The organism is Paenarthrobacter sp. NPDC057981 (assembly GCF_042886835.1).
Lineage (GTDB): Bacteria > Actinomycetota > Actinomycetes > Actinomycetales > Micrococcaceae > Arthrobacter.
The window spans coordinates 56,083-111,567 of the sequence record NZ_JBHVQI010000007.1 but is presented as its reverse complement, the minus strand read 5'-3'; the positions used below and the strand labels follow the sequence as shown (position 1 = coordinate 111,567).

The 55,485-nt window shown below is 63.4% G+C and carries 57 protein-coding genes, 4 tRNA genes and 1 riboswitch (1 of these 62 only partly in view); of the genes, 31 read left to right on the top strand and 30 right to left on the bottom strand.

The features are described 5' to 3' along the window. Both ACFVSI_RS09525 and ACFVSI_RS09520 read right to left on the bottom strand, forming a co-directional pair. Positions 1-603, bottom strand: partial view of a ferredoxin reductase gene (locus ACFVSI_RS09525; protein ID WP_387822383.1) — the beginning only. It extends 816 nt beyond the left edge of the window; 603 of the gene's 1,419 nt are visible here — the first part of the coding sequence; its start codon is at positions 601-603; its stop codon lies off the left edge, out of view. Beyond that, the gene (locus ACFVSI_RS09520; protein WP_387822380.1) at positions 600-1,904 is read right to left on the bottom strand and encodes an SRPBCC family protein; all 1,305 of its coding nucleotides are present in this window, start codon (positions 1,902-1,904) and stop codon (positions 600-602) included. Before ACFVSI_RS09520 ends, ACFVSI_RS09525 begins: the two co-directional genes overlap by 4 nt. Before the next feature lie 169 nt (positions 1,905-2,073). On the opposite strand from ACFVSI_RS09520, the gene ACFVSI_RS09515 reads away from it, so the two are divergent. Then, positions 2,074-3,006, top strand: coding sequence for a LysR family transcriptional regulator (locus ACFVSI_RS09515; protein WP_387822378.1), 933 nt, complete (start codon positions 2,074-2,076; stop codon positions 3,004-3,006). A 19-nt stretch (positions 3,007-3,025) separates the two neighbouring features. Here the strand turns inward: ACFVSI_RS09515 and ACFVSI_RS09510 are convergent, their stop codons facing one another. The 3 genes from ACFVSI_RS09510 to ACFVSI_RS09500 form a co-directional block, all read right to left on the bottom strand. After that, entirely contained in the window at positions 3,026-3,253 is a 228-nt protein-coding gene (locus ACFVSI_RS09510) for a hypothetical protein (RefSeq protein ID WP_387822375.1), read from the bottom strand. 2 nt (positions 3,254-3,255) lie between these two features. Further along, complete coding sequence (pdxS, locus tag ACFVSI_RS09505; protein ID WP_144661829.1) at positions 3,256-4,170, bottom strand: pyridoxal 5'-phosphate synthase lyase subunit PdxS; 915 nt, start codon at positions 4,168-4,170, stop codon at positions 3,256-3,258. A gap of 181 nt (positions 4,171-4,351) precedes the next feature. Further along, positions 4,352-5,032 (bottom strand): GntR family transcriptional regulator, encoded by a 681-nt coding sequence (locus ACFVSI_RS09500; protein WP_144661828.1) that lies wholly within the window; start codon positions 5,030-5,032, stop codon positions 4,352-4,354. A gap of 131 nt (positions 5,033-5,163) precedes the next feature. Between ACFVSI_RS09500 and purU the strand changes: the two genes are divergently transcribed. From purU to ACFVSI_RS09450, 10 genes are all read left to right on the top strand, one after another. After that, a complete protein-coding gene (gene purU, locus ACFVSI_RS09495; RefSeq protein ID WP_387822371.1) occupies positions 5,164-6,081 on the top strand; it encodes a formyltetrahydrofolate deformylase in 918 nt (305 codons plus the stop codon). Positions 6,082-6,125: 44 nt separating this feature from the next. After that, the gene (locus ACFVSI_RS09490) at positions 6,126-8,618 is read left to right on the top strand and encodes an FAD-dependent oxidoreductase (RefSeq protein WP_387822368.1); all 2,493 of its coding nucleotides are present in this window, start codon (positions 6,126-6,128) and stop codon (positions 8,616-8,618) included. Between the two features lie 115 nt (positions 8,619-8,733). After that, entirely contained in the window at positions 8,734-9,360 is a 627-nt protein-coding gene (locus ACFVSI_RS09485; protein WP_387822365.1) for a cyclodeaminase/cyclohydrolase family protein, read from the top strand. Further along, positions 9,357-10,244 (top strand): bifunctional 5,10-methylenetetrahydrofolate dehydrogenase/5,10-methenyltetrahydrofolate cyclohydrolase, encoded by an 888-nt coding sequence (locus tag ACFVSI_RS09480; RefSeq protein ID WP_387822363.1) that lies wholly within the window; start codon positions 9,357-9,359, stop codon positions 10,242-10,244. Before ACFVSI_RS09485 ends, ACFVSI_RS09480 begins: the two co-directional genes overlap by 4 nt. A gap of 11 nt (positions 10,245-10,255) precedes the next feature. Next, the gene (locus ACFVSI_RS09475) at positions 10,256-12,574 is read left to right on the top strand and encodes an FdhF/YdeP family oxidoreductase (RefSeq protein WP_387822360.1); all 2,319 of its coding nucleotides are present in this window, start codon (positions 10,256-10,258) and stop codon (positions 12,572-12,574) included. Between the two features lie 160 nt (positions 12,575-12,734). Beyond that, positions 12,735-13,952, top strand: coding sequence for a formaldehyde dehydrogenase, glutathione-independent (gene fdhA, locus ACFVSI_RS09470; RefSeq protein ID WP_387822357.1), 1,218 nt, complete (start codon positions 12,735-12,737; stop codon positions 13,950-13,952). 122 nt (positions 13,953-14,074) lie between these two features. Next, the gene (locus ACFVSI_RS09465) at positions 14,075-15,304 is read left to right on the top strand and encodes a molybdopterin molybdotransferase MoeA (protein ID WP_387822355.1); all 1,230 of its coding nucleotides are present in this window, start codon (positions 14,075-14,077) and stop codon (positions 15,302-15,304) included. An 81-nt stretch (positions 15,305-15,385) separates the two neighbouring features. Then, complete coding sequence (locus ACFVSI_RS09460) at positions 15,386-16,192, top strand: IclR family transcriptional regulator (RefSeq protein ID WP_387822476.1); 807 nt, start codon at positions 15,386-15,388, stop codon at positions 16,190-16,192. 245 nt (positions 16,193-16,437) lie between these two features. Further along, the gene (locus tag ACFVSI_RS09455) at positions 16,438-18,456 is read left to right on the top strand and encodes a BCCT family transporter (RefSeq protein ID WP_387822352.1); all 2,019 of its coding nucleotides are present in this window, start codon (positions 16,438-16,440) and stop codon (positions 18,454-18,456) included. Positions 18,457-18,503: 47 nt separating this feature from the next. After that, entirely contained in the window at positions 18,504-18,677 is a 174-nt protein-coding gene (locus tag ACFVSI_RS09450) for a hypothetical protein (protein WP_186313620.1), read from the top strand. 82 nt (positions 18,678-18,759) lie between these two features. On the opposite strand, the gene ACFVSI_RS09445 is transcribed toward ACFVSI_RS09450, so the two are convergent. Continuing rightward, positions 18,760-19,455: a fasciclin domain-containing protein gene (locus tag ACFVSI_RS09445; protein WP_387822349.1), complete on the bottom strand. Its 696-nt coding sequence runs from the start codon at positions 19,453-19,455 to the stop codon at positions 18,760-18,762. Between the two features lie 229 nt (positions 19,456-19,684). Next, positions 19,685-20,059, bottom strand: a complete 375-nt coding sequence (locus ACFVSI_RS09440; protein ID WP_387822346.1) for a VOC family protein — start codon at positions 20,057-20,059, stop codon at positions 19,685-19,687. Positions 20,060-20,243: 184 nt separating this feature from the next. Here ACFVSI_RS09440 and ACFVSI_RS09435 point away from each other — a divergent pair, with 184 nt between their 5' ends. Continuing rightward, entirely contained in the window at positions 20,244-20,816 is a 573-nt protein-coding gene (locus ACFVSI_RS09435) for a GNAT family N-acetyltransferase (protein ID WP_387822344.1), read from the top strand. Positions 20,817-20,886: 70 nt separating this feature from the next. On the opposite strand, the gene ACFVSI_RS09430 is transcribed toward ACFVSI_RS09435, so the two are convergent. Further along, entirely contained in the window at positions 20,887-21,651 is a 765-nt protein-coding gene (locus ACFVSI_RS09430; RefSeq protein WP_387822341.1) for an IclR family transcriptional regulator, read from the bottom strand. A gap of 172 nt (positions 21,652-21,823) precedes the next feature. Between ACFVSI_RS09430 and ACFVSI_RS09425 the strand changes: the two genes are divergently transcribed. From ACFVSI_RS09425 to ACFVSI_RS09415, 3 genes are read left to right on the top strand one after another with little or no spacing between them, the layout of a single operon-like run. Next, positions 21,824-22,540 (top strand): CoA transferase subunit A, encoded by a 717-nt coding sequence (locus ACFVSI_RS09425; RefSeq protein WP_387822338.1) that lies wholly within the window; start codon positions 21,824-21,826, stop codon positions 22,538-22,540. A 34-nt stretch (positions 22,541-22,574) separates the two neighbouring features. Continuing rightward, positions 22,575-23,279: a CoA transferase subunit B gene (locus ACFVSI_RS09420; RefSeq protein WP_387822335.1), complete on the top strand. Its 705-nt coding sequence runs from the start codon at positions 22,575-22,577 to the stop codon at positions 23,277-23,279. Beyond that, positions 23,276-24,490 (top strand): acetyl-CoA acetyltransferase, encoded by a 1,215-nt coding sequence (locus tag ACFVSI_RS09415; protein ID WP_387822333.1) that lies wholly within the window; start codon positions 23,276-23,278, stop codon positions 24,488-24,490. The genes ACFVSI_RS09420 and ACFVSI_RS09415 overlap by 4 nt, the downstream gene beginning before the upstream one ends. Before the next feature lie 79 nt (positions 24,491-24,569). Here the strand turns inward: ACFVSI_RS09415 and ACFVSI_RS09410 are convergent, their stop codons facing one another. Both ACFVSI_RS09410 and ACFVSI_RS09405 read right to left on the bottom strand, forming a co-directional pair. Further along, positions 24,570-25,253 carry an ankyrin repeat domain-containing protein gene (locus ACFVSI_RS09410; RefSeq protein ID WP_387822330.1) on the bottom strand — a complete coding sequence of 228 codons (684 nt, stop codon included), beginning with the start codon at positions 25,251-25,253 and terminating at the stop codon, positions 24,570-24,572. A gap of 62 nt (positions 25,254-25,315) precedes the next feature. After that, the gene (locus ACFVSI_RS09405) at positions 25,316-25,888 is read right to left on the bottom strand and encodes a heme-binding protein (protein WP_387822328.1); all 573 of its coding nucleotides are present in this window, start codon (positions 25,886-25,888) and stop codon (positions 25,316-25,318) included. A 184-nt stretch (positions 25,889-26,072) separates the two neighbouring features. On the opposite strand from ACFVSI_RS09405, the gene ACFVSI_RS09400 reads away from it, so the two are divergent. The 5 genes from ACFVSI_RS09400 (at position 26,073) to ACFVSI_RS09380 (ending at position 30,316) form a co-directional block, all read left to right on the top strand. Next, the gene (locus ACFVSI_RS09400) at positions 26,073-27,299 is read left to right on the top strand and encodes a sensor histidine kinase (protein WP_387822325.1); all 1,227 of its coding nucleotides are present in this window, start codon (positions 26,073-26,075) and stop codon (positions 27,297-27,299) included. Beyond that, positions 27,296-27,922: a response regulator gene (locus ACFVSI_RS09395; RefSeq protein WP_387822322.1), complete on the top strand. Its 627-nt coding sequence runs from the start codon at positions 27,296-27,298 to the stop codon at positions 27,920-27,922. Before ACFVSI_RS09400 ends, ACFVSI_RS09395 begins: the two co-directional genes overlap by 4 nt. Before the next feature lie 26 nt (positions 27,923-27,948). After that, on the top strand, positions 27,949-28,515 hold the full coding sequence (locus ACFVSI_RS09390; RefSeq protein WP_387822319.1) for an HdeD family acid-resistance protein: 567 nt from the start codon (positions 27,949-27,951) through the stop codon (positions 28,513-28,515). A gap of 73 nt (positions 28,516-28,588) precedes the next feature. Next, complete coding sequence (locus ACFVSI_RS09385) at positions 28,589-29,395, top strand: exodeoxyribonuclease III (protein ID WP_387822316.1); 807 nt, start codon at positions 28,589-28,591, stop codon at positions 29,393-29,395. A 36-nt stretch (positions 29,396-29,431) separates the two neighbouring features. After that, complete coding sequence (locus tag ACFVSI_RS09380; protein ID WP_387822313.1) at positions 29,432-30,316, top strand: hypothetical protein; 885 nt, start codon at positions 29,432-29,434, stop codon at positions 30,314-30,316. Here ACFVSI_RS09380 and ACFVSI_RS09375 read toward each other — a convergent pair. The 5 genes from ACFVSI_RS09375 to ACFVSI_RS09355 form a co-directional block, all read right to left on the bottom strand. Continuing rightward, the gene (locus ACFVSI_RS09375; protein WP_387822310.1) at positions 30,313-31,371 is read right to left on the bottom strand and encodes a LacI family DNA-binding transcriptional regulator; all 1,059 of its coding nucleotides are present in this window, start codon (positions 31,369-31,371) and stop codon (positions 30,313-30,315) included. The two genes, ACFVSI_RS09380 and ACFVSI_RS09375, sit on opposite strands and share 4 nt — an antisense overlap. Positions 31,372-31,505: 134 nt before the next feature. Continuing rightward, positions 31,506-31,712 (bottom strand): hypothetical protein, encoded by a 207-nt coding sequence (locus tag ACFVSI_RS09370; protein WP_387822308.1) that lies wholly within the window; start codon positions 31,710-31,712, stop codon positions 31,506-31,508. Between the two features lie 59 nt (positions 31,713-31,771). Then, complete coding sequence (locus ACFVSI_RS09365; RefSeq protein WP_387822306.1) at positions 31,772-32,656, bottom strand: carbohydrate ABC transporter permease; 885 nt, start codon at positions 32,654-32,656, stop codon at positions 31,772-31,774. Between the two features lies 1 nt (position 32,657). After that, positions 32,658-33,677: a carbohydrate ABC transporter permease gene (locus tag ACFVSI_RS09360; protein WP_387822303.1), complete on the bottom strand. Its 1,020-nt coding sequence runs from the start codon at positions 33,675-33,677 to the stop codon at positions 32,658-32,660. A gap of 87 nt (positions 33,678-33,764) precedes the next feature. Next, positions 33,765-35,057, bottom strand: coding sequence for an ABC transporter substrate-binding protein (locus ACFVSI_RS09355; protein ID WP_387822301.1), 1,293 nt, complete (start codon positions 35,055-35,057; stop codon positions 33,765-33,767). Between the two features lie 290 nt (positions 35,058-35,347). Between ACFVSI_RS09355 and ACFVSI_RS09350 the strand changes: the two genes are divergently transcribed. Further along, on the top strand, positions 35,348-35,749 hold the full coding sequence (locus ACFVSI_RS09350; protein WP_387822298.1) for a multiprotein-bridging factor 1 family protein: 402 nt from the start codon (positions 35,348-35,350) through the stop codon (positions 35,747-35,749). 4 nt (positions 35,750-35,753) lie between these two features. On the opposite strand, the gene ACFVSI_RS09345 is transcribed toward ACFVSI_RS09350, so the two are convergent. From ACFVSI_RS09345 to ACFVSI_RS09315, 7 genes are all read right to left on the bottom strand, one after another. Beyond that, a complete protein-coding gene (locus ACFVSI_RS09345) occupies positions 35,754-36,440 on the bottom strand; it encodes a DNA alkylation repair protein (RefSeq protein ID WP_387822295.1) in 687 nt (228 codons plus the stop codon). Between the two features lie 2 nt (positions 36,441-36,442). After that, a complete protein-coding gene (locus tag ACFVSI_RS09340) occupies positions 36,443-37,054 on the bottom strand; it encodes a hypothetical protein (RefSeq protein WP_387822292.1) in 612 nt (203 codons plus the stop codon). Beyond that, complete coding sequence (locus ACFVSI_RS09335) at positions 37,051-37,704, bottom strand: DUF6286 domain-containing protein (RefSeq protein WP_387822289.1); 654 nt, start codon at positions 37,702-37,704, stop codon at positions 37,051-37,053. Before ACFVSI_RS09335 ends, ACFVSI_RS09340 begins: the two co-directional genes overlap by 4 nt. Beyond that, positions 37,701-38,081: a hypothetical protein gene (locus tag ACFVSI_RS09330; protein WP_387822286.1), complete on the bottom strand. Its 381-nt coding sequence runs from the start codon at positions 38,079-38,081 to the stop codon at positions 37,701-37,703. Before ACFVSI_RS09330 ends, ACFVSI_RS09335 begins: the two co-directional genes overlap by 4 nt. Next, complete coding sequence (locus ACFVSI_RS09325) at positions 38,078-38,269, bottom strand: DUF2273 domain-containing protein (protein WP_144661797.1); 192 nt, start codon at positions 38,267-38,269, stop codon at positions 38,078-38,080. The genes ACFVSI_RS09330 and ACFVSI_RS09325 overlap by 4 nt, the downstream gene beginning before the upstream one ends. Further along, positions 38,266-38,712 carry an Asp23/Gls24 family envelope stress response protein gene (locus ACFVSI_RS09320; RefSeq protein ID WP_387822283.1) on the bottom strand — a complete coding sequence of 149 codons (447 nt, stop codon included), beginning with the start codon at positions 38,710-38,712 and terminating at the stop codon, positions 38,266-38,268. The genes ACFVSI_RS09325 and ACFVSI_RS09320 overlap by 4 nt, the downstream gene beginning before the upstream one ends. Before the next feature lie 81 nt (positions 38,713-38,793). After that, the gene (locus tag ACFVSI_RS09315) at positions 38,794-39,300 is read right to left on the bottom strand and encodes a hypothetical protein (RefSeq protein WP_387822281.1); all 507 of its coding nucleotides are present in this window, start codon (positions 39,298-39,300) and stop codon (positions 38,794-38,796) included. A 170-nt stretch (positions 39,301-39,470) separates the two neighbouring features. Between ACFVSI_RS09315 and ACFVSI_RS09310 the strand changes: the two genes are divergently transcribed. After that, positions 39,471-40,109, top strand: coding sequence for a DUF6318 family protein (locus ACFVSI_RS09310; protein ID WP_387822278.1), 639 nt, complete (start codon positions 39,471-39,473; stop codon positions 40,107-40,109). Between the two features lie 222 nt (positions 40,110-40,331). Continuing rightward, positions 40,332-41,060: a hypothetical protein gene (locus tag ACFVSI_RS09305; protein WP_387822275.1), complete on the top strand. Its 729-nt coding sequence runs from the start codon at positions 40,332-40,334 to the stop codon at positions 41,058-41,060. Between the two features lie 280 nt (positions 41,061-41,340). Here the strand turns inward: ACFVSI_RS09305 and ACFVSI_RS09300 are convergent. The 3 genes from ACFVSI_RS09300 to ACFVSI_RS09290 all read right to left on the bottom strand — a co-directional run bounded on the left by ACFVSI_RS09300 (position 41,341) and on the right by ACFVSI_RS09290 (position 41,693). Then, a tRNA-Phe gene (locus ACFVSI_RS09300) sits at positions 41,341-41,416 on the bottom strand. Between the two features lie 46 nt (positions 41,417-41,462). Beyond that, positions 41,463-41,536: transfer RNA gene (locus tag ACFVSI_RS09295), tRNA-Asp, on the bottom strand. An 84-nt stretch (positions 41,537-41,620) separates the two neighbouring features. Continuing rightward, positions 41,621-41,693, bottom strand: a tRNA-Glu gene (locus ACFVSI_RS09290). Positions 41,694-41,997: 304 nt separating this feature from the next. Here ACFVSI_RS09290 and ACFVSI_RS09285 point away from each other — a divergent pair. Continuing rightward, entirely contained in the window at positions 41,998-42,939 is a 942-nt protein-coding gene (locus ACFVSI_RS09285; RefSeq protein ID WP_306844110.1) for a DMT family transporter, read from the top strand. Positions 42,940-42,965: 26 nt separating this feature from the next. On the opposite strand, the gene ACFVSI_RS09280 is transcribed toward ACFVSI_RS09285, so the two are convergent. Beyond that, positions 42,966-43,889: a PfkB family carbohydrate kinase gene (locus ACFVSI_RS09280; protein ID WP_387822272.1), complete on the bottom strand. Its 924-nt coding sequence runs from the start codon at positions 43,887-43,889 to the stop codon at positions 42,966-42,968. 92 nt (positions 43,890-43,981) lie between these two features. Between ACFVSI_RS09280 and ACFVSI_RS09275 the strand changes: the two genes are divergently transcribed. Beyond that, positions 43,982-44,443, top strand: a complete 462-nt coding sequence (locus ACFVSI_RS09275) for a metallopeptidase family protein (protein ID WP_387822269.1) — start codon at positions 43,982-43,984, stop codon at positions 44,441-44,443. Positions 44,444-44,453: 10 nt separating this feature from the next. After that, positions 44,454-45,374 carry a cation diffusion facilitator family transporter gene (locus tag ACFVSI_RS09270; RefSeq protein WP_387822266.1) on the top strand — a complete coding sequence of 307 codons (921 nt, stop codon included), beginning with the start codon at positions 44,454-44,456 and terminating at the stop codon, positions 45,372-45,374. On the opposite strand, the gene ACFVSI_RS09265 is transcribed toward ACFVSI_RS09270, so the two are convergent. Continuing rightward, positions 45,371-48,028: a PEP/pyruvate-binding domain-containing protein gene (locus ACFVSI_RS09265; protein ID WP_387822473.1), complete on the bottom strand. Its 2,658-nt coding sequence runs from the start codon at positions 48,026-48,028 to the stop codon at positions 45,371-45,373. The genes ACFVSI_RS09270 and ACFVSI_RS09265 overlap by 4 nt on opposite strands. Positions 48,029-48,078: 50 nt before the next feature. Beyond that, positions 48,079-49,116 carry a universal stress protein gene (locus tag ACFVSI_RS09260; RefSeq protein ID WP_387822263.1) on the bottom strand — a complete coding sequence of 346 codons (1,038 nt, stop codon included), beginning with the start codon at positions 49,114-49,116 and terminating at the stop codon, positions 48,079-48,081. Between the two features lie 417 nt (positions 49,117-49,533). On the opposite strand from ACFVSI_RS09260, the gene ACFVSI_RS09255 reads away from it, so the two are divergent. Continuing rightward, the gene (locus ACFVSI_RS09255; protein ID WP_387822260.1) at positions 49,534-50,214 is read left to right on the top strand and encodes an FAD-dependent monooxygenase; all 681 of its coding nucleotides are present in this window, start codon (positions 49,534-49,536) and stop codon (positions 50,212-50,214) included. 100 nt (positions 50,215-50,314) lie between these two features. On the opposite strand, the gene ACFVSI_RS09250 is transcribed toward ACFVSI_RS09255, so the two are convergent. Together ACFVSI_RS09250 and ACFVSI_RS09245 are read right to left on the bottom strand one after the other, a co-directional pair. Beyond that, positions 50,315-51,094 (bottom strand): NlpC/P60 family protein, encoded by a 780-nt coding sequence (locus tag ACFVSI_RS09250; RefSeq protein ID WP_387822257.1) that lies wholly within the window; start codon positions 51,092-51,094, stop codon positions 50,315-50,317. Positions 51,095-51,097: 3 nt separating this feature from the next. Then, positions 51,098-51,286: riboswitch (cyclic di-AMP (ydaO/yuaA leader) on the bottom strand. A 150-nt stretch (positions 51,287-51,436) separates the two neighbouring features. After that, positions 51,437-52,069, bottom strand: coding sequence for a copper resistance protein CopC (locus tag ACFVSI_RS09245; RefSeq protein WP_387822254.1), 633 nt, complete (start codon positions 52,067-52,069; stop codon positions 51,437-51,439). Positions 52,070-52,183: 114 nt separating this feature from the next. Between ACFVSI_RS09245 and ACFVSI_RS09240 the strand changes: the two genes are divergently transcribed. From ACFVSI_RS09240 to ACFVSI_RS09225, 4 genes are all read left to right on the top strand, one after another. Further along, positions 52,184-53,626, top strand: a complete 1,443-nt coding sequence (locus ACFVSI_RS09240; protein ID WP_144661785.1) for an NCS2 family permease — start codon at positions 52,184-52,186, stop codon at positions 53,624-53,626. Between the two features lie 145 nt (positions 53,627-53,771). After that, on the top strand, positions 53,772-54,722 hold the full coding sequence (hutG, locus tag ACFVSI_RS09235; RefSeq protein ID WP_387822251.1) for a formimidoylglutamase: 951 nt from the start codon (positions 53,772-53,774) through the stop codon (positions 54,720-54,722). A gap of 52 nt (positions 54,723-54,774) precedes the next feature. Further along, complete coding sequence (locus tag ACFVSI_RS09230) at positions 54,775-55,251, top strand: hypothetical protein (protein ID WP_387822248.1); 477 nt, start codon at positions 54,775-54,777, stop codon at positions 55,249-55,251. A gap of 64 nt (positions 55,252-55,315) precedes the next feature. Further along, positions 55,316-55,386 (top strand) — tRNA-Cys (locus ACFVSI_RS09225). The last annotated feature ends 99 nt before the right edge of the window (positions 55,387-55,485 follow it).

Below are 55,485 nucleotides of genomic sequence, written 5' to 3'. Positions count from 1 at the left end.
GAAGGCGAAGCCGCCTGCCTCCGCCCCGTGGTAGAGGACTACGACGTCGGCGTGCCCGGGCAGTGAGTGGATGGTCCGCACCATGGACATGATGGGCGTGATGCCCGCGCCGGCAGCCAGCAGGAGGTACCGCGCGCGCCGGTCGGCGTCGGGCAGGTGGAATGCTCCCACCGGACCGAGCATCTCCAGGACCGTACCGGGCTTGACGTTTTCATGCACCCAAGGCGACACCAGGCCGCCGGCGTCGCGCTTGACGCTGATGCTGAAGGTCCAGGGTTCAGTGGGTGAACTGGACAGCGAATAGCTGCGGTCCACCGGATCCTGGTCCTCGCCGTTCACGGGGAAGGCGATGTTGACATACTGCCCTGCACGGAAGGCAAGGGGTGCGCCGTCGCAGCGGCGGAAGACGAACGTCATCAGCCCGCCTGCTTCGGGCACGGTCTCCACGCACTCGGCCATGAACTCCTGCGGGTGCCATGGCCCCAGGGCGCGGGCAGCGCGGGCGGGTGCCTCGGTGCTGCCCATGACACGGTTCCATGGCATCTCAAGGCCGCGGATCCGCTGTGGCTCCTGGATGGCCGTTTCAGTGAGGAGTTCAATCATGCCAAGTGCTCCTGCACGCGCTGCACGTACCAGTTGATGAAGGCTTCAACCTGGTATTCGCTCTTCATGTAGGGGCCGGGCTCGTAGGCGGGGCTTCCTGCACCGGTCTGGCACAGTTCGACGAATGCCTTGTCCTGGATGTTGGTCTGCTTCCAGGTGTAGGTGAGCTTGTCGAGGTCGTAGTCCACGCCTTCAACCGCGTCATCGGCAACGAGCCAGGTGGTGCGGACCAGGGACTGGTGTTCGTTGATGGGGAAAACGCCGAACGTGATGACGTGGTCACCCAGGAAGTGGAACCAGCTGTTGGGCTGCAGGTGCATGGAGCACCGACCAAGGCGGAAGTCGGGCAGGTCGCCGAGCAGCTTCTTGGAGAGCCTGCGCCCATCAGGGGAGAAGGATTCGCCTTCGCCGTCCAGGGATTCGCGCGAAATGCGGATACCTGCAATACGGGTGTCCAGCTCTTCGACTACCTCGTAGGGCAGTCCGTAACGGCGGCAGCGCTCTTCCAGGGAGGACTGGGCTTCCTTGTTGCGGTCCCATACCTCTTCAAGGTGGGTCGGGATCAGTCCCTCAGTCAGGCCCCAGGTGGGGAAAAGGGAACAGGCGAGCTCCGGGTGTCCGTCGCAGTGGTAGCACTCACGGTTGTTCTCCATGACGAGCTTCCAGTTGCCCTCTTCGATGATGTTCTGCTGGTAGGCAATCTTCGTCTTGGCGAGATCGTGGGGTGCCAGGTAGGGCTCGAAGATCTTGGAGGTCTCGTCGAAATCCGCGGGCGGCTCATTCGCGATGCAAACGAAGATGAGGCCGGCAACCTCACGGCTGTGGGCACGCTTGAGGGCGAAGCAGTTCTTGTCGAACTTGGCCTCTCCGGGGGCGGAGGCGTGGATCAGGTTGCCCTCCGGCGAGTAGGTCCAGGAGTGGTAGCCACAAACCAGGTTTCCGGTGGAACCGGCAGCTTCGGTAAGGACGCGTGCACCGCGGTGGCGGCATACGTTGTGCAGAACGTTGACTTCGCCGTCGTCGTTGCGGAGGACGATCAGCGAGTACGGCCCGTAATCCACCGTGATGTAGTCGCCCGGCTCCGGCAGTTCGGCGACGCTACCGGCAAAAATCCAGTGCTGGCCGAAGATGGCTTCCATGTCGATCTTGAAGATCGTGGGATCGGTGTAGAAAGGGGCGTCGAGGGAGTAGCCGGCGCGCCGGAACTCGAACAGTGCGCTGATCTCGGCCAGCTGCTCCGCAGGCAATGTCGAGGCGAGTTTTCCGCGTGAATTCAGGGGCGCGTTCACTTGAGCAGTCATGGGTTTCCTCCCGGGAGGCTGGGTAAATGTCTGATTCTTGGGGACCGCGGATGCATCATCGCAAGCGGCGTTATCGAAGTCTTCGTAGTAAGAGATTAGGGACGATTGAACTGCAACAAAAGCGCAATATTTAGGAGATAACCCTGCACATTAGGTGCATGATGTTCTCATGATCGATCAGAGGCTTATTACCCTCCGCGTGTTCGCCCGCTGCGGCACTGTCGGGGCCACAGCCGAACTCACGGGATATTCCCCTTCCGCCGTCTCCGCGCAGCTTCGTGAACTCCAGCGCGTGCTGGGAATGCAGCTGCTCACCAAGGACGGCCGGGGCGTGCGGCTGACTGCCACGGGACGCTTTCTGGTCAACGGTTCAGACAGCCTGATCGCCGAATGGGAGAGCCTGCGCGCAGCGGCCATGGAAGCCGGCGACCAGGTGCAGTCGCACTTCGGCCTGGGTGGATTCTCGACGGCGGCGGCACAGCTGCTCGCGCCCCTCGCCGCTACGCTGCGCTCCAGCCGCCCCCTTCTGGAGGTGCAGGTTCTGGAGGCAAATCCATCACGGTGCTTCGACTTGCTGGTGGCAGAGCGCATCGACCTCGCCGTCATAGTTGCCATGCAGTCCGACACATACGGCGAAGACGACCCCCGGTTCGAACAAACCGTCCTGCTCGACGACCCTTTGGACGTCATCATTCCCGGCGACCACCCCTTGGCAGCGCGCCAAACCGTGACGCTTGAAGAGTTGGCATCGGAGCCCTGGATCACGGAGGCCGCAGGGTCCACCTACCACTCACTGTTCACCGCGGCCTTCACCGCCGTCGGCGTCACACCCCGGATCGCGCATGAGGCCGTTGAGTGGGAAACCCAGATCGCCTTCGTGGGGGCAGGGCTCGGCGTCGGCCTGCTGCCGCGGTTGGCGCCGCTGCACAACGCCGAAAATGTGGTCCGGTTGCGCATAACCGGCAAAGGAAAACCGGCCCGCCGTATCGTGGCGGCCGTACGCAGGGGCAGCATCGCTTCGCCCCTTATCAAGGAGTCATTGGAAATCCTGCAGAAGAGGGCCCAACGCATCCTCACTGCCAGGCCGGAGGACGAGGCCTGAGTTTGGCACGTGCGCGGGGCTACGCCCACACCTCGTACCCCGTGGACTGATCGAAAAGCTTCCGCCGGTCCGCCCCGTGAGCCGCGATCCAGAGGACGGAGTCATCGGCCGCCGCCTGCTCCACCACCCCGGTCATGACGCGATCGCCCTTCAACCACACTTCGACCACGTGGCCCGTCAACTGGGCCCAGTCCTTGCGCAAGGCCCGTCCCTCTACGGTCCTGGCCGGCTTTGTCTGTCCGAGCACGGCTACCACCCGCGCTCTGCGAGGCGGTGGGGTTCGGGGATTTCGTCGACGTTGATGCCGACCATGGCTTCGCCCAGGCCGCGGGAGACCTTGGCGATCACGTCAGGATCGTCGTAGTAGGCAGTGGCCTTGACGACGGCGGCCGCACGCTCTGCGGGGTTGCCGGACTTGAAGATACCGGAACCGACGAACACACCATCAGCGCCGAGCTGCATCATCATCGCAGCATCAGCCGGAGTCGCGATGCCACCAGCGGTGAACAACACCACCGGAAGCTTGCCCGTGGCAGCAACTTCCTTCACCAACTCGTACGGGGCCTGCAACTCCTTGGCCGCAACATACAGCTCGTCCTCGGGAAGAGCCGAAAGCTTCGCGATCTCAGCACGGATCTTACGCATGTGACCGGTCGCGTTGGACACATCCCCGGTACCGGCTTCGCCCTTGGAACGGATCATCGCAGCACCTTCGTTGATGCGGCGCAGCGCCTCACCCAGGTTGGTGGCACCACAAACGAACGGAACAGTGAAGTTCCACTTGTCGATGTGGTTGATGTAATCCGCCGGGGTCAACACCTCGGACTCATCGATGTAGTCCACACCCAACGACTGCAGGACCTGGGCCTCGACAAAGTGGCCGATACGGGCCTTGGCCATCACCGGAATGGACACCGCGGCAATGATCTGATCGATCATGTCGGGATCGGACATGCGGGACACGCCACCCTGGGCGCGGATATCAGCCGGAACACGCTCCAGCGCCATGACAGCCACGGCACCGGCGTCCTCGGCGATGCGGGCCTGCTCGACGTTAACGACGTCCATGATGACGCCGCCCTTGAGCATCTCCGCCATGCCCCGCTTCACACGGCTGCTGCCCGTGAGCGGAATGTGTTCGAAAAGAGGGTGTCGTGTAGTCACGTGATACTCCGGAGACTTGGGGGTGATCGCATCAAAATCGCCGGATCGGACGCAGGCATGCTGCCAGAGAAGCCCTGATATCCGGGTGATATATTAGTGAGGTCAAGTATGCAATCGCCCCGCGCCGGCGTCAACCACCCCAGCTCTGCGATCCTGCGGCTTCTGGCGGCAGGTGTAATACCTAGGCCGCGAACAGCGCCTGACGAACCGCCTGCTCGAATCCACTGACGTGAACCCGGGCAAGCTCCGCAGCCTCTTCTTCATTGCCGTCGATGACTGCACGCAGCAGGTCCAAGTGCTCGCGCACATGGTGTTCCAGGTTCGGCAAGCGATCCAGCACCATGCACCAGATACGCGTAGCCAGGTTGTCGTAGCGAATCAGAACGTCCTCCAGATGCGGATTTGCGGCCGCGGCGTAGATACCCTGATGGACGCTTGCATCGAGGCGCAACGTCTCAACAACCGAGGCCGCGTTGACATCGAAGCCCTCAACAGCCCTCATCACGCTTCGCAGGTGTTCCCTGGTGTCAGCGGAAGCGACCCTCGCGGCACGTGCGGCCGCAAGTGGCTCCAGCTGGGCCCGGATTTCGGAGATAAAGGCCAGATCAGTCACTTCCACCCGGGTAGCGAACGTCCCGCGCCGCGGATAGGTAATGACCAGACGATCGAGTTCCAAGCGCTTCAGCGCCTCGCGGACAGGCGTCCGCCCGACCTCCAGTTCCTTGGCAAGCTGATCGTCATTGAGGATGTCGCCGGGCTTGATGTCAAGCATGAGGAGCCGGTCGCGCAAGCGTTCGTAGGCCACGTCAGCCAGAGATTTCCTGGTGGCATCGCCGATGTTTGCAAGAGTTCCAGTAGCCACAGCGCCAACTCCTTCTTCAAAACCGGGAAATCTATTGACCTGCCCGGGACACCAGTATACGCTGATTTCCAATCCTAATATATCAGTTCATATCCCAGGAATATATCTAGGCAAACTTCTAAGGAGGACACATGACCCTCGTGGCTTCAGACTCACACCTCAGCACTCTTCCAGCTGAACGCGGCCAGCTCAATGGCGAGCAGGCGCAGAAGTTCGTACTCACATTGTCGTGCGTCGAACAGCCGGGCATCGTGCAGGCAGTCACCACCTTCCTCTTCGACCGAGGCTTCAACATCGAAGAACACCAGCAGTTCGACGACAGTCTGCGCCAGACGCTGCACCTGCGCACCGCATTTTCAGGTTCCCAGAGCTTCTCCCCGGAGCGGCTGGAGGACGAGTTCGCTTCGATCGCAGAACGCTTCGACATGAAGTTCAGCTTCCACGACGAGACCAAGCCGCGCGTCCTGGTGATGGTCTCCAAGTTCGGGCACTGCCTCAACGACCTCATCTTCCGCTGGCGCGGCGGAAGCCTCGGCGGCGAACTGGTGGCCGTGGTTTCCAACCACGAGACCCACCGTGCCATGGCAGAGGCTGCCGGGCTGCCCTTCATCCACGTTCCGGTCACCCCGGACACCAAGGCCGATGCAGAGCAGAAGCTCCTGGACCTGGTGGACGAATACCAGGCGGACCTGGTGGTCCTGGCCCGCTACATGCAGGTCCTCTCGGACGACCTGTGCCGCAAGCTCGAAGGCCGCGCCATCAACATCCACCACTCCTTCCTTCCCGGATTCAAGGGCGCCCGCCCCTACCACCAGGCCTACGACCGCGGCGTGAAGCAGGTAGGCGCAACGGCCCATTACGTCACGGCAGACCTGGACGAGGGCCCGATCATCGAGCAGGAAGTCATCCGCGTGGACCACAGCTACGGTCCCACGGCCCTTTCCACCGTTGGCCAGGACGCGGAAGCCCTCGCCCTGTCCCGAGCCGTCCGCTGGCACTGCGAACACCGCGTCCTGCTGGACCAGACCAGCACCGTCGTCTTCCGCTAAGCGCCCCGCACAAGCCCCGCCCGAATCACGCAGGAGAAACTTTCATGGCATCCACGCCCCGCATTGTCATCATCGGAGCCGGGATCGTCGGCACCAACCTCGCCGACGAACTGGTCACCCGTGGCTGGAACAACATCACCGTCCTGGACCAGGGTCCCCTGAACATGCCTGGTGGTTCCACCTCGCACGCACCCGGACTGGTGTTCCAGACCAACCCCTCCAAGTCCATGGCCCTCTTCGCCAAGTACACGGTGGAGAAGCTCCTGTCCCTGACCGAGGACGGCCAGAGCTGCTTCAACCAGGTGGGCGGCCTTGAAGTTGCCACCACGGAAACCCGTCTGGCAGACCTCAAGCGCAAGCTTGGCTACGCCCAGGCGTGGGGCATCGATGGCAAGATCCTCTCCCGGGAAGAGTGCAAGGAGCTCTACCCGCTCATCAACGAGGAAGACATCCTCGGCGGCCTCCACGTACCCACCGATGGCCTGGCCTTGGCCGCGCGTGCCGTCCAGCTGCTCATCAAGCGCACTGAAGCTGCCGGCGTGAAGTACATCGGCAACACCGAGGTGACCGGTATCGAGCAATCCAACCGCCGCGTCACCGGCGTCGAAACTGCCGACGGCGTGATCCCCGCGGACATCGTGGTGTCCTGCGCCGGCTTCTGGGGCGCAAAGGTGGGCGAGCTGATCGGCATGTCCGTTCCGCTGCTCCCGCTGGCGCACCAGTACGTCAAGACCACGCCGGTTCCCGCGCAGAAGGGCAAGAACGAACTGCCCAACGGCGCCCGGCTGCCCATCCTGCGCCACCAGGACCAGGACCTGTACTACCGCGAACACGGCGAGCGCTACGGCATCGGCTCGTACGCCCACCGCCCCATGCCCGTTGACCTCGACGAGCTCGGCACCTTCAAGCCGGAGAGCATCAGCGAACACAACATGCCGTCCCGCCTCGACTTCACTCTGGAGGACTTCCTGCCGGCATGGGAGGCCACCAAGCAGATCCTCCCGGCACTGCGCGAAAGCGAAATCGAAGACGGCTTCAACGGCATCTTCTCCTTCACCCCGGACGGCGGCTCCCTGGTGGGCGAGTCCAAGGAGGTAGACGGGTTCGTCGTTGCCGAGGCCGTGTGGGTGACCCACTCCGCAGGCATCGCCCGTGCCGTGGCCGAGCTTCTGGTGGACGGCAAGTCCAAGATTGATCTTGGCGACTGCGACATCCACCGCTTCGAAGAGGTCCAGCTGACCCCCGAGTACGTCAGCGAAACTTCCCAGCAGAACTTCGTGGAAATCTACGATGTCCTGCACCCGCTCCAGCCCAAGCTGTCCCCGCGGAACCTTCGCGTCAGCCCGTTCCACGCCCGCCACAAGCAGCTGGGTGGCTACTTCCTTGAAGGTGCCGGTTGGGAGCGTCCGTACTGGTTCGAAGCGAACGCCGAACTTCTGAAGGAAATGCCGGACGAGTGGCAGCCACCGGCCCGCGACTCCTGGTCCGGAATGTTCAGCTCCCCCATCGCGGCAGCCGAAGCCTGGAAGACCCGTACGGCAGTGGCCATGTACGACATGACCCCGCTCAAGCGACTGGAAGTCTCCGGCCCCGGCGCGTTGAAGCTCCTGCAGGAATTGACCACCGGTGATCTCGCCAAGAAGCCCGGCGCTGTCACCTACACCCTGCTCTTGGACGAAGCCGGTGGCATCCGAAGCGACATCACCGTGGCACGCCTGAGCGAGGATACCTTCCAGCTCGGCGCGAACGGCAACATCGACACCGCCTACTTTGACCGGGCTGCCCGCCACCAGACCGCCAACGGCGGCGCCGAGGACTGGGTCCAGGTCCGCGACACCACGGGCGGCACCTGCTGCATCGGCCTCTGGGGTCCCCTGGCCCGCGATCTCGTCAGCACCATCAGCAATGACGATTTCACCAATGACGGCCTCAAGTACTTCCGTTCCAAGGAAGTAGTGATCGGCGGAATTCCGGTCACGGCCATGCGCCTTTCCTACGTGGGCGAACTCGGCTGGGAGCTCTACACGAGCGCCGACAACGGCCAGCGCCTGTGGGATGCACTGTGGAAGGCCGGCCAGCCGTTCGGTGTCATCGCCGCCGGCCGCGCAGCCTTCAGCTCGCTTCGCCTCGAAAAGGGCTACCGCTCCTGGGGCACGGACATGACCACGGAGCACGACCCCTACGAATCCGGCCTTGCTTTCGCGGTGAAGATGACCAAGGAGAACTTCGTTGGGAAGGCAGCGCTGGAGGGCCGCAGCGAGGAAACCTCCAAGCGCCGCCTGCGCTGCTTGACGGTCGACGACGGCAGGAGCCTCGTGCTGGGCAAGGAACCGGTGTTCTACAAGGACCAGGCGGTGGGTTACGTCACCAGCGCGGCCTACGGTTACACGGTCCGCAAGCCCATCGCCTACGCCTACTTGCCCTCAGCTGTCTCACTGGGAGACTCCGTGGAAATCGAGTACTTCGGCCGCCGTATCCAGGCGACCGTCACCGAGGATCCGCTGTACGACCCCACCATGAGCCGCCTCCGGGGCTAGTCAGTCCTGCTGCCGCAACCGCGGCGTCCAAGACACACGGCCCGGGCCCCCTTTCCCTCGCAACCGGGTCCGGGCCGTTGTCTTTCCCTTATCTTTCTCCAGCCCAGGAAGACACATGATCAGTTCAGAAACAGTCAACGATTATCTGGCCAGGCTCGCCGCCCGCCAACCCACACCAGGCGGCGGAGCGGCGGCGGCGTTGCATGCAGCCCAGGGTGCAGCACTGGTTGCCATGGTTGCCCGGTACACCACCGGCGAAAAGTACGCAGAGCATGCAGGACTGGTTGCCCGTATCACCAGCGCAGCCGACCGGCTGGTAGCGGAGGCTTTGGGCCTTGCCGACGCCGATGAGCAGGCCTTCCAGGGCGTCATCGACTCCTACAAACTTCCTTCCGACACCGCCGAGCTCAAGGCCGCGAAGAAGGCGGCGATCGACGCTGCCTTGGTCCAGGCCGCACAAACACCGGCCCAGCTCATCAGGGTTGCCGGCGACATCGTGGACCTCGCTTCCGAACTTTTTGGCGCCGCCAACCCCAACGTCATCAGCGACGTCGCTGCTGCCGCTGACGCGGCCCGGGCGGCTGCCACTACCGCGCGGATCAACATCGACATCAACCTCGTTGCCATTAAGGACGATGCTGTCCGGACCGGACTTGCCGGGCAGACCGACGGGCTGGAAGAGAAAGTGGTCCTGGCCGCTGACACCCTCTCCCGCCGCGTCCGCGAAAGGATCCTCGCATGAGCGCAGAAGTGCTGTCCGGAAAGCCGCTGGCGGGCTTGATCAAGCAACGCGCCCAGGAACAGGCCCACGCGCTGGACAGCCAGGGCATCCGCCCCACGGTTGCCGTAGTGGTGGCCACGGACGACGAATCGACCCTCTGGTACGTCCGGTCCATCGAACGCGCCGCCGAACGGGCCGGCATCGGTTGCAGGATCGTGGATCTTGGCCGCGACGCCACCGAGCAGGTCCTGGCCTCGGTCCTCAGCGACCTCAGCGTGGAGTCTTCGGTCCACGGCATCATCCTCCAGACTCCCCTGCCTGCCGGGGTGAAGGCGGATTCCTTGGTGGGCCTTATCGCCCCCGAAAAGGACATCGACGGCGCCAACCCCCTCAGCCTCGGCCGCCTGGCCGTCGGCCAGCCCGCGTTCGCCCCGGCCACCGCACGCTCGGTTGTGGAGATCCTGGATCACTATGAGGTGCCGGTAGCGGGACGCAACGTCGTCGTCGTCGGACGTTCCGCGGTGGTGGGCAAGCCGCTGTCCCTGCTGCTGCTCGCCAAGGATGCCACCGTCACCGTCTGCCACTCCCGTTCAGGTGCGCTGGAGCAGTTTACGCGGCCCGCCGACGTCGTGGTGGTGGCCGCCGGCCGAACCGGGCTGTTGACCGGCAGTCACGTCACGGAAAAGACGGTAGTAGTCGACGTCGGAACCAACGTCCTGCCCGACGGCTCACTGGTGGGGGACGTTGACGAAGCCAGCGTCACCGGCGTCGCCGCTGCCTTGACCCCTGTTCCCGGCGGCGTTGGTTCCGTCACCACCGCCCTCTTGCTCCTGCACACCGTGGAAGCCGCGAGCCAGCAGGAACCCGCCCAACTGGCCGCTGCCGCATCCGCGACCCGGATCTGAAGGGAAACCGCATGGCTACGAAAGCCCCCAACGGAAACATCGACGAGTCAAAGCTGACCGTCACCAAACCCAAGACCAAAGCCGTGGGTATCCCGGCTGTCGCGAACGCGCTGAAGATCTCCCTGGAACAGATGGGTCCGGTCCGCAGCGTTCAGACCCTGCTCGCCGTCAACCAGCTGGACGGCTTCGACTGCATGGGCTGTGCCTGGCCCGAGCATGAAAAGCGCAACGCCGCGGAGTTCTGCGAGAACGGGGCCAAAGCCGTCGCGGAGGAAGCCACCCGCCGCCGTGTCACTCCCGAATTCTTCGCCAAGTACTCCATCGCAGACCTGAAAACCCGCGACGACTACTGGCTGGGACAGCAGGGACGCCTGACCCACCCCATGGTCTTGGAAGAGGGCGCCACCCATTACACCCCGATTGAATGGGACGCCGCATACGAGCTGATGGCTGAGGAACTGCGCAGCCTGGAAAGCCCTGACCAGGCCGTCTTCTACACCTCGGGCCGCACCTCCAACGAAGCCGCTTTCGTTTACCAGCTCCTGGTCCGTGGCCTCGGCACGAACAACCTGCCGGACTGCTCCAACATGTGCCACGAGTCCTCCGGCTCGGCCCTGGTGGAAACCATAGGCATCGGAAAAGGTTCCGTCAGCCTCACTGACCTGGAAACGGCGTCGCTGATCTTTGTTGCGGGGCAGAACCCGGGAACCAACCACCCCCGGATGCTCAGTGCACTGGAGAAAGCCAAGAAGAACGGCGCTGTCATCGTGTCCGTGAATCCCCTCCCTGAGGCCGGGCTCCTGCACTTCGAAAACCCGCAGCATGTTCAGGGCGTAGTTTCCGGCGTTAAGCTCACCGACGACTTCCTGCAGATCCGTGCCGGCGGCGACCAGGCCCTCTTCCAGGGCTTGGGCAAATACCTGCTGGAAGCCGAGGCCGAAGGCCGCAAGACTCCTGGCCTGGAGACAGTGCTGGACCACGCGTTCATTAATGACCACACAGTGGGCATCGACGAATACCTGCGCTACCTGGAGAAGGTGGAGTGGGACGACATCGTCGAAGCCACCGGGCTCACACTCGAGCAGCTGCACGCGACCGGCGAACGCCTTCTGGCCTCCAATGCCACGATCGTGTGCTGGGCCATGGGACTGACCCAGCACAAGCACTCCGTCCCCACGCTCAGGGACGTTGTGAACGTGCTGCTGCTCCAAGGCAACATCGGCAAGCCCGGTGCCGGCGTGTGTCCGGTTCGCGGCCACTCGAACGTCCAGGGCGACCGCACCATGGGTATCTTCGAGAAGATGCCGGAGACCTTCCACGACCGTCTGGACCAGGAATTCGAGTTCCGCTCACCCCGGGAACACGGCTTTGACACAGTGGCCGCCATCCGTGCGATGCGGGACGGAAACGTCCGCTTCTTCATGGGAATGGGCGGCAACTTCGTCCGGGCTGCCCCCGATTCGGAGGTTACCGAACAGGCCCTTGCCAACACCCGGTTGACGGTGCAGATCTCCACCAAGCTCAACCACTCCCACCTGTCCACGGGCCGACGTGCTCTGATCCTGCCGACCCTTGGACGGACCGAGAAGGACACCCAGCGCACGGGGGACCAGCGGGTCACTGTCGAGGACTCCATGAGTGCAGTCCACGCCTCACGGGGCAGGCTCAAGCCCGCAAGTGATCACCTCCACTCCGAAGTCGCGATCGTCTGCAACCTCGCAGACAGGTTGTTTACCGACGGTCACGGCCGGCTGCCCAACACCCCCAACGCCTCCTGGTTGGCCATGAGGGACGACTACACGTTGATCAGGAAACACATCGAGGCGGTGTTTGACGGCTTCGAGGATTTCGAGGCCCGGATCCAGCACCCCGGCGGCTTCGTCCTGCCGCACCCCCCGCGCGACGCCAGGACGTTCCACACCGCCTCCGGGAAGGCCCACTTCACCGGCAATGAGCTTGAGTACATCCAGGTCCCGCCCGGCAGGCTGGTCCTTCAGACGCTGCGCTCCCACGACCAGTACAACACCACCATCTACGGCAAGGACGACCGCTACCGGGGAATCCACGGTGGCCGGCGTGTAGTGCTCATCAACGCCGAGGACATCAAGGAACTCGGCTTTGCCGATGGAGACATGGTCCATCTGATCTCCGAGTTCCAAGGGGTCGATCGCCGCGCCGAGGACTTCCGCATTGTCTCGTACTCGACGCCGAAGGGTTGCGCCGCTGCGTACTACCCCGAGACCAACGTCCTGGTGCCCCTGGACTCCGTCGCTGACACCAGCGGCACACCTACCTCGAAATCCGTGATCATCCGGCTGGAGAGGGCCTGAATGCATAAAAGAAGCGTCCGTTTGTCCGCATAACCAACCGTCCAACGGTCCGTGAATGGTGCTTCGGTGACCTGAAACCTGGGGAGGTATTTCTCATCGAAGCACCGCTTTCGGACTGTTGGGCGGGCAGTTCAACAACAGCAAGGAACAGGGAGTAACCATGTCAGGAAACAAAGCAGTCGCCTACAAGGAACCCGGTGTCGTTGAAATCATCGACACCGACTACCCAACGTTTGAGCTCAAGGATGGGCCCGGCGTCAACCCTGCCAACGTCGGCAGGAAAGTCCCGCACGGTGTCATTCTGCGGACAGTCACCACCAATATCTGCGGTTCGGACCAGCACATGGTCCGCGGGCGCACCACTGCGCCCAAGAACCTGGTCCTCGGCCACGAAATCACCGGTGAAGTAGTGGAGGTGGGACCCGACGTCGAATTCATCAAAGTAGGTGACATCGTCTCGGTGCCGTTCAACATCTCCTGTGGACGCTGCCGGAACTGCAAGGAGCAGAAGACCGGCATCTGCCTCAACGTCAACCCCGACCGCCCCGGCAGTGCCTACGGCTACGTCGACATGGGCGGCTGGGTGGGTGGCCAGGCAGAATACGTACTGGTCCCCTACGCCGACTGGAACCTCCTGCGCTTCCCGGACCGCGACCAGGCCCTTGAGAAGATCATGGACCTGACCATGCTCTCGGACATTTTCCCCACCGGCTTCCACGGCGCTGTCACCGCCGGCGTCGGAGTCGGTTCCACCGTGTACGTGGCCGGAGCCGGTCCCGTGGGTATCGCCGCCGCCGTCGGCGCCCAACTGTTGGGGGCCGCCGTCGTGATTGTGGGCGACATGAACGAAGACCGCCTCGCCCAGGCACGATCCTTCGGTTGCGAAACCGTCAACGTTTCGCAGGGCGATCCCAAGGACCAGATCGAGCAGATCCTCGGCGTGCCCGAGGTGGACTGCGGCGTTGACGCCGTGGGCTTCGAAGCCCGCGGTCACGGCAAGGATGCCTCCCACGAGGCTCCGGCCACCGTGCTGAACTCCCTGATGGACATCACTGCAGCCGGTGGCGCCCTGGGCATCCCCGGCCTGTACGTCACGGGCGACCCGGGTGGAATCGACGACGCCGCCAAGCACGGATCCCTCTCGCTGTCCCTGGGCACCGGCTGGGCCAAGTCCCTGTCCTTCACCACCGGACAATGCCCGGTGATGAAGTACAACCGCCAGCTCATGATGGCGATCCTCCACGACAAGGTCCAGATCGCCAAGGCAGTGAACGCCAAGGCGATTCCGCTCGAAGACGCACCCCGCGGTTACGCAGAGTTCGACGCTGGAGCGGCAACTAAGTTCGTACTGAACCCCAACGGCTACGTGAAGAACTAGTACACCGGGTTTAAGTACGTACCAACAGATGCCGGGGACGGCGCGGCAGAATTACGGGAAGGCCGTGCAGTCCCCGGCATCTGTGCCCCCACCACAAAGCACCACCCAGGAAGCGGACACCCATGCTTGCACACAAGGAGTTACCGGTCCGGTCGGACCACGCCACTACATGGGAAGAAGCGCGGCAACTCGCCTACCGCTGCGCCGTTCCGCTGCCTTCCGCGACAACAAGCCTGGATATGGCCGTCGGCTGTGCCGTGGCCCAGGATGTCATTGCGCGCATGGACCTCCCCCACTACGCGTCGTCGGCCATGGACGGCTGGGCCATCAATGGCACCGGCCCCTGGACCGTCGTCCGGTCCGGACGCCGTTTGTCTGCCGGCGAAGCCAGTGTCATCGCCACCGGCGGCCTCATTCCTGCAGGCGCCACCAGCGTGCTTCGCAAGGAAAGCGGACGGATAGACGACGGCGGAGTCCTCACCCTGCTGCCCGACGCACAACCAGGCGAAATACGCCCCGGGCGGCACATCCGTCCGGCCGGCGAAGAAGCCACCGCCGGGGACATCCTCATCCCTGCCGGAACGGTACTCAATCCGGCACACCTTGCCCTCGCCGCTGTGGCGGGACACGACCAGGTCCTGGTGCAGCGCAAGCCGGGGGTCGCCGTCGTACTGACTGGTTCGGAAGTCATCACCTCAGGTGAGCCAGCGCCCGGACAGGTGCGCGACGCCTTTGGCCCGCAGCTCAATGCCGTCATTCCACAGCTCGGAGGGATTGCGCTGGGGCAGACACGGATCGGTGACTCGTACGACGAATGGCTGGCAGCGCTGGCCGGCGCCGGAGCCGGGCAGCGGCCCGACGTAACGATCACCACCGGCGGAACCGGAAAATCCGGGACGGACCACTTCCGTGCGGCCGTCGAAGCCCTCGGCGGGCGGCTCCTGCTGGACGGCGTCGCCATGCGTCCGGGCCACCCTGCGGTGATGGCCGAACTTCCCGATGGCCGCTTCATTATTGGGCTGCCGGGCAATCCGCTGGCGGCCATGCTGGCACTCATGACCCTCGGAGAGCCGCTGCTTGCTGCCCTGGGAAACCGACCCTTCCGGGAAGCAACTCCCATGCTCTCCGGCACCGACATAGAGCCCGTCCCCGGAAAAACACGTCTGATGCCGTGCAGCATTGTCCACGGCCTCGTGTTTCCCGCCTCCCACACAGGCTCCGGGATGATGCGCGGGCTCGCGTGGGCCGACGGGTACATGGCGGTGCCGCCGGAAGGAGCAGCCGCCGGCGAACCGGTTCCCGTCCTGCCCCTGCCGTGGACAACGCCCAGGCAGTCCCGGAACTCCGTCTAGGATGAGGGAAGACGAGGGTGCAGACCGTCCGTGGGTAGCAGGCCCCGGGCTGCCTGCCTGGACAACGACACACGAGGCACCATGGCCGCACGCAGCAACCCGGACTTGGACAAGGACGCGGACTCCCAGGGCGGAGGCGTCCAGTCGGTGGACCGTGCCCTGCAGATCCTCGAGATCCTGGCCCGTGAAGGCGATGCCGGAGTCAGCGAAATCGCTGACGAGATGGGCATCCACAAATCCACCGTATCCCGGCTGGTCGGCTCCCTTGTGGCCCGTGACCTGGTCCGGCAGAACAGCGAGCGCGGCAAGTACCAGCTGGGTTTCGGCATCCTCCGGCTGGCCTCATCCATTCCGGGCAGGCTCAGTGTTGTGCATGAGGCCCGGGAAGTCCTGGAGGCCCTGGCCCACGACTACAAGGAAACGGTCAACCTCGCCGTTTTGAGGTCCAATTACGCGGTCAACGTGGACCAGGCCATGGGGCCCTCAACACTGGCAACCTATGACTGGGTGGGCAGCCTGACGCCACTGCACGCAACCTCCAGCGGCAAGGTCCTCCTGGCCGCCCTGACGGCCGACGAAAGAACCCAGGTCTTCAAGGCGGTCGGCCTGCCGGCCCGGACACCACGGACCGTGACGAACCGCGGGGAGCTGGAGAAGCAGCTGCTGGATGTGGCGCGCAACGGGTACGCCGTTGTCCACGAAGAGTTTGAAATAGGGCTTACTGCTGTCGCTGTGCCCATCTACAACCACACAGGCACTGTTATCGCTTCAGTGAGCATCTCCGGACCTGCGTTCCGTTTTTCGCCCGAGGACCAGCCGGGGCTTATCGACGGACTGCGTGAGGCCGGGCTGACCATCAGCGCCCGGATGGGGTACAGGCACCGCTAAGCGGCACCGCCCCGCCCTCCGCAACAGCTCTCATGATATGCAACGCCCCATGTCAAGGCCAATTGATATATCAAGTTGCCGTCAAAGAGCCGAAAAGCCTTGACTTTCCCGTGTGACGCGGCGCACTCTGTTGCTTAGCGCGAATCTTGTTGATTCATGCGGAACGACACAATCTCCCTTCGAATGCAGGCCGTTAGGGCATTCATCCAAGAAAAACCATGACTCGCCGAGCAAAGGACCCGCTCATGGCTACAAACAGTGACACAAAACCCTTAACACCGGAGGAGTTACCAGCTGACGATCGTCCGGCAGGTAATTCAGCGGCCCACCCCGTCCACGTGGAGGTTTCTGAGGAAATCATCAGCGCCTCCCCCGACGCAAGCAAGGCAACAGCCCTCAACGACGAGGTCGGGGGCGCAGGAACCCTCCCCGATGCTGAAGAATACGAACAGATCCTGGTGGAACTGCGCCACGCCAAGACCGAGCAGGCCGTCACGGCCCGCCGGAACCAGAAACTTACCCTCGACAAAGTCACTTTCGGGATCACGGGCGCCATCGCCGTCGCCTTCGTGGTCTGGGGCTTTGTCGGACGCGACAGCCTGTCCGAAACATCCAAAGATGCCCTGAACTGGGTTATGGAATACACAGGCTGGCTGTTCATGGTCCTCGCCTCGTTGTTCGTCGTCTTCGTCCTGTGGTTGGCATTGGGCAAATTCGGCAATATCCCGCTTGGCAAGGACGGGGAGAAGCCCGAATTCCGCACTGTTTCCTGGGTAGCCATGATGTTCGCGGCAGGCATGGGCATCGGCCTCATGTTCTACGGTGTGGCCGAGCCGCTGTACCACTACATCTCTCCCCCGCCGGGGACAGTTGACGGCCGCACACCTGCCGCCATCCAGACAGCAATGGCCACCTCGATCTTCCACTGGACCCTCCACCCCTGGGCCATGTACGCCGTGGTCGGCATCGCCATGGCCTACGGAACGTACCGCCTGGGCCGCAGGCAGTTGGTGTCCGCGGCGTTCACTTCCCTGTTCGGTATCCGCATGGTTGAAGGCCCCGTTGGCAAGTTCATCAACATCCTGGCCATCTTCGCCACGCTCTTTGGCACTGCCGCTTCCCTGGGTCTTGGTGCCCTCCAGATCGGCAGCGGCATGACGTCGAATGGATGGCTCGGTGAGGTCGGCACTCCCGTGCTTGTGGTCATCGTCGCCATCTTGACCTTCTGCTTCGTGGCGTCGGCCGTCTCCGGCATCAGCCGGGGAATCCAGTGGCTCTCCAACATCAACATGGTGCTTGCCGTGGTGCTGGCGCTCATCGTGTTCGTTGCAGGTCCCACCCTGTTCATCCTCAACCTGATCCCCTCCGCGATCGGCGACTACGCCCGCGACCTCGCTGAGATGTCATCCCGGACGGAAGCCGTGGGCGACGAGGCATTGCGCAGCTGGATGACCAGCTGGACCATCTTCTACTGGGCCTGGTGGATTTCCTGGACGCCCTTCGTAGGCCTCTTCATCGCCCGCATCAGCCGCGGACGCACCATCCGCCAGTTCGTCACCGGCGTCCTGCTGGTGCCCAGCATTGTCAGCGTGATCTGGTTCGGAATCTTCGGCGGAGCCGCTTTCAACGTCCAGCAGGAAGCTGACAAGGCAGGCACCCCCGGCCTGGTGACCACCACCAATGGCGTACCGTCCGTTAACTTCGACGGCGCGCTCTTCGATCTGGTCAAGAATCTGGGCATGCCCGGATGGGCTACGGCCGCTGTCATCGTACTGGCCATGGTGCTCGTGGCAATCTTCTTCATCACCGGTGCCGACGCGGCGTCCATCGTCATGGGATCGCTCAGCTCCAACGGGGCAGAACACCCGCGCCGCGCCGTCGTCATCTTCTGGGGAAGCCTCACAGGTGCCGTTGCCGCCGTCATGCTTTTGGCTGGTGGCGATGAACCATCCGAAGCCCTGGCCGGGTTGCAAAGAGTCACCATTGTTGCGGCGCTGCCGTTCGTCATCGTGATGCTGCTGCTCTGCTTCGCCCTGACCAAGGACCTCCGGCGCGATCCGTTGTCGCTGCACAGGCGCCTGGCCACGTCGGTGGTGGACCGTGCCATCCGGACCGGCGTGGAACAACACGGCGGCGTGCAATTCGACCTTGTCACCAGGCACGAGTGTGCCGGGAAGTGCAACGAATCGGATTGTCCCGGCGGAACGGCTACCGGAACCATCCCGCTGGTGGGCGAACCTCCGCTGAACTCCGGCAGCAAATAGCCGGCCACACAACAGTCCCAATTTCCCCCCACACAGTTAGGTCCCCCATGTCCTACGTCACCACCGAAGGAACCGTCCGGCTCAGCAGCCAGTCAAACGATGTGACCCTCACTTTGGACGCTTCCAAACCCATGACGGTCCGCATCCAGCTCGATCACTGCCCCTGCGGATCCGAACATAGCCGCCCCGGCTCGTACGTCGACAGCGAGCTGAACAGCTAGTCCTTCTACAACAAAGCAGGCGCCGGAATCCCGGCGCCTGCTTTTGTGTGTTCTGCGAGAGGCTGCTGCGTGAGGCCAAGGCCTACTTGGGCATCAGCACGGAGTCGATCAGGTAGACCGTGGCGTTGGCCGTGTGAACGCCGCCGCAGATGACGTTTGCTCCGTCGACCGTGAGGGCATCCTTGGTACCCGCAACCGTCACTTCGCCACCCTGGACAGTCTTGTGGGTGCCGACGATCTTGTCCGGAGTGATCTGACCGGGTACCACGTGGTAAGTCAGGATCTTGCTGAGGGTAGCGTCATCGGTCTTCAGCGCCTCGATGGTGGCGGGGTCGATCTTGGCGAACGCGTCGTCAACCGGCGCGAATACCGTGAACTCGCTGCCGTTCAGGGTGGAGACCAGGTCCACCTTGGGGTTGAGCTTGCCGGAAACAGCGGCGGTAAGGGTCTTCAGCAGCGGGTTGTTGGAGGCCGCTACAGCTACGGGATCCTGGGCCATGCCCGTGACGGAACCTGCGCCGCTGGGAACCTGCGAGGCGTACCCGGCGCAGCCGGGGCCCACGAGGTCACGGGCAGGGTCCATGGCGGTGCTTGCCGAGGAGGACGCCGACGGCGACGGCGCCATCGACGAAGGAGCCGCCGACGAGCTCATCGGAGCGGGGGCGGAGGAAGAAGAAGGTGAGCTGGAGGTGCTGGAGCCACCACAGGCAGTGAGCCCGAGAAGGGTGGCTGCAGTGAGGCCAACGAAGGCGAGGGCGGGGCGCTTTGTGGACAACATGTCATTCTCCTTGTTTTCGGAACCAGGGCGTTGGATCCATCGGGTGGTGGGACACGGGCCGCAAGTACCTCTTTTGCTGTACCTCCGGTTTGTGTCTCACCAGCTATTCGGAGGATGGGACGGGGTGGATGGGTGCAGATTGAAAAACTTTTTTGAACTCCGTGCAACGCGGGGTCACTTATGGCCCATTGAGGGCGTATTTACGGGCCATAAGTGACCCCGCGTTGTTCTAGAAGTACGGCTTGGTGATCAGCTCGAGCGCATGGCCGGAAGGATCCTTGAAGTAGACCCCGCGGCCGCCATGCTCCGTATTGGTCTCACCTGGCCGGGTCATCTGCGGATCCGCCCAATGTTCGACGCCGGCACTCACCAGCTGCTGGTAGGCGCGGTCAAAGTGGGCCTCCTCCACCAGGAAGGCGTAGTGCTGCATCTGGATCTCCACCGGCGGTTCGGCAAACTGAAGCATCACGCCACCGGCAAGCGAGAGGTTGCTGAACGGACCCCAGGCGGGGGCTTCGTCGGCTTCGAGGATGGAACGGTAGAACTCTGCGGACACGGTGCGGTCACGCGAGGCGATGATGGTGTGGTTGAAAAGTGCGGGCATGCAGGTCTCCTGTGTTCAGTGGAATGTCTGATGGGTTCATCGATCCACAAGGAGGTGCGCGCGCAGCACCCGCGAAGCGCGTCAGTGGTCGGCCGGGTAGCCGATCCGTGCAGGGCCGAGGCCCGATCCGGTCATCACGCTGGACAGTCTAGCGGAGCGTGTGCGCCGGTGACAGGATGGGCTGATGGCTATCGAAGTCCGTCCCGCCACAGAGTTCGACGACGTCAAAACCATGGTGGGACCCAAGCGCCCCGATTCCAACGTGTGCTGGTGCCTGAGCTACAGGATTCCGTCCAAGCTGAACCTGAGCCTCCAACGCCAGGAGCGCGGAAAGTACGTCGAGAAGCTGGTCGCCGAGGACCCGCCTCCCGGTGTTTTGGCGTACGACGGCGACGAAGTAGTCGGGTGGGCGGCCGTCCACCCGCGTGCGGATACAAGCTTCGCAACGAACCGAAAGATCCCGCATGCGGACGACTCCGAGGTCTGGTCCGTGTGGTGCATCCGCGTGCGGCCTGGGCACCGTGGAAAGGGGATTTCGCACGCACTCCTGCAAGGCGCCATAGAGTTCGCCAGGAGCCACGGCGCCCCGGCCATCGAGGGCTATCCCGTGGACAACAAGGGCGGGAAGGTCGACCTGACCATGGCGTACGTGGGCACACGGAGGCTCTTTGAGAAGGCCGGCTTCACGAAGGTCGCCGAGACCACGTCCGTGCTCAACGGATTCCCCCGAGTACTGATGCGCCTGAACCTCGGCTAACCCACCCAACTAGGGGACACATAACGTTCCACCGAGCCCTCAGTGGAACGTTATCTGTCCCCTAGTTGGGTCAGGGGGACTGCAAGCGGGCCGTCATCCGGTGCGCTTCCTCGAGTAACAGCTTGCCGAGGAACTCCTGCCGGTCCGGACGGAAGCGGGGTTCGATTCCTGTAAGCGAAAGAGCCCACGCCGGCCGTCCCTGGGTGTCGAACACTGCCGCCCCCATCCCCCAGCTGCCTTCCAGGATCAACCCGGGATTCACGGAGTAGCCTGCTAACCGGGTCTTCTCCAGGTTGCCCCGGACGACGTCGGCAGTGTGCCCCGCAGCGAAGTCGCCAGCGTGGGCACCCCAGTTCCCCAGCAGGGACTCCTGTTCCTCCTCCGGCAAGAACGCCATGATCGCAGTGCCCGCGGAGGCTATCCCCAAAGGGAACCGGACCCCTTCGTGCAGCACGAAGGAGCGCACCGGAAACGATCCCTCCTCTCGCAACACGCAGACAGTCTCATTGCCGCGGCGGATGGAAAAGAAGGCGCTCTCCCCTGTCTCAGCAGCCAAGCGTCGCAGGGACGGCCGGGCAATGTCCTCCATGGGAAAACGCGCGGCGGCTACCGAGCCCAGCAGGAAGACCTCGGGGCCCAGCACCCACTTTCCAGTGCCGGAGTCGTGTTCCAGCAGGCCTTCGGCGGCAAGGGAGCTCAGGAGCCGGTGAACCGTGGGCCTGGTCAATCCGGATTCCCGCACCAAACCGGCCAACGAGGTTCCTTCCGGCTTGCGGCCCACCAGGCGCAGCAGCAACGCAACGCGGCCGACTACTTGGGCTCCCTGCACCGACATAACACTCCTTCCAACAAGAATTCATCCACAATATGGACAAGTCCCAGCGTACCGTCCACACCGTGAGTAGCCCAAGGAACAGCCCATTGACGCCCCGCCCCGCAAAACCTAGGCTCCAAAACAGACACGAAGAACGTCCACAAAGTGGAACACACTCAATGAGGAGCCAAGCATGTCCAAACTCCACGCGAGCGCAGCCCAAGCGCTCCATGACCTTTTGGCAGACGGCCAGACCATCGCCGTCGGGGGTTTCGGCCTCAGCGGCATCCCCGCCGACCTGATCGATGCCGTCCGCGAGTCGGGCGTCAAGGATCTCACCATCGTCTCGAACAACATGGGCATCGACGGCAAGGGCTTGGGAGTCCTCATCGAGGCGGGCCAGGTACGCAAGGTCATCGCCTCATACGTCGGCGAGAACAAACTGTTCGCTGAGCAGTACCTCGCGGGCCAGCTGGAGGTCGAGTTCACGCCGCAGGGCACCCTCGCTGAACGCCTCCGCGCAGGCGGCGCCGGCATCCCGGCCTTCTACACCCGCACCGGGGTGGGCACCCTGGTGGCCGAAGGCAAGCCCCTGGAAGAGTTCGACGGCGTGACTTACGTCCGCGAGCGCGCCATCACCGCCGATATCGCCTTGGTCCACGCGCACACCGCGGACACCGATGGCAACCTGATCTACCGCTATACGGCGCGGAACTTCAACCCTGTGGTGGCAACGGCAGGCGACGTGACCATCGCCGAGGCGGAAGTCATCGTGGAGCCCGGCCAACTGGACCCGAACCGCATCGTCACCCCTGGCGTCTACGTCCAGCGGCTGGTGCAGGCCACCGACCGCGTCAAGGACATCGAACAGCGCACGGTCCGCCAGCGCCTCGAAACCGTGGCCGTCTAAGCCGCCCTCCAAGCAGAGAAAAGGAGCACACACCATGGCATGGACACGTGACCAGATGGCTGCCATTGCGGCCGAAGAACTCAACGACGGCGACTACGTCAACCTCGGCATCGGCATCCCGACCCTTGTCGCCAACAACCTGCCCGACGGCGTGCGGGTGGTCCTCCAGAGCGAGAACGGCCTGCTCGGGATGGGCCCGTTCCCGTACGAGGGCGAGGAAGACGCCGACCTCATCAACGCCGGCAAGCAGACTGTCACCATCACCCCGGGCGGCAGCATCTTCGACTCGGCTACGTCGTTCGGGATGATCCGCGGCGGCCACGTCAAGGTCGCCATCCTCGGCGCCATGCAGGTCTCCGGCAGCGGGGACCTCGCCAACTGGACCATCCCCGGCAAGATGGTCAAGGGCATGGGTGGGGCCATGGACCTCGTCGCCGGTACACCCCGCGTGGTGGTCCTGACCGAGCACAACGCCAAGGATGGTTCAGCCAAGATCGTCACTGAATGCACGCTGCCCCTTACGGGCCTGAAGTGCGTGGACCGGATCATCACGGATCTCGCCGTATTCGACGTCGAGCCGGATGAATCGCACGACGGCGGCACGCGCCTGCTGCTGACCCGGCTCGCTCCTGGCGTCACCGTGGAGGAGATCCGGGACAAGACCGAGGCCGCGTTCGATGTCGCCCTGGAGGACAGCGCGGCTGCAGAAGCAGAAGCACTGGAAGGAGCCACGGCATGAGCCTCAAGGACCAATTCGGCAAGGACATCCTGCTCACAGGCTGGGGCCACAGCAAGTTCGGCAAGCTCACGGACGACACCCTGGAGACGCTGATCGTCGAGGTAGCCGGCGAAGCCATCAACAACTCCGGGCTGGACCCCAAGGACATCGACGAGATCTACCTTGGGCAGTTCAATTCCGGCATGCAGCCCCTGGGTTTCACGTCTTCGCTGGCGTTGCAGCTGTCTGCGGATCTGGCCAACGTTCCAGCCACGCGCACCGAGAATGCTTGCGCTTCAGGTTCTGCGGCGTTCCAGCAGGGAGTGAAGGCACTCCTCGCGGGCACGGCCCGGAATGTCCTGGTGATCGGGGCGGAAAAGATGACCGACGCCGGTGCCGACGTAGTTGGCGCGGCCCTCCTGGGCGCGTCCTATGAGATGGCCGGCAAGCCCTCGACCACCGGTTTCACGGGCCTTTTCGCGGAGGTTGCCCAGCACTACGACAAGCGCTACGGCTCATCGATCAGCAGCCCGGGATACGAGGCTGGCCTCGGAGATGTCTTGGGCTCCATCTCGGCCAAGAACCACCGCAACGGGATGGACAACCCGTACGCCCAGATGCACCGTGACATCGGCGAGGAGTTCTGCCGCACCATTTCAGACAAGAACCCCATGGTGGCCGAGCCCTTGCGCCGCACAGACTGTTCGCCGGTCTCCGACGGTGCTGCCGCCGTCGTACTGTCCACCCAAGCGACCAACGGCGCAACCGCAGCCGTGCGCCTTGCCGGATTTGGCCACGCGAACGATTTCTTCCCCGCGGAGAAGCGCGACCCCACCGAGTTCGCCGCCACGCGGGCTTCGTGGGAGCGGGCGTTCGGCATGGCTGGCGTTGAGGTAGGCGACCTGGACTTCGCGGAGGTGCACGACTGCTTCACGATCGCCGAACTCATCATGTACGAAGCCATGGGCCTGGCGCCGCGCGGCGAGGGTTCCCGGGCGATCAAGGAAGGCTGGGTATACAAGGACGGAAAGCTGCCCGTCAACGTGTCCGGCGGCTTGAAGGCAAAGGGCCACCCTGTTGGCGCCACGGGCGTGTCGCAGCACGTCATCGCGGCCATGCAACTGAGCGGGACAGCCGGGGACATGCAGCTCCCCAACGCCCGGCGCGGAGCGGTCCAGAACATGGGCGGCGTGGGCATCGCGAATTACGTGAGCATCCTCGAATCCCTCTAGGTACCCAACTAGGGGACAGATAACGTTCCACTGAGCGCTCAGTGGAACAAGTGCTGTCCCCTAGTTGGGTAGGCGGGGCTCAGCGGTTCCGGATCAGGGCCGCGATCTCCGTAAATCCGAGCCGCTCTGCGTTCTGCAGGGCGGTTCGGCCTTCGGGGTCGCGGATGTCCGGATCAGCCCCGGCCGCGAGCAACTGCCGCACCACGTCCTGCTGATTCGGTCCGCCGTTGTTGAGCAGGATCGCTTCCTGCATGGCGGTCCAGCCCAGGTTGTTCACATGGTTCACGGGCACACCGGCGGCAATGAGTATCCGCACCGTGTCCGTGTGCCCATGCTCACTCGCCGGAATCAGCGCTGTGCCGCCGTACCGGTTGATGCTACGGACATCGGCCCCGGCTTCCAACGTCAGCTGCAGGACTTCGTTGAATCCTTCAGCCCCTGCATAGAGGAACGCGGAGTCCTGAATGGCGTCCTTGGCGTTCACGTTCCCTCCAGCGGCGATCAGCTCCCGGACCCGGGCGGGATCGTTGGCTTTGGCGGCAAGGATCAGGAGCCGGTCGGTTTCCATTTGTGCCTCCGGAGACAGTGGGGTTGGGGTCACCGCAGCAGGGGACGACGACGCCGGGCTCGGGATCGCGTTGGATGCTGCGGTTGGGCTGGGAGCTACGGAAGTCGTGGCCGCGCTGGGAGGCGACGGCACCGCCGTCGAACATCCCGCCAGCACCCCAAGCACCACCACCAACCCGAGAGTTTTTGTACACATAACGCTCCCAAAACGCTTCCTTAAGGGCATTATCTGCACAAAAACTCCGAGAGGAGGCACGGCTACTTCGCCGCGGCCAGGGCGTCGGCTCCGGCGGTTGCGCAGGCTTCGTCGAGTGCACCGTCGGGGGCGCCGCCGACGCCGATACCCGCCACCGATACACCGTTCACCTTCAGCGGCACGCCACCGGAGAGGAACAAGGTGCCGGGGAGGTCGGCGATGGATGGGCCGTTGCCGTTGATGCGCTTGGCCAACTCGCTGGTGGGGGCACCGAAGGCCGCAGCGGTGTAGGCCTTCTGCTTTGCGGCTTCAATGGTGTGCTCAGCGGCGTTGTCTCCGCGAAGAAGTGCCTGGACGGTGCCGAAGCGGTCAACCAGGGCAACGGTCACGAACGGCAGCTTGTCGGCCTGGCACTTGGCGAGCGCGGCATTGACAGCCTTGCTGGATGCGCCCACCGTGATGCGGTTCTGGGCTACGACGTTCTCCGGTGCCGGCTGGACGTCCGCCGGAATCTTGGCAGCAGCAGCCTCAGGCACTGCTGACGGGGCAACAGCGTTGGCCACGGCTGTGATCCCGCCGGTGAGCAACAGTGCTCCGGCAGCGGCGGCGGCAAGCATCTTGTTGGGCTTCTTCATGGGTTCTCCTTGGATGTTCCGGGGTACAACTCCATGCTTCCGCGGGCCACTACAAAGCACATCGACCCAACGCAGCGCCCAACCTCAGCCTTTCCGGTGGTCGTATCAGCCAAAAGGTGGAGAGATTTGCAGCGACCCGGGACCTAGCATGGAAAGAGCGCCATCAACCGAACGGGAACCATCCATGACAGCAGGCACCAGGCCGCCAGCCGACGGTCAGAAAGACGGCCGCATCGACGTGGTGGTGCACCTCGGCTTCGCGGTGCTCATGGTCGCATCGGGCGTCCGGTACATCATGCGCCACTCCCCTGCCGACAACCTCTGGACCGTGGCCTTGGCCGCCGCATTGTGCGTGCTTTATGCCGTGACGGCCGCACTGGCCCGGCCAAAGGCGGCCCGGTCCATGACGGCCACGCCCCGTACGCCGCGTTGGAACGGGCCCCGCCAGCAACGCCGGAACCTGCCCCGCCGGAACCTGTGGATTCCGTGGATGATCGCCCTGGTGGCAGCGTGGTCAGCCCTTGTCATCGTTGCCCCGAGCTTCGCGTGGTGCTCTTTCGCCATCTTCTTCCTGACGCGCAGGGCTTTCAGCGGCTGGGCGGGCTACACCGCCAGCGGCGTGACCGCAGCTGCCACCGCCGTCGGGCTGTTCCGGATGAGCGGCTGGACCGACGTAGCCATGTTGCTCGGCCCGCTGGCCGCCGGTGCCCTGCTCACCCTGATCTACGACAAGATCGAGCGCGATCAGGAGCAGTTGGCCGCCACCGAACGGGAAGCCGGAATCGTTGCCGAACGCGAGCGCGTGTCGCGGGAAATCCACGACACCGTCACCCAAGGCCTCGCCAGCAGCCTGCTCCTCCTTGAAGCCGCGCAACGTTCCTGGCCTGAGGGTTCAGCCCAACGGGACGTAGTCAAGGCGTCGGAACTGCTGAGGCGGAACCTCGCCGACACCCGCACCCTGGTGCACGAACTGTCTGCGCCGGGCCTGGAATCCGGCCCCCTTCCCGAGGCGCTGCAGCACGCCGCGCGGCAGTACGTGGAGTCCATCGACGTCCACGTCACCGGGCAAGAGCGGCCCGTCCCCGCCGAGGTCCGCCATGCCTTGCTCCGCGTGACCCAGAGTGCGGCCGCCAACATCAAGCTCCACGCGCACGCGGACCACGCCAGCGTGACCCTCGGGTACCTCCCGGAGTCGGTCACCTTGGACGTGTACGACGACGGCCGCGGCTTCCATCCCGCAGCGGTACCTTCACCGTCGCCCACCGGAGGGTACGGCCTGCGGGCCATGCGGCAACGGGTGAAGCAGCTGGGTGGAGAATTGTCGGTGGAGAGCTCGCCGGGTGAAGGCACCATCATCGCGGCCCAGCTGCCGCTCAACCAGCCTGCCCGGTCGTCCAAGGAGGGCCCGTGACCACCATTTCCGTTCTGCTTGTGGATGACCACACCGTGGTCCGCAGCGGACTCAAGGCGCTGCTGGGCACCCAGGCCGACATCGCCGTCGTCGGTGACGTCTCCTCGGGTGAGGAAGCGCTGGAAGCCGTCCAGGAACATGCGCCCGCAGTGGTGCTGATGGACCTGTCCATGGGCGCCGGGATGGACGGGATCGAGGCCATCAAACAGCTGCGCCAGCGCAACCCGAAGCAGGCGGTGATCGTCTTCACTACCTACGACTCCGACGCCGACATCGTCCGGGCGGTGGACGCCGGAGCCATGGGGTACTTGCTCAAGGACGCCGCGCCCGAAGAGATCTTCGCGGCCGTTCGCGGCGCCGTCCAAGGCAAGAGCGTCATGAGCGCCCCCGTGGCTTCGAGGCTGTTCCAGCACCTGCGGAACCCTGACGAAGTGCTCACACCCAGGGAGGCGGAACTGCTCAGCCTCCTGACCCAGGGCCTCAGCAACCGGGACCTCGGCAAACGCCTCTTCATCTCCGAAGCCACGGTCAAAACACACCTGGCACACATCTACGCCAAGCTCGGGGTCGAGACGCGGGCGGCAGCCATCGCCACAGCCATCCGCCGCGAGGGGATGCGGTAAAGGCAGCCGTTGGTTACGCTGACCGTATGTCGGACACAACGGGTCGCAGAATGTTCACTACTCCGGGGACGGCTTTGTTGGTCCGGGGAGTCCTCGCCATACTTTTTGGGCTCTTGGTGCTGGTGTTGCCAAATGCCGCGGTGTTCGCTGTGGTGGTGGTGTTCGGGTTCTTCGCGATCATCGACGGCGTCACCAGCGTCGCCCACTACTTCTACGATCCCGCAGGACGCTCCGTCTGGAGCCTTGTGGGCGGATTCGTCTCCATCGCCGCCGGCATCCTGGCCATCGCATGGCCCGGTATTACCGCCGCCGCGATTGGCATCCTCATCGGACTATGGGCCTTGATGCTGGGAATCTCGCAGATCATCCTGGCGCTGGCCGCCCGCAGCTTCATCCGCAGCTGGGGCCTGTGGCTGCTGACCGGCCTCATCACCGCGGTCTTCGGGATTGTCGTCCTGGTCAACCCCGGTGTTGGGCTGCTGGGACTCACGGCAATGCTGGCCGCCTTTGCCATTGTGACGGGGCTGCTGCTGATCGCATCCGGCATCGGGCTCCGCAAGCTGGCCTCCACCCGGACGTTGTACGGGCACTAGTGCCGGCACTCGCGGGGACGGTAAAAAGCCGCGGGGGGATGCGCTCAGCGCCAAGTTCGGTAAGTTAGTGGCTGTGAAGATAGCTACCTGGAATGTGAACTCCCTCCGCGCCCGAGCCGACCGCGTGGAGGCCTGGCTTGAGCGCAGCGACTGCGATGTCCTGGCGATCCAGGAGACCAAGTGCAAGGACGAAAACTTCCCCTGGGAACTGTTTGAGCGCATGGGGTACGAGGTAGCGCACTTCGGCGTGAACCAGTGGAACGGCGTTGCCATCGCCTCCCGCGTGGGCCTCGAAGACGTGGAACGCACATTCGTTGACCAGCCCGCTTTCGGCAAGGCTGGCAAAGACCCCGCCCAGGAAGCGCGCGCCATCGCAGCCACCTGCGGCGGTATCCGCGTCTGGAGCCTCTACGTTCCCAACGGCCGGTCCCTGGACGACGAACACATGCCGTACAAGATCAAGTGGCTCGAAGTCCTTCGCGGCCAGGCCGCCGAGTGGGTCCAGGCCGACCCCAACGCCCAGATTGCCCTCATGGGTGACTGGAACATCGCCCCCTACGACGACGACGTCTGGGACATCGAGCTCTTCCGCAACAACAACTTCACCCACGTCAGCGAACCCGAGCGGGCAGCGTTCCATGCGTTCGAAACCGCCGGATTCACCGACGTCGTGCGTCCTTACACGCCGGGTCCCGGCGTCTACACGTACTGGGACTACACGCAGCTGCGCTTCCCGAAGAAGGAAGGCATGAGGATCGACTTCTGCCTGGCATCGGCCCCTCTCGCCGCAAGGGTCACGGGCGCGTCGATTGACCGCGAGGAGCGCAAGGGCAAGGGCGCATCCGACCACGCTCCAGTGATTGTGGAGCTCGCAGACTAGGCACCACTGACTCGTAATGAAAGGGGCTGGCCGGACATGAGTGGAAACCTGTACAGGGGCCAGGCCGGCCTGCCCTTTTCTTCGTCGTTACGCGTTTACGAGCCCCTTGAGGCGTTCCCTCCCGAACAGCAGCGCCAGTTGGTGGCGGAGAGCAGCCGGGCAGGTTCCCGGGCCGCCGTCGAAAATGCGGAACTCCAAGCCTCGTTGGGACGCATCACGCGTTCCGGCGGTGACCCCTTCCCCACAGGCCGCACCGACCTGGTGCGCATGACGCGCGTCCCGGTTGGGCGGCACGCCGCGCCGTCCAATGAAGAGGACGACGCCGGGCGGGTGCTTTACTGCCCCAGCCAACTGGTGATTCGGGCCGGCTTGGCGGCCAACGCGCTCATGGACGGGGTGCACAGCCCGCTGGCCGACCTGCTCATCCCGGTCTCGCAGCGGGACAAACACCAGATGCGTATCGACCGGATCAATGCCCGGGAAGATGCCAAACGGGTCCACACGCGGGCCTCCACCTGGGGAATCCCGTTCAGCTGGTTCTCGCTTTTTGCCGAGTCGGACCGCAAGGACGTGGTGGAATCCGAGGGACGGATCCTCACCGTGCGGGTGTGGACGCCGTTGACCGAGGCTTTGGAAAGAGCACGGTTTTCCGTCGCGCACCTGGCGCTGGCAGCCCCGGACCTGGACATGCTGGACGACCTGACCCAGCTCACCGAATGGCTCGAGCTGTTCCATGCGCAGTCCATGGTGGAGCTGGATTACGGCGCCGTGGCTGACAAAGTGTATCCGGACGATTCCCCCATGGACGTCCGGCTGGGCATCGAGTGCCTGGCCGAGGGCGACATGACCGGCGCCGCGGCGGCCTACAGGCGGCTTGCCTCCCGCTGGATTCCCATCCGGCAGCTGGCGCGCGCTTCCTAGTTTGAACTGTAGGGCGGGGCGGTGGTCTCGCGGATGATCAAATGGTGCGGCGCCACCTCCGAGTGCACGGCGCCGGGGTTGCCGTCGAGTTCGTCCAGCAGCATCCTGGTGGCCAGTTCCGCTTGGTTGTCGGGACGTTGGCCAACAGTGGTCAGGCCGAGCGAGGACGAAAAGTCGTGGTCATCAATGCCGATGACCGACAGATCCTCTGGCACTTTGACCCCGTGCCGTCCGGCCTCAAAAATCACGCCCATGGCCATCTCGTCCGACGAACAGAAAATCGCGGTCGGCTTGCGCCCGGGCTGGCTCCACAGGCGATTGAAGGCCCGCTGCCCACTCGCCACGGTGAAATCGCCCCATTGGTCCCATTCAGGGCGCACTTCCAAGCCGGCGTCTGACATGACTTCCTGGAAGGCGCGGATACGCACGCGGGGAACGTCGAAGTTCAAGTCCGTTTCGTCGTCGCCATGTAGCAGGGCGATGTCCTTGTGTCCCAAATCCAGCAGGTGTTTCACGGCGGTGGACGCGGCGTCGTAGTCGTTGATGCCAATGTAGGCGCAATCCTCGACGTGGCCGCCCACCACCACCAAGGGGATGTCGATCTTGTGGAGGTGCTCCAATTCATCCTCTGTCAAGGACATGCAGAGCACCAACAGGGCATCGATTTGTTTGTAGACCATGGTGGAGCTGAAGAGCCGCTCGCGGTTGCTGCCGTGTCCCCCAAGGTTAAACAAGGAGAGGTTGTACTTCCTTGAATGGAGTTCACGGTCTGCGCCCTCAATGGCTTTGGAGAAAAACCATCGACTTACGAAGGGAGCAAGGACGCCAATGGTGCGGGTGCGGCCCGTCGCCAGCCCCGAGGCCGACGACGACGCCACATAACCCAACTCTCCAGCGACCCTGAGGATTTTCTCCCGCGTTGCCGGAGAAACCCGTGGCAAGCCACGCACTGCACGCGAGACAGTCGCCGTTGAGACTCCGGCCGCCACGGCAACGTCCTCAATACTGACGCCGGCATGGCCGCCGCGTTGGGACCGCTCGTTCGTCTTTGCCACTGAAGCCCCCTTTTTGGTGCATGCCGAAAGCCGAGGGCTCGTTCCCGGACGGCACCTTCCAGCCTATTCCGCTTGCGTGCCGATCGCCGACTTCGCGTAGCTTGTTTCGACGTCGGTCAGTTACTGGTCTTCTCCTAACCAAGCCGCCGCGTGGTGCGCCGAGGCAACTTGCTGCGTAGACGGAGCATGCCCCAGAGGGCCAAAACAACGGCCAGAAGCCCCAAGGCCCAGCCCCACGCCGACTGTCCCGTGAGTTCCATCGAGACAGTGGCGATCAGGAGCACCAGGCCCCAGAAAGCCAGGAAGCCGATGATGATGTCGAAATCCTCCGCGGAACGCACCCGTTTGTTGCCCGCATCAGGCTTTGTGGGAGAGGACCGCCGTCGATCACCGTAACTTGTCACTTGACGGCGCCCGCCGTAAGGCCCGCAACGATCTTGCGCTGGAAGACCAATACCAGAATCACCAAAGGAATGGTGACCACGGTGCCCGCGGCCATAACGGCCGTGTACGGTTCCTGGTGAGGCTGTGCACCGGCAAAGTAAGCGATGGCTACAGTAACCGTTTTGGTTGAATCATTCGACAACTGGCTGGCGATAAGGAATTCATTCCAGGAGGCAATGAAGGCCAGGATCGCCGTGGTGAACGTTGCCGGCGCGGCCAGCGGAAGGATCACTTTCCGGAAGGCCTGTCCCTGCGTGCAGCCATCAATCCGTGCCGCTTCCTCGAGCTCCCACGGCATCTCGCGGAAGAACGAGGTCAACGTGTAAACCGTGAGCGGAAGAACGAAGGAGATGTTCGGGATGATCAGCGCTTGGTAGGTGCCGAACCAACCGATGTTGGTGAACAGCTGGAACAGCGGGGTTACCAAGGCGACGCCCGGGAACATTGAAGCGCCCAGGATGAAGCCGAGGACTACAAACTTGAACCGGAAGTTCAGCCGGGCCAACGCGTAGGCGGCGAAGACGCCAACCAGGAGCGCCACCACTGTAGTGACAGCGCCAACGATGAGGCTGTTCAACAGGTTTCTGCCGAAGTGGTTGCCCAGGCTCTCGTCGAACACCGTGGCAAAGTTGTCCCACGTGATGTGGGTAAAGAACGGCGTGGTGTCGAACGTATATCCGACATCGCGGAAGGCCGTAACAACCATCCAGTAGAAGGGTGCCAGGCACCAGATAAGGATGATCACGGCACTGATGTAAGTACGCAGCGACCCCCAGTTGAAGGCGCGTTTGGGCCGTTCAACCTGGCCGGTTGACGTCCTCGAAGCTGTAGCTGTGCTCATCTCACTTGGCCTTTCCGGAAGATGTGGCTGCATCTACTGCATTCGCCCCAAGGAATCGGACGAAGATAAAGGCCACAAGGAAGATCACCAGGAATGTAATGGTCGATAGCGCCGCCGCCGTATTGAACCCTTGTCTGATTTGTTGGACCACAAGGATGGACAACGTGGTGGTGCCGTTCGCGCCCTGGGTCATGATGGCGGGAAGGTCGTACATGCGCAGCGCGTCCAGCACGCGGAACAGGATAGCTACCATCAGTGCCGGTTTGACCAACGGAAGCGTGATCAACCGGAAGCGCTGCCACGTGGACGCGCCGTCAACTTTGGCTGCTTCGTAAACTTCATCGGGAATCAGTTGCAGGCCTGCGAGGATCAAGAGCGCCATGAAAGGCGTCGTCTTCCACACGTCGGCAATGATGATGGCCCACTTGGCCGGCCATTCCGAACCTGTCCAGAGGATCTGGGTCCCGAACAGCTTGTTGGCGATGCCTTCGAAGGCGAAGATGAAGAACCAGAGCTTGGCGGTGACGGCCGTTGGGATGGCCCACGGCACCAGAACGGCTGCGCGGATCAGGCTGCGGCCACGGAAGGCACGGGCCATGATGATCGCCATCCAGAAACCAAGGATGGTCTCAAAGGCGACCGTGACTGCCGTGAAGAAGAATGTCGTGCCCATGGAATCCCAGAACTGGGCTCCGAGTGTTCCCGGGGGGCAGGCTACAGATCCGCCGCCGGGGGCCGTGCATTGCTGCAGCAGCCAGTGCGTGTAGTTTTCGAAGCCGGCCGGGCCGCCCTCCGAGAAGAAACCGGTTGCGGGGTCAAGGCCTGAGTCCTTCTGGAAGGACATGATGATTGCGTTGAGCACCGGGTAGATGATGACGATGGCCAGAAGGACGAGCGACGGCGCCAGGAGGGTATAAGCCCAGCGTCCTTGCGTGAGTTGCTTCCGGTCGGCGCTTTCGCGGCTTGGCATCGTGTGTTTGGAAGCCGCCGCCGCGTCTGGTTTTTGTAGTTCTGTTGACATGTCAAGACTCCTGTCAGGGAGATGGCCGTGGCCGGAGTCCGGCTGCCCGCCCGTCAGGGTCAGGCAGCCGGACTTTAGCCCGGGTGGTTACTTAGCTCCGGCCGACTCAATGGCCGCTTGCATGTCGGAGATTGCCGAGTCGACGGTCTTCTCTCCCTTGAGGGCGGCGTAGGCGTTATCCTGCACAGCCTTGGTGACGGCGGGGTAGAACGGCGTCACGGGGCGCGGAACCGCGTTCTCGATGGACGTCTTCAGCACCGGGAGGTACGGCAGCTTGGTCACGAGTTCCTGATCGTCATAGAGCTTGGTCAGGACAGGGGCCAGCGAACCCTGGGTAGCGTAGAAGCGCTGGGTTTCCTCGCTGGTGATGAACTTGATGAAGTCCGCAACCGTTGCCTTGTTCTTGGAGTACACGCTCATGGCGATGTTGTGGCCACCCAGCGAGGAGGCGCCGGGGCCATCCTTGCCCGGGAGGGGAGCCATCTTGAAGGTGTCCTTCACAGTGGACGAGCCATCGGTCTTGGCCAGGTTGTATACGTACGGCCAGTTGCGGTGGAAGAGGAGCTTGCCGGCTTCGAAGGCCTGGCGTCCCTGCTCTTCCTGGAAGGTGATTGCCTCGGTCGGGATGTTGCCATCCTTGTAGGCGTTGACCAAATTGGTAAGGCCGGCCTTGGCTTCACTGGAGTTCACGGCAGCCTTGCCGGAATCATCAACAATCTTGCCGCCCGCGGAGTTGATGGCTTCGGCCGCGTTGACCGTGAGGCCTTCATACTTCTGGAACTGGCCTGCGTAGCAGCCGATGTTGTTCTGCTTGGCGATGTCACACATCTTCATCATCTCGTCCCACGTCTTGGGCGGGTTGGGCACCAAGTCGCCGCGGTAGTAGAGGATGCCACCGTCCGAGCTCTGCGGAGCTGCGTAGAGGGTGTTGTTGTACGTGGCGCTCTTGACGGTGGACTCAAGCATGCCGTCCGTGGAGATCGCTGTCTTGTCCTTGAGCGGCTGCAGCCAGCCCTTGGCGGCGAATTCCGCCACCCAGATGAGGTCCACGCTCATGACGTCGTAGTTGGCGTTCTTGGCCTGGAAGTTCTGCACCAGGTCATCGTGCTGCTGGTCGGCCTGGTCGGACTGCTCCTTGAACGTCACCTTCTCGTTTGGGTGCGCAGCATTCCACTTTTCAATAAGCGGCCGGACAACGTTGCTGTTGTCCTTGCCTTGGACGTAGGTGATCGGCCCGCGGCCGTCAAGGTTGTTGGCTGCATCGCCGCTGGCACCTCCGGAACTGGTGCCGCCGCCGCCCCCACCGCCACCACAGGCGGTAAGGGACAGAGCCAGGACTCCGGCGACAGCTGCCGGAAGCAGGAACTTTTTGGATTTCATGCTGGGAACTCCTCGGTGAGTGGACCAGGTTTTTCCGCGGTGCGGTTGATGTGGTGAGGCTCACAATAGTCATGTGATTGCCGAAAATGCAAGCGCTTACACGCGCCGTAATCACAACGATACAAAGTAGTCTGATTATTTGCCGTGGAGGGCCCTGAGGGTGGAGCCTTCGAGGCAAGCCGCTCACATGTTCCCCCGTCTGGGTCATACGGGGCGGAAGGCCCTTTCCCAGGCTCGTGGAGGTTACTTCGATTTGATTGCCCACTATTGCCTATGGAACAGTGGGAAGTGTGGATGAACTCGAAGCATTACAGACCATCGGACGACTCATCAAAGAGGAACGCCTCGCCCAAGGTCTGAGTCAGGTGCAGTTGGCCAAACAGGCTGGTACTGCCATCAAGACCGTACGGACCCTGGAATCCGGTACGCGGCGCACCCAGGAAATCAACCAGCGCAAGCTTGAGCACGCCCTGGGTTGGCGGGCAGGGTCCGTCTCCGAGGTACTCAAGGGCAAATCGAATTTCGCACCCGACATGATCACGCCGGACGACATGCGCTCAAGCGACGTTACGCGGCAAGTGTCCGCCCACATTGCCCTTCCCGCGGCTCCCATAGCCCGGGCTTCGCACCTCTCCGACGAAGAACTCCTGGCCGAGCTCACGTACCGGATGATGCAGCGCAACAGAGACTGATGAGCTAGGCGCCGGCTTGGCGCTTAACCATTTCATTGATCCAGGCTGGGGCAAACGGGGAAGTACAGTTCGGCGGCGTTGGATAATCCTTCAGCACTTCCAAACGCTCACCAATATCCAATGCACGGGCGCGATGCTCCGGGTGCTCAATGCCGATTTGCGCCAGGCAATTGTTCATCGCCCACTGTAAACGCTCCGGAGCTTCCTTCATTTCCGATTCAATAATGTCCAGCAGTTCCCCGAAATTCAGCCCTTCGGGATTCTTGATTACGCGTTCCGCGGTCAGCGCCCAGCCCGCACTCGCCACCACAGGGTCGGCGTCCGAAAACCACACCACCCTCAAATCCTCGGCGAACTGACTCTTCTTGACCACATAATTCACCAGCCAGTCGTGCACTTTGGGTGTGCCGGCCTCCCGCAACATGGCATCCAGCTCGTTGTGTACAAAGGCCTTGGGGCGGCAGATCAGGAGAGAAAGCAGCCGGGCGGCGGTGTCACCCGTGGCCCACAGTTCGCGCGCCAAATCCGGCTGTACCTTGAGTCGCTTGGCTATGGCGCGCAGCTTGCCGAGGTTTACACCGTGATCGTCGCCGTGCTTTTCGTTTATTTCGCGGGCACGGGGATCCTCCAGCGCAGCAAGCTCCGCCAGGATGTCGGCCACTGATGCTTGCAGCACATTAACGGTTTCCAATGTCAGCGCACCCGTTCGGCCTTGGTAAACCGTGACCTTGTCCCGGAAACCATGTGCACCAAAACGGGCGTCTTTTGCCCGATGACAAGATCCAAGGCTTCAACCAGTTGCGAGACTTCCTCGGCCAAGAGATGCGGTGCCACGCCTTGCCGGGGTTGAATCCGTATGCGAAGGCCTGGCCGACCCCTGAACTCGTACGTTGCAACCGATGCACCTGCAAGGTCGGTCCTCTCCGCCAGGGCAGACCGGAGGGCTTGCTCAGCGACTCCACCGCCAATCCTCACTTCACCGTCGACATCGCTGTCATCGCTGCTGGCCACCAGCAGGTTGGCCCGTCCCTTGCCCTGCTGGGACAGCCACGCAATCATGGCGACGATGATAACCACCAGGACCACACCGGCCACGATCCAGAGCCAGCTCTCATCGCGGCCCGGGAAACGGGTCTGGCGGAAGGCATTCTCAGCGCCGGCCCAACCCCCCGCAGACCAACCATGCCACCAACCAGCCACTGCGGGAACGGTAGCCAGCAGCACGAGCAGCAGGCCGACAGCCAGAAGTTTGATCCCGATGATGAACAGCAGTACGCGGTTCAGTGCCCGAGGTGTCCCGTTCAAGCTCCGATCACCCCCGAAGACGCCAGGTTGACCCGCACAGTCGGCATTGGCACCGGCGACATCTCCTCAAGCTCAGACTGGACCGCGGCGAGCACAGCCTCCCGGCTCACCCTGCTCCCCGACGTGGGCCGGACATTGACCAGCACCGTTTGGCGGGAAACCACCACCATGACCTGTTCCTGGGTAACGTTGGCGGCCGTCCGTGCTCGACGGGCCAGCGCCGATGCCAACACCTCGTCATCAACCACGACGGCGGTACGCGGGTCGCGGAGCAAATGGCGCGCCCGCCGCCCGGGCAGCACTGCCTGGAGCAGGAAGAAGAGGCCCACCATGGCGATCACGGCCCCGCTCGCTCCCAGTAGGAGAGGCGAAATGCCCTCCGGAAGGGCGATGATCCGTTCAGCTGCAGTTGTGGGGTCAACCAGCCAAGGCGGCTGGCCGACGGCACGGACTCCTGCTTCCAGCAACGCGTACACGCAGAGGACGATGACGAGCACCGCTGCAATGACTGCTGCAGCTGCCCGGGACGAATGGGTTTCCCGGCGCAAAATACGACTCATTTCAGGGTCTTCCCCTGCTACACGGGTAGCACCGTGGTTTTGGTCCGGGCCGACAGCCAGGAACTTCTCCGTTTCCTGATCCTGCGTCATTGAACGCGGCCTCCCTCCCTGACGTGGGCCCCACTGATCCTGATGTCGACTCTGCTTAATTGGGATCCGCTCAGCCGGGTCACCGACTCAAGGACAACAGCTTTGGCAGCTACGGCCCGATCCCAGATGGAGCCACCGAAACCCTGAACGCGTCGGGGATCCCGGAGTACTTCCGTCAGAGCCGGGATGCTGATGGGTGCCACGATCGACAAAGCCAGCAGGCCGCCGTCGTCCGTCCAATCAGCGCGGATGTCGCTGGCCTCGACACCGAGCGCCTCAGCGGCGGCGGCGCGGGCCAGGGAAGTCAAAGCCTGGGTACTGATCCGGTTGTGGCCGGCCAGGCTGGTGGTGTGTTCCACAGCCTCAGCCACGCTCATGATGAGGAGCGCCGGCCCGTAATGGCGTCGAGGACGCTTCGCAGATCCAGTTTCCCGTCGGCGGCCCGGCCCAGGAGCGCTCCGATGCCCATGAAAAGCAGTGAGATCACGAAGCCCCACAGCCCGAACGAGAACGACATGAACGCCACGAAGGCTCCAATTGCGATTCCGACTACGGTCATGCTCACTGGAGTGACTCCCTTTCCACCACGACGGTCTTGGCTCCGGCCTGTTTTGCCGGCGGCGCTATGAAGACATCAGTGATCTCTATGTTCACTTCGATCACTTGGAGGCCAACAAGTTCCTCGACAGCGCGGTATACCGCGGCTCTGACCTGGTTGGCGACTCCATGCAAGGGATGACCGTAGAGGGCCACCAGTGTGATGTCCACGGCAACTTGGGTTTCGCCCACCTCGGCGCGGACACCCGCTGCGTGGTCTGAACTTCCTACGGCGTCACGGATCGCGCCAAGAGCACGGGAAGGACCTGATCCGAGGGAGTAGACTCCCGGCACTGCCCGGGCGGCGATGCCCGCCACTTTCGCCACGGCCGCTTCGGAGATGATGGTGCGTCCCGTCCCGGGAATTTCGCCCCCGGGCACAGGATCCGGCTGCACGTTCTGGACTTCCATGGAGCACTCCCCTTCTCTTGAGTACCACCCTAGCGTCTAGCTGCGACGCTTTGGAGACAAAGGGTTTGCGCGCGGCGTTGGCTAGGAGCAGTTCTTCTCCACCCACGCCGGGATGGGCTTCATCAGTTCCTCGAACTGCCCGTCGCCGTACTTGGTGAGATCCGATCCCGCTGACTCCGTGAAGTTCCTGAGCTTTTCGAAGGCAGGCTTCAACTCTTCGGGCACTTTGCCCTGCGCCTTGGACAACTCGTCTTTCGCTTTTTGGATGTCCTCAGGGTTGCCGCCGGTCATGGCAGCCATGGGGAGGATGGTGACACTGAGCAGGGAGGCGCTCACGGCCAGACAGGCCTCGGACATGGACGCGTACTGGCCGTAGGCGCCGCCGGTTCCCGTGGATGTGCTGGGGCTGGCCGAAGCGGAGCTTGACCCATCTTCCGCGGCCGGCCCCTTGGACGATGCTGCATTTGATGCCGAAGGCGTGCTTTGAGCGGCTGGCGCCGGAGAAGAGCAAGCGCTGAGCGTCAGCATTGCGATGAGACCGGTAGCGGCGACGAAGCGACCGGAAACAGACAGGCGTGAACGTTCCATGATTTCCCCCAAGGATGATGAAAAAGACAATTCGATGGGCTAAGAATACGTCGGAGATGCAACGGGGGCCAAAGACGTTATCCACAGGCATCAGTTTTCGGCTGGGAGCCGACGGAAGGCCCTGCATAGACTGGCCGCCACACCGTCGTACAGCTGTTGGGGAGCTCGTCATGTCACGCGTTACGTTTGCTGCTTTGTTAGTCGCGGCCGCCGTGCTTCTCAGCGGCTGCCAGGGCGGGCCCGGTCCCAGCGCTTCGCCTTCAGGACCGGGCACGACGCCGGCGCCCACCTTGAGCGTCTCGGTTCCGGCGGCCTCGGCTACTGCTACGGCGGATGCGGGGGTTTACAAGCCGGCGGATGCGAAGGGGAAAGCCGAGAATGTGCCAGTTCCCGTGATGCCGGAACTGGCGAAGGAGAACTCGAAGGCGGGGTTGGAGGCGTTTATTGGGTACTGGTACGCGCAACTCAGCTACGCCTACGAGACAGGGAACACATCGCAGCTCAAAACACTCAGCAGCCCCAGCTGTCTTTTGTGCGCCTCTCTACAACAAGGCATAGAGGCTGGCTGGCAAGACGGGCGCTGGATTGCAGGCGCAGGTACCAAGTCCGTGGCGATTCAGTCCGAATTTGATCCCACAGCGACAACGCAATCTGCCGTGGTGCAGGTGCTTCAGGAAGCTATAGAAATCTGGGAACCCAATGGGTCGCTATATCAAGAGCCAACAGCCGCATCGAATTCCGCCAGTCGAGCCGCCCTCCGTCATGGGGTCGATGGCTGGGTAATCGTCGATCTTGGTCTGATCCGATAACCCGTGCGGAAGCTTCAACGATGGATACCACTATCTCTGGCTGCTGCGTGCCTTTCCACGACTATTCTGGCAGGTGCCGCTCACGCAAAAGACCCAAAGATCGACATCGGTTACGTGGATAACGGGCTTAAGCTAACTGCAACTCAGTGGACAAGAGACCCTGTTACCGGCGTTTTCAGCCCGAAGGTAGACGGAGGCACGTCTGAAGACCCGAATCAGTACATGGCCGATGTTCATTGCCGTTCAGGCGGGTCCGACACACCGGACCGTGGCTGCCTCACGTTGGACTGCCCGCCGAAAACACCCGGAGGCGAAGCGGGCACCCCCGTGATTTGGCGGCAAGCTCCGAAGTCGATCACGAACCCGGTGTGGACGGACTACCCCGCCGTCAGCGGACCCACCTGCTTATACGGCCCCCAACCCGGGAACGTCCTGGCCGACATCGCTGCCCGGATCCTCACCGACTTCCGACAACTCCCCGTCAACCCCGGAACCCTCCAAGCCCAGCCCTTCCCCCACACCCTCAAAGGCGCACCCACCAACTTCTACACCAGCACAACCGCACAAACCTTCGACATCACCATCCTCGGCCAAGCAGTCCACCTCACCGCCACCCCCGCCGACTACACCTACACCTTCGGCGACGGCACCACCCTCGGACCAACACCGGCCACCGGATACTCCATCCCCCAGGATGAGTGGCTGACCACCCCAACGCGCACCAGCCACACCTACACAAACACCGGCAACTACCCCGCCACCGTCACCACTACCTTCACCGGCACCTATTCGGTCAACAACGGCCCACCCCTGCCCATCAACGGAACCATGAACCTCACCACCCCGGCCATCACCATCCAAGTCTGGAAAACAGAACGAGCCCTCGTCGCCGACACCTGCCAACAAAACCCCCAATCCTGGGGCTGCCCCGGCACCGAACCAACGCACTAAGGCCTGAGCACCGCAGCTTCCTGACCCGTCTAAACCCGAACCAGCTGGAAACCGCCGGAAAATCACGCTCAACGGCCTCAAGCTAGGTCAGGAAGCCACACGAGGTCCAGACCCGTGCCGCCACCACCAACTTTGGACGCGCACACCCACACGACACACCCCAACAACGGCATGTTGGCTTCATCACAGTTCCAAAGTGGGTGGTGGCGGCACACGTGAACACGCGAACAAAGGGTTAAAAGAAGAAAAGCACCAGTTCCGAAGAACTGATGCTTCCCAGTGGTGGCTCCGACCGGCGTCGATCCGGTGACCTTTCGATTTTCAGTCGAACGCTCTACCAACTGAGCTACAGAGCCTAGGTGACTTGTCACCTTGAGAACCGAATTGCTTCGGCGCTCAGAGCGACCCTGACGGGACTTGAACCCGCGACCTCCGCCGTGACAGGGCGGCGCGCTAACCAACTGCGCTACAGGGCCTTGCGTTTGCAGTATCTCTACTGCGTTTTTTTCAAGGCTTCTAGCTTACCAGACTTTTTTCGTCCGATTTACCACTTCCTTGCGTACCCCCAACGGGATTCGAACCCGTGCCGCCGCCGTGAAAGGGCGGTGTCCTAGGCCGCTAGACGATGGGGGCCTGAACTCAATTCGGATTTTGCAAAGAAAAGGGACGCTTTATGCGTTCTTTCCGTGTCTCGCTCGTCCGAACTGGACTCTAAAACTTTAGAGCATAGATACCGATATTCCCAAATCGAGGTCTGCGGGCGCACCTGGACCCGACACCGAGAGGTGAGATTCCGCCCCATCGAGGCCTTCAAAGAGTCGAGATCCCGCCCCTCGCGCAGGCACCGGAAGGCCCCGGACAAACTTTGGCAGGATCTTGCCCTGACGCGTCCGAAAACCGCCAGCCTGCCAAGGCAATGCCCGGATAGATTTGGCTCATGACAACCACTTCCCCGGCCGAACCCGGCCAGCCGTCCCCGGGCTTGCCTCCGCGCACCACCCCCGCGCCAGGAGCAGCCATCAGCAAAGCCGGCATCGCAGCCGTCGTCGTCACGGTCGTGCTCTGGGCTTCGGCCTTCGTCGGCATCCGGGCGGTCGGCCCAAGCTTCTCCCCCGGATCCTTGACCCTGGGACGTTTGGCGGTTGCCGCCGTCGTGCTTGGCATCGTCGTCCTGCCGACCCTGAAAGTCTGGCCGCGCGGCCGGGAGTGGCTGCCCATCGTGGCTTACGGGGTGATGTGGTTCGGCGGCTACAACGTGGCCCTGAACGCCGCCGAACACATGCTCGACGCCGGCACCAGCGCCATGCTGATCAACGTCTCGCCCATCCTCATCGCCATCCTCGCCGGCGTCGTCCTCAAGGAGGGCTTCCCCCGCTGGCTGCTGATCGGCAGCGCGGTGGCGTTCTGCGGCGTCGCGATGATCGCCCTGGGTTCGGGACAGCGTTCGACGGCGGATGTCGCCGGGGTGTTGTTGTGTCTCCTGGCCGCTGTGCTCGCCTCGGTGAGCGCGATCCTGCAGAAGCCTGTGCTCCGGAAGTTCTCCGCAGGCCAGGCAACCTGGTTCGGCATCATGATTGGTGCCCTGTGCTGCCTGCCATGGGCCGGCCAACTGGTCGCCGAGGTTCAGGCGGCACCGCTGCCGGCCACGCTCGGTCTGGTCTACCTGGGCGTATTCCCCACGGCCATCGCCTTCACCACGTGGGCCTACGCGCTCTCGCTGATCTCGGCCGGAAAGCTCGCAGCCACTACGTACCTGGTCCCCGGCACAACGATTCTGATTTCCTGGGCTGTCCTCCAGGAAGTTCCCACCATCTGGGGATTGATTGGTGGCGTGGTCTGCCTGGTGGGCGTCGGGCTGACCCGGCGCCGTTCGGGCTGACGGGGCACCCGCCCAGGGGGCAAGAGCTAGCGGGCCATCTCCGCCAGCAGCTCCCGGTGCGTGGGAGGGTTGGCTCCCCCACGGCCCACGGTAATGGCCGCCGCCATCGACGCGATGTTGCCGATCCGCTCGAGCACGGTAGGCGCGAGTCCGTCGCTGCCTCGAAGCAACAACCCCATGATCAGTGCTGACATGTAGGAATCACCGGCACCAATGGTGTCGGCCACGGTGGACGGCACGGCGCGGACCCGGATCTGTATGTGGCGGGTTGCCATCAAGGAACCCTTTGCGCCCTCGGTCATCACTGCCAACGTGGTGCCAAGCGCCAAGAGATGGCTCGCTATGTCTTCCAACGCCTTCCCCGGATAGAGCCAATGGGCGTCGGAGGCACTCATCCTGACAACATCGGTCAGTGGAACAATCTCTTCGAACGTGGTCAGTGCCTCGTGGTGGCTGCCCAGCAGATCAGTGCGGATGTTGGGATCGTAGGTGACCATGCACCCGCCCTGCGCCTGCTCCAACAAGCTACGGACCGACCCCGCTCCTGGTTCCAGGAACGTCGCGATGGACCCTGTGTGCAAAATCCTCGGAGCATACGGCAGGGCAAGTGGAGCCAGGGCCCACTCGATGTCGAAGGTGTAGGCTGCCGAGCCGTCGGCAGCTATCCGGGCTGTCGCCGTCGCGGTTTTTCCCATCGACTGGGACCCGGGCAGCAGCACCACGCCAGCGCTTTGCAGGTGGGCGGCGATGGCGTCTCCGCGCTGGTCCCGGCCGATTGCCGTCAGCAGGCCAGCTTTTACGTCCAGCCGGCCCAAGCCATAGGCGACGTTGGTGGGCGATCCGCCGGGGTACTCGGCCTGCCCGTCGGGCGACTGCACGATATCGATCAGCGCCTCACCCACCACGACGACGTCGAGGGGTTCAGACATGGGGGAGGCGGTGGAAGTCATGCGGTTCCTGTGTCTATGCGGAAGGGACTGAGTTCAGTATCCCTCATCACAGACGGGGCCCCAATACTGTCACAGCAGACTAAAGTCGAGTCATGCCCGCGAATCTTCCTCCCGGACTTCCCATAATTCCCGACGGCGAGCGCCCGTTTTCGCCGTTGCCGGACCGAAGCGCTGCGCACCGGCCGCCCTTCGAGATGTCGCCCGAGGATTTCGAGGAAGCCGTCAGCGATGCCTTGCAGCTGATTCCCGCGAAGGCCGCCCGCGCCATGGACAACGTGGCCATCTTCATCGAGGACGATTACACGCCGCAGCCGGGCGAAGACCCGGACACCGTTCTGCTGGGTCTTTATGAGGGCGTGCCGTTGACGGAGCGCGACTCGTGGTGGGATGCAGGGTCGCTGCCGGATCGGATCACGATCTTCCGCCAGCCCATCCTGGATATCTGCACCAGTCGCCAAGAGGTCATAGACGAAGTGGCCATCACCGTTGTCCACGAGATCGCGCACCACTTCGGGATAGATGACGATCGCCTGCACGAGCTCGGCTGGGGCTAGCCTTATAAGCATGGGGCATGATCACAACCATTCGCACGGCGTCACTGCAACCGGCAAGCACCGGAAACGCCTGATCGCTGTCCTGGGCATCACCTTGGGCGTGGTGGGCATCCAGGTGATTGGCGCCGTCGTTTCCGGTTCCCTCGCACTGCTGGCGGACGCGGGACATATGCTTTCCGACGCCGCGGGCGTCTTCATTGCGCTGATGGCGGCCTGGATTGCCACCCGGCCGGCCAGCGACCAGCGGACCTACGGGTACCAGCGCGCAGAGGTGCTCGCTGCCTTGGCCAACGCGCTGATCCTCATTGTGATCGCCGTCGTGATCATGATCGAGGCCATTCGGCGATTCGGCGAAACCACCGAGATCCATACCGACGTGATGCTGTGGGCCGCCATCCTGGGCGCGGTGGCCAACCTGGTTTCCCTGCTGATCCTGCAAGGAGCGCAAAAGGAGAGCCTCAACGTCCGCGGCGCCTACCTTGAGGTCCTGGGCGACCTTCTGGGATCCATCGCCGTCATTGTGGCCGCCGTCGTGATCATGACCACCGGCTTCTCCGCTGCCGACCCCATCGCCTCTGTCCTCATCGCCCTGATGATCATTCCCCGCGCATGGCACCTGCTCCGCGACGTAGTGGACGTGCTCCTTGAGGCGACTCCCAAGGGCGTGGACGTGAACATGATCCGCGAACACATCATGGCCGTTGAGGGCGTGGTGGAAGCCCACGACATCCACATCTGGACCATCACCTCAGGCGTGCCCGTGTTCTCAGCCCACGTGGTGGTGGAGGACGACGTCCTGAACGCCACGGGGGCCGACAGCATCCTGGACCAGTTGGGTTCCTGCCTTGGCCGGCACTTCGACACCGAGCACTGCACGTTCCAGTTGGAGCCCGTCAGCCATTCCGAGCACGAATCCCACCAGCACGCCTAGTCGGGTTCCCTTTCCGCGCTGACTGTCCCCGCCGCGCCGTCCACAGTGATGAGCTGGCCGGTACGTAGCCTCGTGGTCGCGTCCGGAACGCCCACCACAGCCGGGATTCCATATTCACGGGCCACCACGGCGCCATGCGAGTTGGGTCCGCCCATCTCCATGACCAGGCCTCCGGCCGTGAGGAAAAGCGGCGTCCAGCCCGGATCTGTGGATGGCGCAACGAGGATCTCCCCGGGTTCCAGGTGGGCTCCAACAGGATCCATGATGACCCGCGCGGGCGCGGTGATGAGACCCGACGACGCCGGACTCCCGGACAAAGTGCCCGGGCGCTGCCCCGCGCGGGCTGCGGCCGTGGCCTCGGGTTCCGTGCCGTCGGACAGGAGCATCCGGGGAATGTGCCTCCGGCGAAGTTCCTGTTCGTAAGCAGCCCTGTGTTCAGCCACAGCGCCACGCAGATCCTCGCCTGCCAGCGCGTTTTCCACCGCGTCCAAGTCCAGGAAGAAAATATCCCCGGGCCGCTCGATCCGATGCGATGCTGCCAGTTCGTTCCCGACCAGCAGCAACTGCTCCCGCGCCGCGGCGAGCCCAAGGACCAAGTTGTATTTGGGCGACTCCCGTAGACCAGCAAATCTCCGCGTACGGTCCAGGGCTACGCGCACCACCAATGCGTGGAGCGGGCTGATTGCTCGGGCCCGCGCCACGAACTTTGCCACCTGCTGGTCAGCGTCTGCGGCTGCTTTCCGGAACTGCTCGTCGGGGGCGCCGGCACCGGGCTGAAGCCTCAGATAGTTGGCAAGGACTCCGAGAATGTGGGTTGGATCATCGCGCCAACGGGGCATGCCAAGATCGATCTCCGCAACGGCCCGATGCCCGTAGGTGTGCAGGAACGCGTCCATGCCGCTTTGGGCCACGGCAGGCAGTTCGGCGTCCCGGTATTGAGCAGCCAACGCTTCTGCCGTTTGGCCCGCCATGGAGGCGGCGGCGTCGGGATCTTCCAGGATCTGCGAGGCGAGGTGCCATAATGCCAGGTCCATCTCAGTGGTGACATTGTTTGGCAGGCCACGGATCACGGTTTGTAGTTCGTCGTAGGACGCTTGTTCGCCCAGCATCCGTCCCACCAATGCCAGCAGCGCGAAGCCGAGAAGGGGAAGCGGCAACAGCTGGGGCACTGTGGCAAAGAGTTCCCGTCCGAGAATTCTCTGGACGTGCGCGATCCGCTGATGTGCCGTTGCTTGGGCGGGGACGGCCAAGGCTTTCCGAAGGTCCGAGTTGAGGCGCTCCACCCTTTGCATCGCGGCATCCGGACTGAATAAACCCCGGAGAATCAACTCCGGAACTCGGTACTTGGCCGCCACAGGGGCAACGTGGCGGATGAGTTTCAGCGGAGTTTTGATGGTTACTGAAAAGCGTGGGTCTTCAAACAAGCCCCGCATCAGTGTGGCGGACCGGGCTTCCATGACATCAAAGACGCGGGGCACAATCTTCCTCCCGACCCGGCTTCTCAGCACCGAGGTCAGATCGAAGAAGATGCGCTGGCCGGCTTCGTAATAGGGCGGCGGGCCTGATCGGGGATCCGGAATGGCGAAACCCGCAGTTCCGGCAACACACGAAGCTATGAGACGGATTCCGGCCAGGCCCCCGGGCGTCAGTGGCCGGGTGAGCCCTTGCGCGAGGCTGAAGTTCAGGAACGCATGGACACCGGGCACCGGAGGGGTACGGGTTGTCAAGGGGTACAAGGTGGTGATGGGGCGTGCCTGCGTCAACCACAGTTTCCCGTTGGCATCGAGCGCCCACTCGGTATCCTGCGGAGCTCCGTAGTGTTGCTCCACCAAGCGGCCCAGCCCCGCCAGCTCCCTGATCTGCCGGTCACTGAGGCAAGGTTGAATGCCGTCATTAGCGAACCGTTCCTGGTGGGCCCGTTCCCTCCTCTCAGTTCCACCGCCCGGGACGGAACGGATCTCCACCTGCCGGTCACCCAGGGTTCGTTTCAGAATGGCACTGCTGGCCAGGTCCACAACGTACTGATCCGGGTTCACGGCCCCGGACACCACCGCTTCCCCTAAACCCGGGCTGCCATCGATCACTGCCTCGGACCTCTTGCCCGTCACCGGATTGGCTGTGAACATTACTCCCGCCGCGACGGAATCCACCATCACCTGGACCACGACAGCCAGGGCCGCAGATGCGTGGTCGATGCCGTTGGTGGCCCGGTATGTCACGGCGCGGTCAGTCCAGAGGGAAGCCCAGCAGCGGCCCACGGCGTCGAGAACCGAGTCCACGCCCACTACGTTCAGGTATGTGTCCTGTTGACCGGCGAAACTGGCGAAGGGCAGATCCTCGGCGGTGGCCGATGATCTGACGGCCACGGGGGCTTCGTTCCCCAGCCCTTGGTAGGCCGACCGCACCGCGGCAGCAATATCGGATGGCAGTCCCGCCTCGAGCACCAGTGAACGGGCCCTTCCGGCGAGCAGGTTCAACCCCGGGAGGTCGGCCGTGCTGGTGGACTTCAGAGCCTCGCAGACCTCATCGAGGCCGCTGGCGGAGAGGGCCCGCCGGTAGGCCTCTGTGGTCAGGCAAAAGCCCGGCGGTACGGGCAGGCCGGCGCTTGCCAATTCCCCCAGATTGGCTGCTTTGCCGCCCACGTCGGGAAGCATGGGTCCACGAATATCCCTGAGGTCCAGCGTGAACACCGACGGCCCGTTTCCTAAGCCGCGCCGAGCATCGGGCCAAACTTGTCGCGGTCCCCCAGCCGGGGATCCTCACGGTCCGGAACTACCAGCACCGGTCCCTTGGCGTGGTGAAGGACGCCGTCGGAGGTAGAGCCGAGCAGCATGCCCGCAAACCCACCGCGTCCGCGTGTACCCAACACCACCAACTCCACGCTGCGGCTTGCTTCCACCAGGACGTCGACGGGCGAGCCGTCCCTGAGGTCCGTTTCGATGGGCAGCTGTGGGAAATGGCTCCTCAACCACGCGACGCCTGCTTCAAGCTGGACCTTGATATCGGCAAACAGGGCGTCCCGGTCCAACGGGGCGGGCACCCAGGCCAGCGAACCGCTGTACTGGGGGACGGCACAAATGACGCGGAGCTTGGCTCCCATGCGCTGTGCCTGTTCGGCTGCTTCGAGCACAGCAACACGCGCCTGCTCGGAGCCGTCCACGCCCACTGCGATGACGTTTTCCACGGTACGGGGACCGGCCTTGGCGTGCTCGGCCTTGATGTGCTTGTCTTCGGTATTCTCGCCCAGCCGGTCGGCGCAGTAGAGGGGGACAGTAACCGTGGGGCATTTGGCGTGGGCAGGCAAAGCGCTGCTGACAGATCCCAGCAACCGCCCAACAAAACCACCGCGGCCGCGACTGCCGAAAACCAGGAGTGCGGCGTCCGCCGAGAGATCCAGCAGCACGCCGGCGGCGTCGCCGTTTTCGACCGAAGCATCGACGTCGACGGAGTACCTGGCCACTTTGTCCATGGCCTGCCGGACAATGGCTTCCGCGCCCTCGCGTATGACCGAATCGTCCACGGTGGCGTATCCGCCGTCGAGCCCTGAGGCGGCGAAGATCGGCACCGAGTAGGCGGTGACGATGTGTAGTGGGAGCTGCCTGCGTTCTGCCTCGCGTGCGGCCCAGACCAAGGCACACTGCCCGTGTTCCGAACCGTCCACCCCAACGACGATGCCGCCCGGTGCTACCGTCAGGCCCTCGCCGTCCTGTGGCTCTTCACTGTGTCTGCCGTGCTGGTCCATTTGGGGCCCGCCTCTCCACCTACTGCTTGATGTTCCGGCCATTCTGCCAGAGGTTTTCCGCTTCGGAATCCCTCATGGCTCCATTGTCAATGGCCGGGGCTGGATTAATGTGAAATTTCTCCGTCCAATGCCCACTATTCTCGGTCGGCAGAGACGAATCAAGGCGGGTTGGCGCTATGTGTATAACAGTCCGGGTTCGGTTCCGTGAGCCCAATTTTGTGCGCGCAACCAACCACCGGAACACGCTGCCGCGAGAGGCTATCCATGGGCGAAAAAGTTCGGTAGTGTTCGAGTCACCGAATGGCCGGCAAAGGTGTCCTACAACACAATCCGGCCATTTGTTTGCGGCCGCTTGGGGAACTCGGACGCGATCCCACGCGAGGCCGCAAGGCACACACGTCAAGGAGGAACCAAGCAGTGTCAGACGCGCCTGATTCCGGCACGGAACGCACCACCACCGTGGTTATAGGTGCCGGCCTGTCCGGCTTGGCAGTTGCCAGTGAACTGAGCCGCTATGGAGTGGGCTCCATTGTGGTGGATGGCTTTGGCGCACTGTCGGCCACCGGCCCGGCCGTCCACACGGGCATGCTGCAGCGCTGCGAGGTGACCGATCCCGCCTCCATCAAGGAACGCAACGAGATTCTGCGCCATCTGCGCAATTACGCGGCCAGCCACCATCTGGATGTACGCAACACGACGAGGGCCGTGCGTCTGGATTTTCTGGGCGCAGACACATCCCAGCACATCGGCCACGGGCTAGCCGCGAGCATGACCCTTAACGGGCTTCGCGCAGCGGGCCCTCTTGAATCAGCACCTCGTCAATGGGCAGTCCACACAGCCCATGGGATCCTCCTGGCAGACCACGTGGTGGTGACGCGCTGCGCCCAAAGCCAACTGCGACGGATGCTGGCCGAACTCGGGATCGCCGTGGGCCAGAACCTCGTGGCTGCCATGCGGGCCCTGGGGATGCACCTGGTGGGCGTGGGCGAATTAATCACACCGACCCCCAAGGAAGTGCTCCGCCAGGCCAAGGCCGTTGGCCAGGCGATCTCCTCAAAGGTTGCGCTGCCGGGCGGCCCCGGGGTCGCCATCGCCTAGCCATCAACAAGATGCAAGCCGATCTTTAAAGCCCAAAGGCCGGTGTCTTTCGAAGAATCAATCTTCGGAAGACACCGGCCTTTGCGTTGAAGCGTGAGGCTTATGCGCCAGCGCGTACGTAGGTGATGGGTCCCGTTGCGGTCAGCCAGCTGATCGGGTGGATGCCCGTCTGGTTGCCGTTGATGCCACCGCTGATGGCCTGGCCGTTGCCGATGTAGATGGCAACGTGGCCGGACTGGACGATCATGTCGCCCGGCTGGGGGTCGCTGACAACCTTGCCGTAGTTCAGGAACTGCATGGGTGCCAGGTCGCCAACAGGGATGCCGGCGGAGCCGAGGGCCCGCTCAACCATGGCGGTGCAGTCCTGCATGATGCCGATCTGGGCGTAAGCCGAGGCAACCATGGCAGCGTTGACGCCACCAGCGGCAGGAGCCGCAGCTACCGGAGCGGCAGCAGGAGCAACAGCGGCCGAAGCAGCAACTGCGGCCTTGGCGGCAACAGGAGCCGCAGCGACGGTAGCGGTCTTGGGCGCAGGGGCCTCAACGACCGGAGCCGGCTTTTCGATGACCGGAGCTGCAACTGAGGCAACTGCGGGACGCTCAAAGTTGATGGTCGCCGTCGAAAGGGCGGTAACAACCTTGGTGGGAGCCTCGGATGCGGTCTCGGCGACCGTGGCGGGGCTGGAGTCGCGCTGTGCCGGAGCTTCGGCTGCGTGGGCAGCTACGGAGCCGGTCAGTACGAGTCCGGAAGCTGCTGCGATAACGGCTGCCTGGCGGCCAGCGCCGGAAGCGTTGCTGGCAACTGCCTTGGAGATGGAGATGAACGGATTAGGACGTACGCTGTCCGCCTTACGACGGCCGCGAAGAATGCGTGAAGACATGAAAGAGCCTCTCCCGATGCCTGCGAGGTTAGCTGTCGGATTCGGATGGGAGTCACCCGGCCACTATCTCCCGCTGAGCGGAAGCTTCGTGACTTCACCCCAAGGCGCGCTCGTAAGCGGCCCAAATTGGGTTCCCCGTCTCTGCCGTAGGTTTGTCTGCGAACGGATTCCGGACTGCGGCAGAGCTAGGCAATCAGGCCGGAAGTGCCTGCTGCGTGGAACAGGCACAGGTACCACCGTACGCGATGATCGCCACGAAGTCACATTTAAGTAACGGGAACCGTTGCTTTGGCGTGTCGCAGTAACCGAACCGAGATATTCGCAGCTATGTAGAAAACCCCGTCATTCCGCGGATGCGGGACCTTCAGGGTCATCGGGTGCAGCGAGTTTCTTCCGGGCTGTCACAGCGAGGAAGATCACGAGCGCCACAGCCACTGCTGCAATGATCACGATGCTCCATGGGAACGGCTGGGACGCGTCCGCTGCGGGCGCGCTGCTACCCGTTCCGGGAGGTGCCGAACCCACCGACGGGACCGTGGCCGACGTCGCCGACCCGGACGGTGAGGCAGCCGCAGTGCCGCTCGCCGCCGTCGTGCTTCCTGCGGTCGCCGTGAACTTAAAGGTCCCCTCGATCGGGTGCGAATCGGAGCTGACGACGCGCCAAACAACGGTGTACTCCCCCGCCGGCGCGCCCGGGCGCAGCTTCTGCACAGCTTGGCTGTCGATGATTTCCACGGGTCCGTCGGCCCAGTTTTCGCCGCCGGCGGTTACGGTGACGCCCGAACCGATGGCCAGGGGCCGGTTGTTGAACGTAATGGAAACCGACGCCGGTACTTCAGCCACGGTGGCACCATTCGCCGGCGCCGTGGATTCCGCGACGTCGTGCGCGGACGCCGGTGCCGCGGAAAACAGCAGGGCAGAGGCGAAGGCAAAGGCGGCGACGACGGCGGCCAGAAGCGGGCGGATGGTACGCATGGGGCGGTTTCTCCTAGTGTTGGCTTCCTTACAGACTAGGGGAATGGTCCGCAGCCCCCACATTCCACGGCATAGGATTTGATAGCACACTCCCCCCAAAACCCGGAGACCTTCATGCTTAAACAAGGTTCTGCAGTGGACCGCTACTTCAAGATTTCCGAACGTGGTTCCACGTACTCAAGGGAAATCCGCGGCGGTTTCGCAACATTCTTCGCCATGAGCTACATCGTGGTGCTGAACCCGCTGATCCTCTCGGGCGCCGATTCCAGTGGCGCGTCCCTGGGCTTCACCGCGGTGGCGGCCACCACGGCGTTCGTTGCCGGCATCCTGACCATCCTCATGGGCGCTTGGGCCAAGCACCCCTTCGCCGTGGCAACCGGGTTGGGTGTCAACGCCTTCGTAGCGGTCACCGTTGCCTCCCACCCGCAGCTGACCTGGCCGGACATGATGGGCCTGGTGGTGCTCTCCGGCGTCACCATGCTGATCCTGGTCCTCACTGGATTCCGGACCGCTGTGTTCAAGGCGGTGCCCGAAGCCCTCAAAACAGCAATCGTGGTGGGCATCGGCCTGTTCATTGCCCTGATCGGCCTGGTGAACGCCGGCTTCGTCCGCCGCATCCCGGACGCCGCAGGCACCACTGTTCCGCTGGGCCTCGGCGTTGACGGCAAACTCATGGGGTGGCCCACGCTGGTGTTCGCCGTCGGTTTGATCCTGACCATCGCCCTGGTGGTCCGCAAGGTCCGCGGCGCGATCCTGATCGGCATCGTCGTCTCCACGGCGCTGGCTGCCATCCTCGAGTTCACCCTGCACATCGGGCCCAGCTTCGACGGCAAGAACGTTAACCCGCGCGGTTGGTCCCTTGTGGCGCCCACCCTGTCCGAATGGGGCGCCCCGGACCTCTCCCTGATCGGCAAGGCCAACCCGTTCGGCGCGTTCCAACACCTCGGCTTTATCGCCGCTGCGCTGCTGGCCTTTGTGATCCTGCTCAGCATCTTCTTTGATGCCATGGGCACCATGGTGGGCCTGGCAAACGAGGCCGGGACCGTGGACAAGGACGGCAACATCCCCAATGTGGACCGGGTACTCCAGGTGGATGCCCTCGGTGCCATTGTGGGGGGTGGAGCGTCGGTTTCCTCCAACCAGATCTTCGTGGAGTCCGGCGCGGGCATCGGCGAAGGCGCGCGGACCGGTCTCGCCTCGATCGTCACCGGCGTCCTTTTCCTCATTGCCATGTTCTTCACGCCGCTGATCAACCTGGTGCCCTTCGAAGCCGTAGCTCCCGCCCTGGTGGTGGTGGGCTTCATGATGGTGTCCCAGGTGGGCAAGATCGATTGGCAGGACTGGGGCGTCGGCATTCCCGCGTTCCTGACCATCGCCCTGATGCCGTTCACCTACTCCATCGCAAATGGCCTCGGCGCCGGCTTTATCTCCTTCGTCCTGATCCGCACCTTCCAGGGCCGTGCCCGCGAAGTCCACCCCCTGATGTGGGCTGTGGCTGCGGCGTTCCTGCTGTTCTTCGGCATTGGAACTGTGGAGGAGTTGTTGGGCGTCAAATAGACCCCTCACCGAGTTGGCATTTGATGACAGTCCGGGGCTCTGACATTGTCATTAACTGCCAACTCGCGTGGCGTATTCCGGTATTTCAGACACTCCGGACCCGGAACTGCTGTTTTTGGCAGTCCGGGTCCGGTGTGCTTTAACCATGCAAACCAGCCACATCACCGTAGATGTCAGCCCCACTCCGTGGACCGGTCGTTTCGACGGGGACGACGCGGAACATCGCCGCTGGTGGCAGGCCATCACCCCGCACACGCCTGAAGCTGCCGACGCAGCCTCGCGTCCCGCCGTCGTACTTGGCTTCTGCAGCGACGCCGGCGTCCTCCGCAACAAGGGACGCGTGGGTGCCGCCGCGGCTCCGGCCGCCATCCGCTCGGCCCTTGGTCCGCTGGCTTATCACCTCGACCGTGACGTGTTCGACGCCGGTGACGTGGTTGTGGAGGACGACTCACTGGAAGCGGGCCAGGAGCGTGCCGGCCGCGCCATTTCAGAATTGCTCGACGCCGGTAATCTCACCGTGGTGCTGGGCGGCGGACACGAGACCGCCTTTGCCAGCTACCTGGGGGTGGCGGGATCGGAGGCCGTGCAAAGCGGCAAGCGACTTGGTGTGCTGAACCTGGATGCCCACTTTGACCTGAGGGATGAGCCGGTACCGAGCTCGGGCACGCCGTTCCTCCAGATGGCCCAAGCGGAAGCCGAGGCTGGGCGTGAACTGCAGTACGCCGTCGTCGGAATTTCGCAACCGAACAATACGCGCACGCTGTTCGACACCGCGCACCGCCTAGGCGTGAAGTACCTGCTGGACGAGGACTGCTCCTCCGAAGCCGTCGAGGCATTCGTTGCGGACTTCCTGGCCGGCATCGACGTGCTCTATCTGACCATCGACCTTGACGTGATGCCTGCTTCGGTGGCTCCGGGAGTCAGTGCACCCGCGGCGTATGGCGTGCCATTGCCCGTGATCAGCGCAGTGTGCCGCCAAGTTGCGGCCAGTGGAAAGCTGCTGCATCTGGACGTGGCCGAACTGAACCCGGAATTCGACATCGATTCCCGGACCGCCAAAGTTGCAGCCCGCTTGGTCAACACATTGCTCGCGTAGCCCTGTTTTTGGGGCCATCCTCCGCTTAGCCTGTGTGGAGGGAAGGATGGCGATGCGCGCAGTTCCTGTGCAGGACAAGTGGGCCTGGGTATCCGGGCTGATCGCGGTTGGCCTGGGCCTGGCAGCCCATATGCTGGCTGGCGGCAGTTCGCCGGCCTTCCCCGTGCTCCTCGGCTTCACCGCATTGTGTTGCCTGGCCGCGGAACTCCTGGCGCGCTGGGTGCATGGACCCCTGGTCCTGCTGCTGGCCTCCGGCGTGGCCCAGCAACTGTTGCACTTTGGTTTTGCCGCCCTTGGGGGCTACTTCCCCGGCAATGGATGGTTTGAGCACCTCCACGGGGCGCAGGTCCTCGGGGACGTGCCCGCGGGGGTGGCCTCGAGCGGGGGGTCGCCACACATCATGCTCTACACGCACACTACGGCAGCCATTCTCACTCTCGTCGCGGCGGCGGGCGTCTCAAAGGTAGCCCGACGCGTGTCCTTGGGCCGGCATGCGTCACCAGCCGCAACCAAAAGCAACACCGCGTAGCCCTGCGAAAGCCTGGGAAATGAACATTGAACCTGCCGTGGCCAGGCGCCTAGTGTCATTTGCACGTGGTGTGCCCGAGAGGCCAGGGAGCTGCCTGCAAAGCAGCGGACGCGGGTTCGAATCCCGCCACCACGTCTGCTGCGGTACTTTGCCCCTCACCCCCGCCGAGTTGGGCGTTTTAACCAATGTTTTGGGCCAAAAATGGTGTTTAAAGCCAACACGCGGCGAGGATAG

Coding starts and splice junctions, on each gene's coding strand:
- ACFVSI_RS09390 (WP_387822319.1), top strand. CDS start 27,949: ATGTCGGACACAACGGGTCGCAGAATGTTCACTACTCCGGGGACGGCT.
- ACFVSI_RS09435 (WP_387822344.1), top strand. CDS start 20,244: ATGGCTATCGAAGTCCGTCCCGCCACAGAGTTCGACGACGTCAAAACC.
- ACFVSI_RS09485 (WP_387822365.1), top strand. CDS start 8,734: ATGATCAGTTCAGAAACAGTCAACGATTATCTGGCCAGGCTCGCCGCC.
- ACFVSI_RS09245 (WP_387822254.1), bottom strand. CDS start 52,069: ATGCGTACCATCCGCCCGCTTCTGGCCGCCGTCGTCGCCGCCTTTGCC.
- ACFVSI_RS09380 (WP_387822313.1), top strand. CDS start 29,432: ATGAGTGGAAACCTGTACAGGGGCCAGGCCGGCCTGCCCTTTTCTTCG.
- ACFVSI_RS09285 (WP_306844110.1), top strand. CDS start 41,998: ATGACAACCACTTCCCCGGCCGAACCCGGCCAGCCGTCCCCGGGCTTG.
- ACFVSI_RS09260 (WP_387822263.1), bottom strand. CDS start 49,116: ATGGACCAGCACGGCAGACACAGTGAAGAGCCACAGGACGGCGAGGGC.
- ACFVSI_RS09265 (WP_387822473.1), bottom strand. CDS start 48,028: ATGCTTCCCGACGTGGGCGGCAAAGCAGCCAATCTGGGGGAATTGGCA.
- ACFVSI_RS09410 (WP_387822330.1), bottom strand. CDS start 25,253: ATGTGTACAAAAACTCTCGGGTTGGTGGTGGTGCTTGGGGTGCTGGCG.
- hutG (WP_387822251.1), top strand. CDS start 53,772: ATGCAAACCAGCCACATCACCGTAGATGTCAGCCCCACTCCGTGGACC.
- ACFVSI_RS09515 (WP_387822378.1), top strand. CDS start 2,074: ATGATCGATCAGAGGCTTATTACCCTCCGCGTGTTCGCCCGCTGCGGC.
- ACFVSI_RS09365 (WP_387822306.1), bottom strand. CDS start 32,656: ATGAGCACAGCTACAGCTTCGAGGACGTCAACCGGCCAGGTTGAACGG.
- ACFVSI_RS09465 (WP_387822355.1), top strand. CDS start 14,075: ATGCTTGCACACAAGGAGTTACCGGTCCGGTCGGACCACGCCACTACA.
- ACFVSI_RS09320 (WP_387822283.1), bottom strand. CDS start 38,712: ATGGAAGTCCAGAACGTGCAGCCGGATCCTGTGCCCGGGGGCGAAATT.
- purU (WP_387822371.1), top strand. CDS start 5,164: ATGACCCTCGTGGCTTCAGACTCACACCTCAGCACTCTTCCAGCTGAA.
- ACFVSI_RS09275 (WP_387822269.1), top strand. CDS start 43,982: ATGCCCGCGAATCTTCCTCCCGGACTTCCCATAATTCCCGACGGCGAG.
- ACFVSI_RS09415 (WP_387822333.1), top strand. CDS start 23,276: ATGAGCCTCAAGGACCAATTCGGCAAGGACATCCTGCTCACAGGCTGG.
- ACFVSI_RS09420 (WP_387822335.1), top strand. CDS start 22,575: ATGGCATGGACACGTGACCAGATGGCTGCCATTGCGGCCGAAGAACTC.
- ACFVSI_RS09230 (WP_387822248.1), top strand. CDS start 54,775: ATGCGCGCAGTTCCTGTGCAGGACAAGTGGGCCTGGGTATCCGGGCTG.
- fdhA (WP_387822357.1), top strand. CDS start 12,735: ATGTCAGGAAACAAAGCAGTCGCCTACAAGGAACCCGGTGTCGTTGAA.
- ACFVSI_RS09250 (WP_387822257.1), bottom strand. CDS start 51,094: ATGTCTTCACGCATTCTTCGCGGCCGTCGTAAGGCGGACAGCGTACGT.
- ACFVSI_RS09240 (WP_144661785.1), top strand. CDS start 52,184: ATGCTTAAACAAGGTTCTGCAGTGGACCGCTACTTCAAGATTTCCGAA.
- ACFVSI_RS09430 (WP_387822341.1), bottom strand. CDS start 21,651: ATGTCGGTGCAGGGAGCCCAAGTAGTCGGCCGCGTTGCGTTGCTGCTG.
- ACFVSI_RS09480 (WP_387822363.1), top strand. CDS start 9,357: ATGAGCGCAGAAGTGCTGTCCGGAAAGCCGCTGGCGGGCTTGATCAAG.
- ACFVSI_RS09455 (WP_387822352.1), top strand. CDS start 16,438: ATGGCTACAAACAGTGACACAAAACCCTTAACACCGGAGGAGTTACCA.
- ACFVSI_RS09270 (WP_387822266.1), top strand. CDS start 44,454: ATGGGGCATGATCACAACCATTCGCACGGCGTCACTGCAACCGGCAAG.
- ACFVSI_RS09450 (WP_186313620.1), top strand. CDS start 18,504: ATGTCCTACGTCACCACCGAAGGAACCGTCCGGCTCAGCAGCCAGTCA.
- ACFVSI_RS09520 (WP_387822380.1), bottom strand. CDS start 1,904: ATGACTGCTCAAGTGAACGCGCCCCTGAATTCACGCGGAAAACTCGCC.
- ACFVSI_RS09310 (WP_387822278.1), top strand. CDS start 39,471: ATGTCACGCGTTACGTTTGCTGCTTTGTTAGTCGCGGCCGCCGTGCTT.
- ACFVSI_RS09330 (WP_387822286.1), bottom strand. CDS start 38,081: ATGAGCGTGGCTGAGGCTGTGGAACACACCACCAGCCTGGCCGGCCAC.
- ACFVSI_RS09305 (WP_387822275.1), top strand. CDS start 40,332: ATGGCCGATGTTCATTGCCGTTCAGGCGGGTCCGACACACCGGACCGT.
- ACFVSI_RS09475 (WP_387822360.1), top strand. CDS start 10,256: ATGGCTACGAAAGCCCCCAACGGAAACATCGACGAGTCAAAGCTGACC.
- ACFVSI_RS09335 (WP_387822289.1), bottom strand. CDS start 37,704: ATGACGCAGGATCAGGAAACGGAGAAGTTCCTGGCTGTCGGCCCGGAC.
- ACFVSI_RS09280 (WP_387822272.1), bottom strand. CDS start 43,889: ATGACTTCCACCGCCTCCCCCATGTCTGAACCCCTCGACGTCGTCGTG.
- ACFVSI_RS09440 (WP_387822346.1), bottom strand. CDS start 20,059: ATGCCCGCACTTTTCAACCACACCATCATCGCCTCGCGTGACCGCACC.
- ACFVSI_RS09360 (WP_387822303.1), bottom strand. CDS start 33,677: ATGTCAACAGAACTACAAAAACCAGACGCGGCGGCGGCTTCCAAACAC.
- ACFVSI_RS09405 (WP_387822328.1), bottom strand. CDS start 25,888: ATGAAGAAGCCCAACAAGATGCTTGCCGCCGCCGCTGCCGGAGCACTG.
- ACFVSI_RS09460 (WP_387822476.1), top strand. CDS start 15,386: ATGGCCGCACGCAGCAACCCGGACTTGGACAAGGACGCGGACTCCCAG.
- ACFVSI_RS09490 (WP_387822368.1), top strand. CDS start 6,126: ATGGCATCCACGCCCCGCATTGTCATCATCGGAGCCGGGATCGTCGGC.
- ACFVSI_RS09425 (WP_387822338.1), top strand. CDS start 21,824: ATGTCCAAACTCCACGCGAGCGCAGCCCAAGCGCTCCATGACCTTTTG.
- ACFVSI_RS09400 (WP_387822325.1), top strand. CDS start 26,073: ATGACAGCAGGCACCAGGCCGCCAGCCGACGGTCAGAAAGACGGCCGC.
- ACFVSI_RS09445 (WP_387822349.1), bottom strand. CDS start 19,455: ATGTTGTCCACAAAGCGCCCCGCCCTCGCCTTCGTTGGCCTCACTGCA.
- ACFVSI_RS09315 (WP_387822281.1), bottom strand. CDS start 39,300: ATGGAACGTTCACGCCTGTCTGTTTCCGGTCGCTTCGTCGCCGCTACC.
- ACFVSI_RS09355 (WP_387822301.1), bottom strand. CDS start 35,057: ATGAAATCCAAAAAGTTCCTGCTTCCGGCAGCTGTCGCCGGAGTCCTG.